This window comes from Pseudomonas sp. Larv2_ips (genome assembly GCF_963879675.1).
Classification (GTDB): domain Bacteria; phylum Pseudomonadota; class Gammaproteobacteria; order Pseudomonadales; family Pseudomonadaceae; genus Aquipseudomonas.
Genome location: NZ_CAWOAW010000010.1, coordinates 80460 through 132311, shown reverse-complemented (window position 1 = coordinate 132311; position 51852 = coordinate 80460). Strand labels below are relative to the sequence as shown.

52 protein-coding genes are annotated in these 51852 nt (G+C 61.2%); 32 read left to right on the top strand and 20 right to left on the bottom strand.

Translation table 11 applies throughout. The features are described 5' to 3' along the window. The first annotated feature begins 235 nt into the window (after positions 1-235). The 4 genes from rhtA to AACV02_RS04400 all read left to right on the top strand — a co-directional run bounded on the left by rhtA (position 236) and on the right by AACV02_RS04400 (position 3042). Positions 236-1123 carry a threonine/homoserine exporter RhtA gene (gene rhtA, locus AACV02_RS04415; protein WP_119735599.1) on the top strand — a complete coding sequence of 296 codons (888 nt, stop codon included), beginning with the start codon at positions 236-238 and terminating at the stop codon, positions 1121-1123. A 165-nt stretch (positions 1124-1288) separates the two neighbouring features. Further along, entirely contained in the window at positions 1289-1570 is a 282-nt protein-coding gene (locus AACV02_RS04410) for a hypothetical protein (RefSeq protein WP_106580605.1), read from the top strand. 113 nt (positions 1571-1683) lie between these two features. Beyond that, entirely contained in the window at positions 1684-2415 is a 732-nt protein-coding gene (locus tag AACV02_RS04405; protein WP_106580604.1) for an SDR family oxidoreductase, read from the top strand. A gap of 36 nt (positions 2416-2451) precedes the next feature. Beyond that, positions 2452-3042 (top strand): 2-hydroxychromene-2-carboxylate isomerase, encoded by a 591-nt coding sequence (locus AACV02_RS04400; protein ID WP_119735598.1) that lies wholly within the window; start codon positions 2452-2454, stop codon positions 3040-3042. Here AACV02_RS04400 and AACV02_RS04395 read toward each other — a convergent pair. Further along, positions 3035-4015: a zinc-dependent alcohol dehydrogenase family protein gene (locus AACV02_RS04395; protein WP_119735603.1), complete on the bottom strand. Its 981-nt coding sequence runs from the start codon at positions 4013-4015 to the stop codon at positions 3035-3037. The two genes, AACV02_RS04400 and AACV02_RS04395, sit on opposite strands and share 8 nt — an antisense overlap. A 124-nt stretch (positions 4016-4139) precedes the next feature. On the opposite strand from AACV02_RS04395, the gene AACV02_RS04390 reads away from it, so the two are divergent. Beyond that, positions 4140-5048, top strand: coding sequence for a LysR family transcriptional regulator (locus AACV02_RS04390; RefSeq protein ID WP_119735597.1), 909 nt, complete (start codon positions 4140-4142; stop codon positions 5046-5048). Here AACV02_RS04390 and AACV02_RS04385 read toward each other — a convergent pair. The 3 genes from AACV02_RS04385 to AACV02_RS04375 all read right to left on the bottom strand — a co-directional run bounded on the left by AACV02_RS04385 (position 5041) and on the right by AACV02_RS04375 (position 8562). After that, a complete protein-coding gene (locus AACV02_RS04385) occupies positions 5041-6849 on the bottom strand; it encodes an aminopeptidase P family protein (RefSeq protein ID WP_119735596.1) in 1809 nt (602 codons plus the stop codon). The genes AACV02_RS04390 and AACV02_RS04385 overlap by 8 nt on opposite strands. Before the next feature lie 49 nt (positions 6850-6898). Then, a complete protein-coding gene (locus AACV02_RS04380) occupies positions 6899-8059 on the bottom strand; it encodes a cysteine desulfurase family protein (RefSeq protein WP_119735595.1) in 1161 nt (386 codons plus the stop codon). A gap of 233 nt (positions 8060-8292) precedes the next feature. Beyond that, on the bottom strand, positions 8293-8562 hold the full coding sequence (locus AACV02_RS04375) for a hypothetical protein (RefSeq protein ID WP_119735594.1): 270 nt from the start codon (positions 8560-8562) through the stop codon (positions 8293-8295). 399 nt (positions 8563-8961) lie between these two features. Here AACV02_RS04375 and msuE point away from each other — a divergent pair, with 399 nt between their 5' ends. The 4 genes from msuE to AACV02_RS04355 all read left to right on the top strand — a co-directional run bounded on the left by msuE (position 8962) and on the right by AACV02_RS04355 (position 13163). Beyond that, positions 8962-9525 carry an FMN reductase gene (gene msuE, locus AACV02_RS04370; RefSeq protein WP_106580598.1) on the top strand — a complete coding sequence of 188 codons (564 nt, stop codon included), beginning with the start codon at positions 8962-8964 and terminating at the stop codon, positions 9523-9525. A gap of 9 nt (positions 9526-9534) precedes the next feature. Then, entirely contained in the window at positions 9535-10677 is a 1143-nt protein-coding gene (gene ssuD / locus AACV02_RS04365) for an FMNH2-dependent alkanesulfonate monooxygenase (protein WP_119735593.1), read from the top strand. Positions 10678-10860: 183 nt separating this feature from the next. Next, complete coding sequence (locus tag AACV02_RS04360) at positions 10861-12048, top strand: acyl-CoA dehydrogenase family protein (RefSeq protein ID WP_119735592.1); 1188 nt, start codon at positions 10861-10863, stop codon at positions 12046-12048. Between the two features lie 11 nt (positions 12049-12059). After that, entirely contained in the window at positions 12060-13163 is a 1104-nt protein-coding gene (locus tag AACV02_RS04355; RefSeq protein WP_106580595.1) for a sigma-54 interaction domain-containing protein, read from the top strand. Here the strand turns inward: AACV02_RS04355 and AACV02_RS04350 are convergent. Next, positions 13152-13517 (bottom strand): antibiotic biosynthesis monooxygenase, encoded by a 366-nt coding sequence (locus AACV02_RS04350; RefSeq protein ID WP_119735591.1) that lies wholly within the window; start codon positions 13515-13517, stop codon positions 13152-13154. The two genes, AACV02_RS04355 and AACV02_RS04350, sit on opposite strands and share 12 nt — an antisense overlap. Positions 13518-13616: 99 nt before the next feature. Here AACV02_RS04350 and soxR point away from each other — a divergent pair, with 99 nt between their 5' ends. Next, a complete protein-coding gene (gene soxR / locus AACV02_RS04345) occupies positions 13617-14066 on the top strand; it encodes a redox-sensitive transcriptional activator SoxR (RefSeq protein ID WP_106580593.1) in 450 nt (149 codons plus the stop codon). Between the two features lie 122 nt (positions 14067-14188). On the opposite strand, the gene AACV02_RS04340 is transcribed toward soxR, so the two are convergent. From AACV02_RS04340 to AACV02_RS04330, 3 genes are read right to left on the bottom strand one after another with little or no spacing between them, the layout of a single operon-like run. Then, positions 14189-14959 (bottom strand): MetQ/NlpA family ABC transporter substrate-binding protein, encoded by a 771-nt coding sequence (locus tag AACV02_RS04340; protein WP_106580592.1) that lies wholly within the window; start codon positions 14957-14959, stop codon positions 14189-14191. 28 nt (positions 14960-14987) lie between these two features. Next, positions 14988-15653 carry a methionine ABC transporter permease gene (locus AACV02_RS04335; protein ID WP_119735590.1) on the bottom strand — a complete coding sequence of 222 codons (666 nt, stop codon included), beginning with the start codon at positions 15651-15653 and terminating at the stop codon, positions 14988-14990. Positions 15654-15656: 3 nt separating this feature from the next. Further along, positions 15657-16880, bottom strand: a complete 1224-nt coding sequence (locus AACV02_RS04330; protein ID WP_119735589.1) for an SfnB family sulfur acquisition oxidoreductase — start codon at positions 16878-16880, stop codon at positions 15657-15659. A gap of 223 nt (positions 16881-17103) precedes the next feature. On the opposite strand from AACV02_RS04330, the gene AACV02_RS04325 reads away from it, so the two are divergent. The 4 genes from AACV02_RS04325 to AACV02_RS04310 all read left to right on the top strand — a co-directional run bounded on the left by AACV02_RS04325 (position 17104) and on the right by AACV02_RS04310 (position 21074). Further along, positions 17104-17562, top strand: a complete 459-nt coding sequence (locus tag AACV02_RS04325) for a VOC family protein (RefSeq protein ID WP_119735588.1) — start codon at positions 17104-17106, stop codon at positions 17560-17562. Between the two features lie 237 nt (positions 17563-17799). Then, positions 17800-18675, top strand: coding sequence for an alpha/beta fold hydrolase (locus AACV02_RS04320; RefSeq protein ID WP_119735587.1), 876 nt, complete (start codon positions 17800-17802; stop codon positions 18673-18675). Positions 18676-18770: 95 nt separating this feature from the next. Then, the gene (locus AACV02_RS04315; protein WP_106580587.1) at positions 18771-20081 is read left to right on the top strand and encodes a dicarboxylate/amino acid:cation symporter; all 1311 of its coding nucleotides are present in this window, start codon (positions 18771-18773) and stop codon (positions 20079-20081) included. Positions 20082-20159: 78 nt separating this feature from the next. Next, positions 20160-21074, top strand: coding sequence for a LysR substrate-binding domain-containing protein (locus tag AACV02_RS04310; protein WP_200625112.1), 915 nt, complete (start codon positions 20160-20162; stop codon positions 21072-21074). Here the strand turns inward: AACV02_RS04310 and AACV02_RS04305 are convergent. The 6 genes from AACV02_RS04305 to leuC form a co-directional block, all read right to left on the bottom strand. Further along, a complete protein-coding gene (locus AACV02_RS04305; protein ID WP_106580585.1) occupies positions 21055-22287 on the bottom strand; it encodes an MFS transporter in 1233 nt (410 codons plus the stop codon). The two genes, AACV02_RS04310 and AACV02_RS04305, sit on opposite strands and share 20 nt — an antisense overlap. Next, the gene (locus AACV02_RS04300; protein WP_119735586.1) at positions 22284-23009 is read right to left on the bottom strand and encodes a 2OG-Fe dioxygenase family protein; all 726 of its coding nucleotides are present in this window, start codon (positions 23007-23009) and stop codon (positions 22284-22286) included. Before AACV02_RS04300 ends, AACV02_RS04305 begins: the two co-directional genes overlap by 4 nt. 4 nt (positions 23010-23013) lie before the next feature. Beyond that, positions 23014-24384: an ATP-grasp domain-containing protein gene (locus AACV02_RS04295; protein ID WP_256680226.1), complete on the bottom strand. Its 1371-nt coding sequence runs from the start codon at positions 24382-24384 to the stop codon at positions 23014-23016. A gap of 20 nt (positions 24385-24404) precedes the next feature. Beyond that, positions 24405-25469, bottom strand: coding sequence for a KamA family radical SAM protein (locus AACV02_RS04290; RefSeq protein ID WP_237266702.1), 1065 nt, complete (start codon positions 25467-25469; stop codon positions 24405-24407). 518 nt (positions 25470-25987) lie between these two features. Then, positions 25988-26602 (bottom strand): 3-isopropylmalate dehydratase small subunit, encoded by a 615-nt coding sequence (gene leuD / locus AACV02_RS04285; protein WP_119735584.1) that lies wholly within the window; start codon positions 26600-26602, stop codon positions 25988-25990. Beyond that, positions 26599-28017, bottom strand: a complete 1419-nt coding sequence (gene leuC / locus AACV02_RS04280) for a 3-isopropylmalate dehydratase large subunit (RefSeq protein ID WP_119735583.1) — start codon at positions 28015-28017, stop codon at positions 26599-26601. Before leuC ends, leuD begins: the two co-directional genes overlap by 4 nt. A gap of 290 nt (positions 28018-28307) precedes the next feature. Here leuC and AACV02_RS04275 point away from each other — a divergent pair, with 290 nt between their 5' ends. The 8 genes from AACV02_RS04275 to AACV02_RS04240 are packed head-to-tail and all read left to right on the top strand — an operon-like array spanning position 28308 to position 34462. Beyond that, positions 28308-29507 carry a PepSY-associated TM helix domain-containing protein gene (locus AACV02_RS04275; RefSeq protein ID WP_119735582.1) on the top strand — a complete coding sequence of 400 codons (1200 nt, stop codon included), beginning with the start codon at positions 28308-28310 and terminating at the stop codon, positions 29505-29507. Then, positions 29507-30043 (top strand): thiamine pyrophosphate-binding protein, encoded by a 537-nt coding sequence (locus AACV02_RS04270; protein WP_119735581.1) that lies wholly within the window; start codon positions 29507-29509, stop codon positions 30041-30043. Before AACV02_RS04275 ends, AACV02_RS04270 begins: the two co-directional genes overlap by 1 nt. After that, positions 30040-30369 (top strand): hypothetical protein, encoded by a 330-nt coding sequence (locus AACV02_RS04265; RefSeq protein ID WP_106580578.1) that lies wholly within the window; start codon positions 30040-30042, stop codon positions 30367-30369. The genes AACV02_RS04270 and AACV02_RS04265 overlap by 4 nt, the downstream gene beginning before the upstream one ends. After that, positions 30366-30926 (top strand): DUF6162 family protein, encoded by a 561-nt coding sequence (locus AACV02_RS04260; RefSeq protein WP_119735580.1) that lies wholly within the window; start codon positions 30366-30368, stop codon positions 30924-30926. The genes AACV02_RS04265 and AACV02_RS04260 overlap by 4 nt, the downstream gene beginning before the upstream one ends. 20 nt (positions 30927-30946) lie before the next feature. Further along, positions 30947-31867, top strand: coding sequence for a metal ABC transporter substrate-binding protein (locus tag AACV02_RS04255; protein WP_119735579.1), 921 nt, complete (start codon positions 30947-30949; stop codon positions 31865-31867). Beyond that, a complete protein-coding gene (locus tag AACV02_RS04250) occupies positions 31864-32610 on the top strand; it encodes a metal ABC transporter ATP-binding protein (protein ID WP_119735578.1) in 747 nt (248 codons plus the stop codon). Before AACV02_RS04255 ends, AACV02_RS04250 begins: the two co-directional genes overlap by 4 nt. Then, positions 32607-33506, top strand: coding sequence for a metal ABC transporter permease (locus AACV02_RS04245; protein WP_106580574.1), 900 nt, complete (start codon positions 32607-32609; stop codon positions 33504-33506). The genes AACV02_RS04250 and AACV02_RS04245 overlap by 4 nt, the downstream gene beginning before the upstream one ends. Beyond that, a complete protein-coding gene (locus AACV02_RS04240; RefSeq protein ID WP_106580573.1) occupies positions 33506-34462 on the top strand; it encodes a metal ABC transporter substrate-binding protein in 957 nt (318 codons plus the stop codon). Before AACV02_RS04245 ends, AACV02_RS04240 begins: the two co-directional genes overlap by 1 nt. Positions 34463-34632: 170 nt before the next feature. Here the strand turns inward: AACV02_RS04240 and AACV02_RS04235 are convergent, their stop codons facing one another. Continuing rightward, positions 34633-35346, bottom strand: coding sequence for a UTRA domain-containing protein (locus tag AACV02_RS04235; protein WP_106580572.1), 714 nt, complete (start codon positions 35344-35346; stop codon positions 34633-34635). Between the two features lie 353 nt (positions 35347-35699). Here AACV02_RS04235 and AACV02_RS04230 point away from each other — a divergent pair, with 353 nt between their 5' ends. From AACV02_RS04230 to AACV02_RS04205, 6 genes are all read left to right on the top strand, one after another. Next, positions 35700-36767 (top strand): ABC transporter substrate-binding protein, encoded by a 1068-nt coding sequence (locus tag AACV02_RS04230; protein WP_106580571.1) that lies wholly within the window; start codon positions 35700-35702, stop codon positions 36765-36767. A gap of 204 nt (positions 36768-36971) precedes the next feature. Beyond that, on the top strand, positions 36972-37778 hold the full coding sequence (locus AACV02_RS04225; protein WP_106580570.1) for an alkaline phosphatase family protein: 807 nt from the start codon (positions 36972-36974) through the stop codon (positions 37776-37778). Beyond that, positions 37757-38620 carry an ABC transporter permease gene (locus AACV02_RS04220; protein WP_371924211.1) on the top strand — a complete coding sequence of 288 codons (864 nt, stop codon included), beginning with the start codon at positions 37757-37759 and terminating at the stop codon, positions 38618-38620. Before AACV02_RS04225 ends, AACV02_RS04220 begins: the two co-directional genes overlap by 22 nt. Then, positions 38607-39407 (top strand): ABC transporter permease, encoded by an 801-nt coding sequence (locus AACV02_RS04215; RefSeq protein ID WP_106580568.1) that lies wholly within the window; start codon positions 38607-38609, stop codon positions 39405-39407. Before AACV02_RS04220 ends, AACV02_RS04215 begins: the two co-directional genes overlap by 14 nt. Next, positions 39404-40393 (top strand): ABC transporter ATP-binding protein, encoded by a 990-nt coding sequence (locus AACV02_RS04210; protein ID WP_010565203.1) that lies wholly within the window; start codon positions 39404-39406, stop codon positions 40391-40393. The genes AACV02_RS04215 and AACV02_RS04210 overlap by 4 nt, the downstream gene beginning before the upstream one ends. A gap of 30 nt (positions 40394-40423) precedes the next feature. Then, the gene (locus AACV02_RS04205; RefSeq protein ID WP_119735577.1) at positions 40424-41077 is read left to right on the top strand and encodes an HAD family hydrolase; all 654 of its coding nucleotides are present in this window, start codon (positions 40424-40426) and stop codon (positions 41075-41077) included. A 151-nt stretch (positions 41078-41228) separates the two neighbouring features. Here the strand turns inward: AACV02_RS04205 and AACV02_RS04200 are convergent, their stop codons facing one another. Then, on the bottom strand, positions 41229-42191 hold the full coding sequence (locus AACV02_RS04200) for a zinc-binding dehydrogenase (RefSeq protein WP_119735576.1): 963 nt from the start codon (positions 42189-42191) through the stop codon (positions 41229-41231). A gap of 138 nt (positions 42192-42329) precedes the next feature. On the opposite strand from AACV02_RS04200, the gene AACV02_RS04195 reads away from it, so the two are divergent. Further along, positions 42330-44411 carry a carboxy terminal-processing peptidase gene (locus AACV02_RS04195; RefSeq protein ID WP_234452694.1) on the top strand — a complete coding sequence of 694 codons (2082 nt, stop codon included), beginning with the start codon at positions 42330-42332 and terminating at the stop codon, positions 44409-44411. A 118-nt stretch (positions 44412-44529) separates the two neighbouring features. After that, positions 44530-46299, top strand: coding sequence for a bifunctional diguanylate cyclase/phosphodiesterase (locus AACV02_RS04190; protein WP_106580607.1), 1770 nt, complete (start codon positions 44530-44532; stop codon positions 46297-46299). Here the strand turns inward: AACV02_RS04190 and AACV02_RS04185 are convergent. From AACV02_RS04185 to AACV02_RS04170, 4 genes are all read right to left on the bottom strand, one after another. Beyond that, entirely contained in the window at positions 46296-46667 is a 372-nt protein-coding gene (locus AACV02_RS04185) for a hypothetical protein (protein WP_010565198.1), read from the bottom strand. The two genes, AACV02_RS04190 and AACV02_RS04185, sit on opposite strands and share 4 nt — an antisense overlap. Continuing rightward, complete coding sequence (locus AACV02_RS04180; protein ID WP_119735601.1) at positions 46664-47002, bottom strand: helix-turn-helix domain-containing protein; 339 nt, start codon at positions 47000-47002, stop codon at positions 46664-46666. The genes AACV02_RS04185 and AACV02_RS04180 overlap by 4 nt, the downstream gene beginning before the upstream one ends. A 96-nt stretch (positions 47003-47098) precedes the next feature. Further along, the gene (locus tag AACV02_RS04175; protein WP_058420139.1) at positions 47099-47554 is read right to left on the bottom strand and encodes a YkvA family protein; all 456 of its coding nucleotides are present in this window, start codon (positions 47552-47554) and stop codon (positions 47099-47101) included. 323 nt (positions 47555-47877) lie between these two features. Beyond that, positions 47878-48618: an FKBP-type peptidyl-prolyl cis-trans isomerase gene (locus AACV02_RS04170; RefSeq protein WP_106580563.1), complete on the bottom strand. Its 741-nt coding sequence runs from the start codon at positions 48616-48618 to the stop codon at positions 47878-47880. Between the two features lie 247 nt (positions 48619-48865). Here AACV02_RS04170 and AACV02_RS04165 point away from each other — a divergent pair, with 247 nt between their 5' ends. Together AACV02_RS04165 and AACV02_RS04160 are read left to right on the top strand one after the other, a co-directional pair. Further along, positions 48866-50674, top strand: a complete 1809-nt coding sequence (locus AACV02_RS04165) for a di-heme-cytochrome C peroxidase (protein WP_119735575.1) — start codon at positions 48866-48868, stop codon at positions 50672-50674. 29 nt (positions 50675-50703) lie between these two features. Further along, on the top strand, positions 50704-51834 hold the full coding sequence (locus AACV02_RS04160) for a catalase family protein (protein WP_119735574.1): 1131 nt from the start codon (positions 50704-50706) through the stop codon (positions 51832-51834). Positions 51835-51852 lie beyond the last annotated feature (18 nt).

Below are 51852 nucleotides of genomic sequence, written 5' to 3'. Positions count from 1 at the left end.
TTTGTTTACCAAGGAGTTTTCCGTTTCGACTGCGCCGGAAGTGGGGCGAATTATAGACTTCCAGAATCTGCCGTCAACCCTTAATTTTGCTTTTCTATCAAACACCCCGAAAACTTAATCACACCTTCTATATAAACGCCCAAAAACCAGCAACTGAGCAATATATTGCTCAAAGCTCACCGGTTGAGCATCATATGCCCCTGCCTCTCCACCACGACTTTGGACAAACACCCCAATGACCACTCCACCCCGCAGCCTGGCATCGGCGTTGTTCCCGGTCGGCCTGCTATTAATAGCCATGGCGTCCATCCAGTCCGGCGCCTCGCTGGCCAAAAGCATGTTTCCCATTGTCGGCGCCCAGGGCACCACGACCCTGCGCCTGATATTTGCCAGTGTGATCATGCTGCTTCTGCTACGCCCATGGCGCGCCAAGCTCACAGCCAAGTCCCTGCGTACCGTTGTCATTTATGGCATGGCACTGGGTGGCATGAATTTCCTCTTCTATATGTCCTTGCGCACAGTGCCCCTGGGGATCGCAGTAGCGCTGGAATTCACAGGCCCGCTCGCCGTTGCGATCTACGCTTCGCGCCGGGCGGTGGACTTTCTATGGGTAGGCCTCGCGATCGCCGGGCTTCTACTGCTCATACCCATAGGCGAAGCCAGCAGCGGTATCGATCTGGCGGGGGCAGCCTATGCCCTTGGCGCAGGTATCTGCTGGGCGCTCTATATACTGTTTGGCCAAAAGGCCGGCAACGACAATGGCGTCCAGACCGCAGCACTCGGCGTAATGATTGCTGCGTTGTTCGTCGCGCCCATTGGCATTGTCCACGCAGGCGCCGCGCTGCTGACGCCTGCACTGATCCCCGTCGCCCTGGCTGTCGCCATCTTGTCCACGGCGCTGCCCTATACCCTGGAAATGGTCGCACTCACTCGCCTTCCTGCCCGCACCTTTGGCACCCTGATGAGCATCGAGCCTGCATTCGGCGCGCTTTCCGGGCTGTTCTTCCTGCAAGAGCACTTGTCGCTGGCACAGTGGCTGGCCATCACCTGCATTATCCTGGCCTCTGTAGGCGCTACGCTGACGATGCGCAATGAATCCAAACCGCTGGTGCCGGCCGATTGATCGCTATCAAAGGTAGCTCTGGTATTTGCCGCTTATTTAGGCCATGTTTAGGCCGTAAATGAATGTCTTTCATGGAGAATTTCGACAAGGACAGCTGAACGCTACAATCGAGAGCGAGTAAAGCCTGCATCGAGCCTTTTTGCGAAGCGGCTATTAAGGATAGTGATGAAAAGAATATTGATACTGTTCATGGTCGTGGGCATTGCGGGCTGTGCTGCGACCACCAAGACAGAAGTGAAACGGGGCAAAAAAGGGCTGCATATCAACTGTTCAGGGCTGTCCTCCTCCTGGGACGAATGCTACACAAGCGCAGCCAATTCATGCGGTGCCAAGGGCTACCGGGTTATCGCCAAGTCCGGTGACAACTCCGAGGAGCCTGGGGACTACCCCTTCGGCCTCAACCCTGCCGGCTACACCAGTCGCAGCATGATCGTCATCTGCAAGTGAACGCCCGAGCAGTCTTCATCCGACTGCTCCCCTTTGTGAATATCTGATCTCGACCCGGCCCTTTGCGACGTTGCGGCTACACTCCTGCTCGACTATCGAGCAACGGAGTTCCCATGACAGAAAACAACAAAATCGTATTGGTAGTGGGTGCCGGTGACGCCACCGGCGGCGCCATTGCCAAGCGCTTCGCGCGCGAAGGCTACGTGGCCTGCGTCACCCGCCGCAGCGCGGACAAGCTGCAGCCCTTGGTCGACAGCATCCAGGCGGCCGGTGGCCGAGCCCACGGCTTTGCCTGTGATGCACGCAAGGAAGACGAGGTCATCGCGCTGATCGAACAGATCGAAAGCGAGTTAGGCCCGATCGAAGCGTTCGTCTTCAATATCGGCGCCAACGTGCCTTGCAGCATCCTCGAAGAAACCGCGCGCAAGTACTTCAAGATCTGGGAGATGGCTTGCTTCTCCGGCTTCCTGAATGCGCGCGAAGTGGCCAAGCGCATGGTGACCCGCAACCGCGGCACCATCCTGTTTACCGGCGCTACCGCGGGCTTGCGCGGCGCTGCGGGTTTCGCTGCATTTGCCGGCGCCAAGCACGGCATTCGCGCACTCGCACAGAGCATGGCGCGAGAGCTGGGCCCCAGGAATATCCATGTCGCCCACGTAGTGGTCGACGGCGCCATCGACACCGACTTCATTCGCGACAACTTCCCGCAAAAATACGCCCTGAAGGATCAGGACGGCATCCTCAACCCCGAACACATCGCCGACAACTATTGGTACCTGCACAGCCAGCCGCGCGACGCCTGGACGTTCGAACTGGACCTGCGCCCCTGGAATGAACCCTGGTAAGCACGCCTTCACAACAATAAGCAGCGAGCATCGACCATGAGTAAAACCCTGGAATTCTTCTTTGACCTCGGCAGTCCCGCCACTTACCTGGCCTACACCCAACTGCCTGCCCTGTGCGCTGCAACCGGCGCGACCCTGGTGTACCAGCCGATGCTGCTCGGAGGCGTGTTCAAAGCCACGGGCAATGCATCCCCCATCACCGTGCCGGCCAAGGGCCGGTACCTGTTTAACGACCTGGCGCGGTATGCCCAGCGCTACAACGTGACGCTCAAGTTCAACCCGCACTTCCCCATCAATACCCTGATGCTGATGCGCGCAGTGACCGGCATGCAGCTTCACCAGCCCAAGCGCTTCCAGGGCTTCATCGGCTGCCTGTTCCGCGCCCTCTGGGTCGAAGGTCGGAATATGGGCGACCCCGCTGTAGTGGCCGCGGTGTTGACCGAAGCCGGTTTCAACCCGGAAGAAGTGCTGGCCCTGGCCAATGACGAAAGTGTGAAAGCCGCCCTCAAGGACAACACGGAGCAGGCCGTTCAGCGCGGCGTGTTCGGTGCGCCCAGTATGTTTGTAGGCAACCAGCTGTTCTTCGGTCAGGACCGTCTGGATTTTGTGCGCGAAGCCCTCAGCTAATCGCTATCGCCAATCGCCCCTGAGCGCCGCTTGCGAGCAAATCGTAGGCGGCGTTTGCCGTCTGCAGGTCGAATTGATGCGGGTCCATGATCGGCCTGAGCTTGCCCGCATCGATCAACCTGGCCGCGTCAGCCAGTATCTGTCCGTGGTGCTCACGCCCTTTGCCCGTCAACAACGGCAATAGAGTAAAGACACCGGAATACGTCGCCCCGCGAAACGATAGCGGCGCCAGGCTGTGCTGCCCCCAGCCCAGGCAACTGACCACGTGGCCGTGATACGCCTTGGCGGCTAGAAAGGAGGCATCCAGCGTCTCGCCACCGACGGTGTCATACACAATGTCAAACCCTTCACCCGCCGTATGCTGCGCTACGTAGTCTTCGACCCTGTGGTGCTGATAGTCGATAAAGGTGGCGCCCAAGCCCTCTATCGTCGCCCGGTGCCTGGCGGACCCGGTCGCATACACATCGGCGCCGCAGGCAACCGCCAACTGCACCGCGACATGCCCTACACCCCCGGCGCCCCCCTGGATCAACACCTTGTGGCCCAAGCCTACATGCGCACGGTCCACCAACCCTTCCCATGCAGTGATCAGCACCAGCGGCAATACCGCCGCTTCACGCATGCTCAGAGCCTGAGGTTTTTTTGCCAGCAGGCGTGCATCGACCACCGCGTATTCCGCCAACGAACCCTGCACGCCACCGATACCCGTCGCAAGCGCATACACCTCATCGCCCACGCGCCACTCCCGCACCGCGGGGCCAACCGCCTCGACAACCCCGGCAAGGTCCATGCCGATGACGGCCGGCAAGGGCTGACGGGCATGTGCGGCTTGGCCCGCGCGAATTTTCGCGTCCAGCGGGTTAAGGCCACTGGCCTTGATCCTGACCAGCACCTGCCCGGCACCCGCCACGGGTCTGGGCATCCTGGTCAAACGCAGCGGCGCGTCTACAGCGTCCACAATCAAAGCGTGCATATCAGTCATGTCGGCGATCTCGATTCGTTGAGGAGTGAGGCCTATGATCGACCCACCGACTCATGCCGATAAGACGCTAAAAAGCTATAGTGCCTATGCGCATATGGCATGAATCGGACAGCTCATGGACAAACTCAATGCAATGGCAATATTCGTTCGCGTGATCGAACGCGGCAGCTTTTCCGCCGTCGCCCGGGAAATGCAGACCACTCAGCCGACTATCAGCAAAGTACTGCGCGCCCTGGAACGCGAACTGGGCGGCAAGCTGATTGCCCGCAGCACTCGCCACTTGTCTCTGACTGACGAAGGTCAACGCTACTACCACCACTGCCGTGAAATTCTCACAGCCGTCGATGCGGCGGAACACAGCTTCCAGACCGGCAGGGAAACCATCGCCGGCCCGTTGCGCGTCGGCTCTTCGGTGAGCTTTGGCCGCCTGCAGATCGCCTCGCGGCTGAGCGGTTTCCTGCAGCACTACCCTGACGTGCAAGTCGACCTGCAACTCAGCGATCAACTTCAGGACCTGGTCAGCGAAGGTCTGGAGGTGACCCTGCGCATCGGCGAACTGCGCGACAGCGGCTTGATTGCGCGGCAGATCGGCATCACCCACCGTGTCACCGTAGCCAGCCCGGCGTACCTGGCGCGGCACCCCGCCCCGCACACCCCGCAAGCGCTCACGCAGCACAACTGCCTGCTGTTCAACCTGCTGAGCAGCCAGAATCAGTGGATCTATGACAAGGATGGCGCGCGACATACGGTGCGCATCACCGGCAACGCCCAGAGTAATAACTCCGAGGCGGTGCGCGAGATGGTGCTAACGGGGCTCGGCATTGCGCTGTCGCCCCTGTGGCTGTTCGCTGACGACTTGATAGCCGGCCGCGTGGTTGCGGTGTTGCAGGACTACACCCCGCTGTCACTGCCCATTTACGCGGTCTCGGCGCCCAATCGCCGCCAGTCGGCCCGGGTCAAGGCGTTCGTCGACTATATGGCCGACGCCCTGGCCCAGGCGCCCGAACTGCAACCGATCAAATAGCCGCTGTACGCACCTGCAACCATTCCAGCGCAGCGCCGCTGAGCAGCGGGCTGAGCCGCTCGCGCACTTCGGCATGGTAAGCGTTGAACCACTCGCGCTCGTCCGCCGTCAGCAGCGACGGCGCCAGGCAACGGGTGTCGATCGGGCACAGGGTCAGGGTTTCGAACTTGAGAAACTCACCGAACTCGGTCTTGCCCGCTTCACGGTTCAACACCAGGTTCTCGATGCGCACGCCCCAACGGCCCGGGCGATAAGTGCCCGGCTCAATCGAGGTGATCATCCCCGGCTGCATCGCCGTTTGCGGCGCAGTGGCGGCCTGGTAGGCAATCACTTGCGGGCCCTCATGCACATTCAGGAAATAGCCTACACCGTGACCCGTGCCGTGGCCGTAGTCCACGCCTTCGGCCCAGATCGGCGCACGCGCAATGGCGTCCAGCAGCGGCGACAGAATGCCCTTGGGAAACTGCGCACGCGACAAGGCAATCACGCCCTTGAGCACCCGTGTGCAGTCACGCTTCTGCTCTTCGCTCGGCGTGCCGATCGGCACCATCCGCGTGATGTCCGTGGTGCCGCCCAGGTACTGGCCGCCCGAATCGATCAGCAGCAAGCCATCGCCTTCGATCAGCGCGTGTTCTTCTTCAGTGGCGTGGTAGTGCGGCATCGCGCCATTGGCGTTGAAGGCCGCGATGGTGTTGAAACTCAACGACACATAACCTGGACGACGGGTACGCGCCGCCGTCAGGTGTTCATCAATAGTCAATTCGGTAATGCGCTCACGGCCCAGCGCGCTGTCCAGCCAGGCGAAGAATTCGCACAACGCCGCGCCGTCCTGCTCCATGGCTTGGCGGATATGCTCGGCGTCCGCCAGGCTCTTGCGCGACTTGGCCAGCGTGGTCGGGTTCAGCCCTTCGACCAGCTTGACGCCGGCATCGAGGTTTTCCAGCAAACCGGCCGTGACCCGCGCCGGGTCAACGTGCAAGCTCGCGCCCGACGGCACAGCCCGCAGCGCATCCGCCACTTCGCTGTAGTCGCGCAGGGTCACACCCTCTTGCTCCAGCACCGCGCGTAACTCGGCATCGACCTTGCTCAGCGCCACAAACAAGATGGCCTGCTGCTGATTGATCAAGGCAAACGACACAAACACCGGGTTGAACGACACATCGCCGCCACGCAGGTTAAACAGCCAGGCGATGTCATCCAGGGTGGCGATAAAGTGCCAGTCGGCCCCTTTCTCTTTCAGGCTGTCTCGCAGCGCAGCGAGCTTCTCGCCACGGCTGACTGTCGCCTGCGGCGGCAGGTGTTGATAGATCGGCTGGTTCGGCAAGGCCGGGCGGTCTTGCCAGACTTCATTGAGCAAATCGATATCGGTACGCAGACGCGCGCCGCGCTCTGCCAGCTTGCCGCCCAGGGTACGCGCCGAGGCCACGGCCATGACCGCGCCATCCACCGCCACCACACCGCCTTCGGGGGTTTGCTCAGCCAGCCATTCCAGCGGGCCGGGTTGGCCGGGCTGCAACTTCACCAGCTCGATACCGCTGCCCTTGAGTTCCTTGGTCGCCTGTTCCCAGTAACGGCTATCGGCCCAGACACCGGCGAAATCTGCGGTGACAATCAGCGTGCCCACCGAACCATGAAACCCCGACAGCCATTGCCGCCCCTGCCAGTAACCCGGCAAGTACTCGGACAAGTGCGGGTCGGCCGACGGTACCAACAGGGCGTGGATGCCCTCGCGGCGCATCAGTTCACGGGTGTGCGCCAGGCGCTGGGGAACCGTTCCATGGGTCAAAGGCTGCGTACTCATTGTGTCTCCTGCTAACCACTAATAATTGTTATGTGTTGCGAATGAAAAATCAGACCGCCCAGAACGCCGGGGCACTGGCGAGTGCGGCTTTGATCAACTGCACGGCCTGATCGATGTCCTGTTCGGTGGTAAACCGGCCCAGGCTCAGGCGAATGGTACGGCCAGCGCTGCGCGCGTCATGGCCCAGGGCCAGAAGCACGTGGGACGGCGCGTTGCTCGCGGAATTACACGCCGAGGTCGCCGAGAACGCCATGCCGGCACTGAGTGCGGCGGAATTGAACTCACCTTCACTGAACGTCAGGCTGAGCGTATGAGGAATGCGCTGTGTGGCGCTGCCGTTGAGGCGCACGCCCGCGACTGTTTCCAACTGGTCGAGCAGGCGCTGGCGCAAGGCAACGATGGTGGCCTTTTCCTCGGTAAAGGACTGCGCCGCCAAGGCAAACGCGGTGCCCATGCCCGCAATCTGATGGGTCGCCAGGGTGCCAGAGCGCAGGCCGCCTTCGTGACCACCCCCGTGAATCTGCGCCAACACTTTTTGCTGCGCTCGCGGGCCGACATACAACGCGCCGATGCCCTTGGGGCCGTACAGCTTGTGCGCAGAAAACGACATCAAGTCCACCGGCCATTCAGCCAGGTCGATCGCGACTTTGCCGGCACCTTGCGCGGCATCCACATGCAGCAGCGCGCCGTGCTCACGCACCCGTGCGCCGATGGCAGGGATGTCGTTCAAGGTGCCCAATTCGTTATTGACCAGCATCAGGGACACCAGAAAGGTGTCGTCACGTAACGCTTCACTCACCGCGGTGGCGCTGATCAGCCCATCGGCGTCCGGCACCAGATAAGTGACGGCCACCCCGGCTTCCTGCAACTGACGCGCGGTGTCCAGTGTGGCCTTGTGTTCGATCTGGCTGGTAATGATGTGCCCGCCCGCCACCCCGCGCGCCTGGGCCACGCCCTTGATTGCGAGGTTGTTGGATTCAGTCGCGCCGGAGGTCCAGACGATCTGCTCAGGGCTGGCACCGACCAGCTCGGCGACCTGGCGCCGCGCCTGTTCAACCGTTTGCCGGGCCGCCTGGCCGTACGCATGGGAACTGGACGCGGGGTTACCGAAATTGGCATTGAAGCCCAGACACTCGACCATCACCTGGATGACCCGCTCATCCACCGGCGTGGTGGCGGCGTAGTCGAAATACAACGGACGTTTATTCATGACGTTTAAGACTCGCAGAGCGTGTTCCCGAGAGCAACGTCTCAGGGGCATCAACCGGAACAGAGGTCGTCAGGTTTAACCGATCGAATGCCATTAAAGAAGAACAACTTTATGCAAATGTGCGTAGGAACGCTCCTGAAATTCAGCTTAACAGGCTGAAGTAGCCCAATGGCAAACAAAAAGCCCGAGGTTCCTTAGGGGAATCCTCGGGCTTTTTGCTGCTGAGCGCCGGCTCAACTGGGACGACCATGCAGCACCACGCTGCGTTCGGCGTTCATTTCGCCTTGGTGATCAAAACCGAAAGGCTTCTGTGGCTGAGCGGTCAGTGCGGCGCGCTGCTGCTGATATTCATCAAACGACAAGCCGCGACGGCTCAGCGCTTCAAGGGCCAATTGCTTGGTTTCTTCAGCCGTGTAAGGGCGGGATTCAGGTGATGGATGGGTCGCGCAGCCGGCGAGGACGGCGCTGATAACCAGTACGGAAACAGCCAGAAAATGGTTCATGGTGGAGGCCCTGCGAAGGAGGTTTCGAGTCAATGAACACAGGCTACTCCCGCCTCTGCACGGTGAAAAATCACCCGCCGTGATAGTCGCTATCAACCGTTCAGAGACCTGCGATAGCCAGCAATGCATATTCATTTAAGATCTATAAATATGGAAATACGTTCATTTACGGAATAAACCTAACCCTCTATAAATAGCCCATCTCGAATCAACACTGTTCACCACGCAACTGTTGCACCAGCAACAGTCATTCAACAAAACACCAGTCAGCCAACAGCTTCACTTTTCAGCAGTGAGCCTGAAGCCCACGCCCATCAAGGCTTCCAGCCGTTGGTACAGCTCTTGCTCAACACGTTCCACTTCACCCGCTATGTACCCCTGTTGATAAAGGAACTGTTCATGACCCGTCCCCTGAATGTCGTTGCCCTCTCCGGCGGAACCTGGCGCCCGTCGCGCACCCTGGTGCTGACCCAGGCCGTGCTGGCCGAACTGGCGACGTTGCTGCCGATCCAGACCACGCTGATCGAACTGGGCGACATCGCCCGGCCATTGGGCGGTGCCCTGTCGCGTGACGAACTGCCGGCAGAGGTTGAATCGCAACTGTTGGCCATCGAACAGGCCGACCTGCTGATCGTCGCCGCACCGGTGTACCGCGGCTCCTACCCCGGCCTGCTCAAGCACTTGTTCGATCTGGTCGGCCTCAACTCGCTGATCAACACGCCGGTATTGCTCGCCGCCACCGGCGGCAGCGAACGTCACGCGCTGGTGCTCGATCATCAGCTGCGCCCGCTGTTCAGCTTCTTCCAGGCACTGACCTTGCCGATCGGTGTGTACGCCACCGAAGCCGACTTCACCGACTACCAAATCACCAGCGAGCCCTTGAAGGGCCGCATACGCCTTGCCGCAGAACGCGCAGCACCTTTGTTTGCCGCGCACTCCCCCTCTCTGCTGAAAATCGCTTAAGGATTTGTCATGGATGTTTTCTGGTTTCTGCCGACGCACGGCGACGGTCACTACCTGGGCACCACCCAGGGTGCACGCCCGGTCACCCTCAATTATCTGAAACAAGTGGCGCAGGCGGCTGACAACCTGGGCTACTACGGCGTGCTGATTCCTACCGGTCGTTCGTGCGAAGACTCCTGGGTCATCGCCTCGGCGCTGGTGCCGTTGACCGAACGCCTGCGTTATCTGGTGGCGATTCGTCCGGGCATCATCTCGCCCACCGTTTCGGCGCGCATGGCCGCCACACTGGATCGGCTGTCCAACGGTCGCTTGCTGATCAATGTGGTGACTGGCGGCGACCCCGACGAAAACCGCGGTGACGGCAGTTTCCTAGACCACAGCGAACGCTACGAAGTCTCCGACGAATTCCTGCAGATCTGGCGCCGTGTGTTGCAGGGCGAATCGGTAGATTTTGAAGGCAAACACCTGCGCGTACAGAACGCCAAGGCCCTTTACCCACCGGTGCAGAAGCCATATCCGCCGCTGTACTTCGGCGGTTCTTCAGACGCCGCCCACGACCTGGCCGCCGAACAGGTGGACGTGTACCTGACGTGGGGCGAGCCGCCCGCCGCCGTCGCGGAAAAACTCGCGGATGTGCGTGAACGCGCCGCACGCCACGGCCGCACCGTCAAGTTCGGCATTCGCCTGCACGTGATCGTGCGCGAAACCGAAGAAGACGCCTGGAAAGCCGCCGACAAATTGATCGAGCACATCAGCGACGAAACCATCGCGGCCGCGCAAAAATCCTTCTCGCGCTTTGACTCCGAAGGGCAGCGCCGCATGGCCGCCTTGCACGATGGGCGCCGCGACAACCTGGAAATCGCCCCCAACCTGTGGGCTGGCGTCGGCCTGGTCCGAGGCGGTGCCGGTACAGCATTGGTCGGTAACCCGCAGCAAGTCGCCGAGCGCATCAAGGAATACGCCGACCTGGGTATCGAGAGCTTTATTTTCTCCGGCTACCCGCACCTGGAAGAGGCCTATCGCTTTGCTGAGCTTGTGTTCCCGCTGCTGCCGGAACCCTACGCCAGCCTGGCCGGGCGCGGCATCACCAACCTCACCGGCCCGTTTGGCGAAATGATTGCCAATGATGTGCTGCCCAAAACAAAGGCCTGAGCACGCTGAAATCGGCCTGATAGGGCAACTGCTTTTCTGTGGGAGCCGGGCTTGCCCGCGATACAGGCGACTCGGTGTTTCAGTGAACCCCGGTTGATGCCATCGCAGGCAAGCCAGCTCCCACACTTGAGCTGCATTGCCAGACCTACAGCGCACGGCTTCTGAGCCAATTGAGGAAACCCCGTGACAGCCAACCCCCACAGCGTCCTGCCATCGCCGCTGCAAACCGCCAAACTGCTGGCCGCCGAATTCGCCCTCACCGCTGTTGAGCGCGACGAGCGTGGTGGCACCCCGAAAGCCGAACGTGACGCCCTGCGCCACAGCGGCCTGCTGGCCCTGAGCATACCCACGCAATACGGCGGCCTCGGCGCGCGCTGGAGCGAAACCCTGGGCATCGTGCGCGAATTCGCCAAGGTCGACAGCTCCATCGCCCATGTCTTTGGCTTCCACCACTTGATGCTCGCCACCGTGCGCCTGTTTGCCCGCCCGGACCAATGGCAACCCTGGTTCGAACAGACCGCGCGCAAAAACTGGTTCTGGGGCAATGCCCTCAACCCGCTGGACACGCGCACGGTGGTCAAGGATTTCGGCGGCTGGCGCGAATTCTCGGGCAAAAAAAGTTTCTGTTCCGGCGCCACTGACTCGGAAATGCTCATCGCCTCGGCGGTGGATGAAAGTGCCGGCGGCAAACTGTTGATCGCGGCCATCCCCAGCGGGCGCAGCGGCATCACCTTGCACAATGACTGGAACAACATCGGCCAGCGCCAGACCGACAGCGGCAGCGCCAGCTTTGAACGGGTGCGTGTCGAAGAATCGGAACTGCTGCTCGATCCAGGCCCACTGAGCACGCCCTTCGCCTGCCTGCGCCCACTGATCGCGCAACTGACGTTCACACATATGTTTCTTGGGATTGCCGAGGGCGCCTTTGAAGAAGCGCGCAACTACACCCTGACCGAAACCCGCTCATGGCACAAATCCACGGCCAACGATGTACGCCAGGACCCTTACGTGCTGCACCACTACGGCGAGTTCTGGGTGGCGCTGGAAGGCGTGCGCCTGCTGGTCGAGCGCGCCGCCGATCTGCTCGACCAGGCCTGGGCCAAAGGCGCCAAGCTCAGCGAGCACGAACGCGGCCAACTGGCCATCGCGATTGCCACCGCCAAGGTCGCCGCCACCCGCCAGGGCCTGGAGATATGCAGCCGGCTGTTTGAAGTCACCGGCGCGCGCTCCACCCACGCCTCACTGCGCCTGGACCGCCATTGGCGCAACCTGCGCACACAAACCTTGCACGACCCGGTGGACTACAAACTTCACGAACTGGGGGAGTGGGCGTTGAACCAGTCCCTGCCGATTCCCACGTTCTATTCCTAAAAGAGGTGCCCATGCAGCTTTTAACCTTACCGCCCTCGCCCGCCCTTGCGACCTCGATCCGCGCCACGGCCCAGGTCTTCGAAGACCCCAAATCCCAGGCCCTGCTCGACCACATCCAGCAAGTGGCGCCCAGCGAAGCGAGCGTGCTGATCATCGGCGAGACCGGCACCGGTAAAGAGCTGGTGGCACGCCACATCCATAACCTGAGCGCGCGCCGCAACCGGCCGTTCGTGGCGGTCAACTGTGGCGCATTCTCCGAGTCGCTGGTGGAAGCCGAACTGTTCGGCCATGAAAAAGGCGCGTTTACCGGTGCCCTCAGCGCCAAGGCCGGCTGGTTCGAAGAGGCCGACGGCGGCACCTTGTTCCTCGATGAGATCGGCGACTTGCCGATGGCGATCCAGGTCAAGCTGCTGCGCGTGTTGCAGGAGCGTGAAGTGGTGCGCCTGGGTTCGCGCAAGAGCATTCCTATCGATGTGCGGGTACTGGCCGCCACCAACGTGCAGTTGGAAAAGGCCATCAACGCCGGGCATTTTCGCGAAGACCTCTACTACCGCCTCGACGTGGTCAGCCTGGAACTCAGCCCGCTGCGCGAACGCCCCGGCGATATCCTGCCGCTGACCCGGCACTTCATCGAAGCCTACAGCCAGCGCCTGGGTTACGGCCCGATCACCATCAGCCGCGAGGCCGAGCACAAACTCAAAAGCTACAGTTGGCCGGGCAATATCCGCGAGCTGGAGAACGTGATTCACCACACCCTGCTGATCTGCCGGAATGGCGTGATCGAGCGCGATGATCTGCGCTTGTCGAACATGCGCATCGAGCGCCAGGACGACAGCCAGCACGGCACCGACAACAGCGCCGAAGCCCTGCTGGCGCGCGCGTTTCAAAAGCTCTTCGAGGAACAGGCCGGCGCCCTGCATGAGAAGGTCGAGGACGCGTTATTGCGCGCCGCCTACCGCTTCAGCCATTACAACCAGGTGCACACCGCCAACCTGCTGGGCCTGAGCCGCAACGTCACGCGCACGCGCCTGATCAAGATCGGTGAGCTGGCGGTAAACAAGCGCAGGCCCGGTGAAAACGTGCAAGGCGAGCGCATGTTGCACCTATCCATTTAGGCGACAGTGCAACGCGTTGTCATGGCTGCGCTCAAAGCTGCGCAGTACCTGGAACGAGTCAAAGGTCACCGCCGTGGCCTGGTGGGCGCGGATCAGCGTCCAGAAATTTTCCTCGCCATGCTCAAAGCATTTGAAAGCTGCCTCGCCGTCCTCGCGCGAGCGCCATTGCAGGTAGTTGAGCACCCGCCGGCCGTCGTCGCTGACCTGCACACTCGCATTGATAAAGCCGCCATGGCCCTGGGCCAGGCGCTCGCTTTGGGTGGACAAGGCCGCCACCAGCGCGAGTTGCTGCCGGGGCTCGATCTGAAATTCGATCAATTGAGTGAAGCTGCGATTCTTCTCTGATACCTGCATGAACACTCCCCTTTCTGTGTAGGCAAAATCTTGCGATTCGATGCCACGCAGGGTAAAACCTCTAGTTAAGTCAAGGTCAAGCATTGTTTCGGAGTTTTCATGCTCAACAAAGCACTCACCGTCGGCCAATTGGCCGCCCGCAGTGGCGTGGCGGTTACGGCCCTGCATTTTTATGAGTCCAAGGGACTGATCAAGAGCCAGCGCAATGCCGGCAACCAACGGCGCTACCCACGGGATGTGTTGCGCCGGGTGGTGGTAATCAAGATCGCCCAGCGTTTGGGCATTCCGCTGGCGACGATTGGCGAGGCGCTTAAAACCTTGCCGGATGAGCGCACGCCCACCACTGAAGACTGGGAACGCTTGTCGGCGCTGTGGCGAGAGGACCTGGACGCTCGGATCAACAAATTATTGCTGCTGCGCGACAAGCTCAGCGGGTGTATCGGCTGTGGGTGTTTGTCGCTGGAGGCATGCCCGCTGCGCAATCAGGATGACCAGCTCGGCGAGCGCGGGCCGGGGGCGCAGTTGCTGGAACCGACGCCACCCTCCTGACCTGCAGACTTGATCAATGTGGGCGCTGGCTTGCCTGCGATGCAGGCACCTCGGTACCCCAGGCACACCGTGGTGATGCTATCGCAGGCAAGCCTGCGCCCACATTTGATCTCAGTTGAGGCTCAGAAGCCGGGCGCGATCTGGCCTTTGTAGCGCGTCAAAATAAACTGGCGCACTTCGTCGGAGTTCAACGCCTTGGCCAGCTTCTGGATGCGCGGGTCGTTGATGTTATCCGGCCGCGCCACCAGGTACTCGACGTACAGCGATTTGCCCTTCTCCACAATCAATGCACTGTTGGTATCAATCCCCGCCTCCAGCGCGTAATTGGCAAACACAAACGCCAGGTCCACCTGGCTCACCGAGCGGGCCAGCAAGGCGCCTTCCAGTTCGCGGATTTTCAGGTGCTTGGGATTTTGCGCAATATCACGCGGAGTGCTGAGGGTGTTGCTCGGGTCCTTGAGTTTGATCAGCCCGGCTTCATCCAGCAGCACCAGCGCGCGGCCGGTATTCACCGGGTCGTTGGGGATCGACACGGTGGCGCCGTCCTGCAATTCAGCAATGTTCTTGATCCGCGTCGAATAAGCGCCAAACGGCTCGATGTGCACGCCCACTACCGGCACCAGGTCGGTGTGGCGAGTCTTGTTGTAATCATCCAGAAACGGCCGGTACTGGTAGTAGTTGGCGTCGATGTTCTTCAGCGCCAGCTGCTGGTTGGGCTGGATAAAGTCGGTAAAGACTTTGATCTGCAGGTCCACGCCTTCCTTGGCCAGTACCGGTTTGACGAACTCGAGGATTTCCGCATGGGGCACGGGGGTCGCGCCCACCACCAATGTCTCGTTGGCGAACGCATTGAACGACAGGACAGCGGCCAAGATGGCCAGGGACTTTTTCATGAATGCTCCACGATCAGCTTTATAAGAATTAACGGCGGCTGTAGCGCGCCACCAAACGGTCACCGGTCATCTGCAGGGCCTGCACCAGCACCAGCAAAAGCAGCACGGTGACCACCATTACTTCGGTCTGGAATCGCTGGTAGCCGTAGCGAATCGCCAGGTCGCCGAGGCCACCGCCACCGATCACGCCGGCCATGGCGGTGTAGTCCACCAGCACAATGGCGGTCACGGTCACCGCCGCCAGCAGCCCGGCGCGAGCCTCCGGCAGCAGCGTGTGGCGGATCACCTGCCAGGTGCTGGCGCCCATGGACTGGGTGGCCTCGACCACGCCGCGGTCGACTTCGCGCAACGCGGTTTCCACCAGCCGTGCAAAAAACGGCGTGCAACCCACCACCAGCGGCGGGATGGTGCCCGGCACCCCAAGTGAGGTGCCGACCAGCAAGGTGGTCAGCGGGATGAGCACAATCAGCAGGATGATGAACGGCAGCGAACGCAGCACGTTGACCACCACCGACAACAGCCGATACACCACGCGCGCTTCGTGCAATTGATGCTTGCCGGTCAGAAACAGCAGCACGCCCAGCGGCAACCCCAGCAACACGGTAAAACCCAGGGCGGCGCCGAGCATGCTCAGGGTTTCCAGGCAGGCTTGGCCGATGTCGGCCCAATAAATGTGCTTGAACAATTCGGCCATGGTTTACGACCAGTCGTGACGTGGCGGCTTGGTGCCATTGAGCAACCAGTTGCCCACCACGTGGTATTTCCAGCGCACCGGGTCGTGCAGCGTGTGCACCCGCGCATTGCGCCAGTGGCGGTCGAAGTTGTGTTTTTTCAGCGTCGAACGCGTACCGCCCAGTTCGAACAATTTGTTGCTGGCTTCGATGGCAATCTCGGTGGTCAGCACCTTGGCCCGCGCTACGGCCAGGGAGGCGTGGGCGACGTTGTCTTCATTCGGCGCCGGGCGTGCCGCGTCCAGGGCCAGACCGGCGCGTTCCAACAAGGCTTCGGCAGCTTCCAGGCGGATATCCAGGGCACCGACCTGAATGATGGTCAGCGGGTCTTCACTGGCTTTTTCCACCCCGGCGTCGATCCACGGCCGGGCGAATTGCTGCACGAACTGCACGGTGTCGCGCAAGGCGGCGCGGGCGATCCCGGCATCGATGGCGGCGGTGGTCAGCTGTGCGAAAGGGCCGGCCAGGGTCGGGGAATCGTAGGATTTGTGCGTAGGAAACAGATTGAAGGCCGGCACCCGCAGGTCCTGTGCAAGCACGGTGCCGCTGGAGGTGGTGCGCTGGCCCATGCTGTCCCAGTCATCGACGACCACCAGCCCTTCGGTGCCGCGTTTTACGAAAGCCAGCTGTGCAAGTTGCTGCTCATCCAGCGCCAGCACCGCCAGCCAGTGGGCGTACAGCGAACCGGTGCAATAACCTTTGCGGCCGTTGATCACATAGCCGCCGCCCGCGCGCCGAACAGTGGCCTGGATGTCCTGCACGTTCTTGCCGCCGGTTTCCGACAGCGCATTGGCAAAACGATGGCCCTGCAGCGCCAGGCCAAAAAAATGCGCCTGCTGCTCGGCAGTGCCTTGCAGGCGGATATCTTCCAGCAGGCAGTAATGGTTCTGCGGGATTTGCCCCAGCGACGGGTCGGCCGCCGAGATAATCGCAATCACCTGGGCCAGCACCGCGTAGGACACCTGGGCGCCACCAAACTCGCGCGGCACGCTGATGCCCCACAGGCCGCTGTTGGAATACAGGTCCACCACCTCGGCGGGCACCTGACGGGTGCGGTCACGTTCGGCGTCGTGCTCCAGCAGTGCGGCGGCGACTTGGTGGGCGACGGCAATCGCCTGGGCTTCATCGCGGATCAGTTCGGCGTGGGGCGTGTGAATGGGGTAATCGGCAGCTACAGGCAGTACAGGCATACAACGCTCTCGGGCGAATGGTTTGCCTGGTCTATTGCAGCTTCTGTGCCGCGCCCTGAAACCGGGGGTTTGCCCACGGCGGCGAGGCCCGGAGCCGCTTGCAGCGCAGCAATCTGCCTGTTCACTGTTGCCGGGCCAACACTCGTCGGCTAGCTGCAGGCCGCGCGATACGTGGCCTATAGTGAAAAATCCTGCCTCCACAACCACCACCAAGGAGAACGATATGAGCGTTAAACCTATCCCAGAGGGTTATCACAGCGTCACGCCCTACATGGGCATCGACAACGCGAGCGAGGCCATCGAGTTTTACAAGAAAGCCTTCGGCGCCACCCAGGTCATGCGCCTGGACATGCCCGACGGCAAAGTCGGCCACGCCGAGCTGCGCATTGGCGATTCGGCGCTCATGCTCGGCTCGCCCTGCGCAGACATGGCCCTGCGTAACCCGGCTGAACACACCAGTGTCGGTCTGCACCTGTACGTGAACGACGTGGATGCGCAATTCGAACAAGCCGTTGCGGCCGGTGCCAGCGTGGTGTCCGAGCCCAAGGACCAGTTCTATGGCGACCGCTCGGCGAGCGTGAAAGACCCGTTCGGGCACTTGTGGTTTTTGGCTACGCGCAAGGAAGACCTGACCGAAACGCAGATCCGGGAGCGGGCGATGGCGATGTTCAAGCAAGGTTGAAATCTCAACATCAATACATATCCCATGTGGGCGCTGGCTTGCCTGCGATGCAGGCACCTCGGTACGTCAGCAAGACCGCGGCGATGCCATCGCAGGCAAGCCAGCGTCCACAGCAGTGCTCAGTGTTGGAAGGTTGAGGCTCCTACACACTTCATGAACACCCCCTCCACGCTTTCCCCCTTGCCCCGCACGCCGCGTGATTCCAGGATGCAGGCAATCATCACAAGGAGTCATTCCATGTTCGCCGGATTCCAAAAAGACCAGTGCCACGTCAATGGCGTGGACATCAGCTACCGCAAAGGCGGTACAGGTCCCGGTCTGCTCCTGCTGCACGGGCACCCGCAAACCCACGTCATCTGGCACAAAGTCGCCGAGCAACTGGCCGAGCATTTCACCGTGGTGGCGGCCGACCTGCGCGGTTATGGCGACAGCAGCAAGCCGCTGGCTGATGACCTGCACGCCAACTATTCGAAACGCGAAATGGCCCGCGACGGCGTCGAACTGATGCAGGCCCTGGGCTTCGAGCAGTTCTCGGTGCTGGCACACGACCGTGGCGCCCGCGTCGCGCATCGCCTGGCACTGGACCATCCCGACGCCGTGCAGCGCATGGTGCTGCTGGACATCGCACCCACCCTGTCGATGTACGCCCAGACCGACGAAGCCTTCGCCCGCGCCTACTGGCACTGGTTCTTCCTGATCCGCCCGGCGCCGTTGCCGGAAGCGCTGATCGAGAGCAACCCCGAGCTGTACCTGCGCAGCGTGATGGGCAGCCGCAGTGCCGGGCTCAAGCCGTTTACCGATGAGGCCTTCGCCGAATACCTGCGCTGCCTGCAGCTGCCGGGCACCGCTCGCGGCATCTGCGAAGACTACCGTGCCGCCGCCGGTATCGACCTTGAACACGACCAGGCGGATATCGACGCTGGCCATCACCTGAACCTGCCGTTGCTGGTGATGTGGGGCGCCGAAGGCACCGTCGGCCGCTGTTTCGAGCCGCTCAAGGAATGGCAGAAAGTCGCCACCGACGTGCGTGGCAAGGCTTTGCCGGCCGGCCATTACATTGCCGAAGAAGTGCCTGAGCTGTTGCTGGGTGAAGTCCTGACCTTCCTGCGCTGAATGCTGTAACCCCGTGACCTGAAAGACCCGCCTCGCAGGCTGCTGATGGCCTGCGACGGGTTCTGCTTGCCCAAAAAACGATTGAGATAATAACAATGACACTCAAAAAACTGCTGGGAACCCTGTATGTGCAGGTGCTCATCGCTATCGCGCTGGGTGTGTTGATCGGCCATCAATGGCCGCAAGTCGGCATCGACCTCAAGCCCTTGGGCGACGGGTTTATCAAGCTGATCAAGATGATCATCGGCCCGATCATCTTCTGCACGGTGGTCTCCGGCATCACCAGCATGCACGATGTGAAACAGGTCGGTCGGGTCGGCGGCAAGGCGCTGTTGTACTTCGAAATCGTCTCCAGCATTGCCTTGCTGATCGGCATTCTCTCTGCACACCTGCTGCACCCCGGCGTGGGCTTCAACATTGATGTGAAGACCCTGGACAGTTCGGCCATCGCCGGTTTCGTCGGCCAGGCGCAGCACAGTGAAGGCGTCACCGGCTTTCTGCTGAATGTTATCCCGGGCACGTTTTTCGACGCTTTCGCCAAGGGCGAGATCCTGCCGGTACTGTTTATTTCCGTATTGTTCGGCCTGGGCCTGGTGATGGTCGGCGAAAAGGCACGGCCGCTGGTGAGCATGATCAACCAGGCCAGCGAGGTGTTTTTCCGCATCGTCGGCATGATCAGCCGCGTCGCCCCGATCGGCGCCTTCGGCGCCATTGCCTTCACCATCGGCAAGTACGGCGTGGGCTCGCTGCTGCCGCTGCTGAAGCTGGTCGGCACCTTCTACCTCACCGCATTCTTCTTTGTTGCAGTGGTGCTGGGCAGCATCGCGCGTTACGCCGGTTTCAGCATTTTCAAACTGATGGGCTATATCAAGTCGGAGCTGTTGATCGTACTCGGCACCAGCTCCTCGGAATCGGCGCTGCCGCAACTGATCCAGAAACTTGAAAGCCTGGGTGCCTCCAAAGGTGTGGTGGGCATCGTGGTGCCTACCGGCTACACCTTCAACCTCGACGGCACCAACATCTATATGACCCTGGCCGTGCTGTTCCTGGCCCAGGCGACCAATACACACCTGCCGCTGGAACAACAACTGACCTTGCTGGCGGTGGCCATGCTCACCTCCAAGGGCGCCGGTGCAGTGGTCGGCGCCGGCTTCGTGGCATTGGCCGCCAGCCTGGCGGTGGTGCCAACGGTGCCGGTGGCGGCAATGGTGTTGATCCTGGGCGTTGACCGCTTCATGGCTGAATGCCGCTCGCTGACCAATATCATCGGCAACGCCGTCGCAGCCCTGGTGGTGGCGGCGTGGGAAGGTGAGCTGGATCGCGAGAAAATGGCGCCCATCGCCCTCAAGCGCGGCCGCCATGCGCGGGCGGCCCAGGCGGCACAGGCGAAGATCGCTGCCGAATAAGCAATAACGCCCGGGCGTGCCGGAAGGCGCGCCGATCCGGTGCTATTCTGGCGGCTCATGCCGCCACGTCTGTTTCTGATGACCCATAAGAAAGATACCGTGCCCCTACCCGAAGACCTGCGGGTGTTCCTGACCGTGATCCGCAAGGCTGGCTTTGCCGCCGCCGCCGATGAACTGGGGCTGTCGCCTGCGTATGTCAGCAAGCGCATCCAGATCCTCGAAACCACCTTGGCCACGCGCCTGCTGCACCGTACCAGCCGCCGCATCGCCTTGACCGAAGACGGTGAGCGGGTGCAGCGCTGGGCCGTGCGCATCCTCGAAGATTTCCAGCAACTGGCCGATGAGCTGTCTGACGCGCACGACAGCCCGCGTGGCCACCTGCACTTGTGCAGCAGCTTCGGTTTTGGTCGTAACCATGTGGCGCCGGCCCTGTCCTTGTTGGCCGAGCAATACCCGGACCTGGAAATTCGCCTGGACCTGTTCGACCGCGTGGTGGATATCGTCAGCGAGGGCTTTGACCTGGAAATTCGCGTAGGCGATGACATCCCCGGCCAGCATATCGGCCGACGCCTGGTGAGCAATCGCCGGGTGCTGTGCGCCGCGCCGTCCTACCTCAAGCGGCGCGGCACACCGCAGCAATTGAGTGACCTGGAGCAGCACGACTGCCTGGTGCTCAAGGAGCGCGACAATGCCTTCGGCATCTGGAACCTGGAGCGCGATGGCGCCCCTGAAAGCGTGCGCGTGCGCGGGCCGCTGTCCTCCAACAACGGCGAGATCGTGTTGCAATGGGCGCTGGATGGGCGCGGCGTATTGCTGCGCTCGATGTGGGATGTGAAGCCACTGCTGGAACAAGGCAAACTGGTCCAGGTGCTGCACGACTGCACCCAGAGTGCCAACGTGTGGGCGGTATACCCGACACGGTTGGCCTACTCCGGGAAATTAAGAGCCTGCGTGGAGTTTTTGCAGGAGCACTTCAAGGGCTTGTCGATCTGACGCTCCGGTGGGCGCTGTAACCCAGCCACACCGTCATGACCAGCAACGCGGTCAGCGGCAGACCATGGAACAACACGATCACCTGGGCCGGCGTCCACGTCAGGTAGAACGGCCCTACCACCAGCATGCCCACACCGAAGCCGGCCATCTGGATCAGGGTCAACAGGCTGAACAGCGGCAAGCGCAGGCTATCGGGCTCGCTTTGCGCGCGTGAGACCAACGCCACCTCGGACACACCATCGCCCAGCCCGGCCCACACCACCAGCAGCAGCGCCAGCCACAGCTCGGTTTGCTGGAAGGTCAGGATAAAGCCACTGGACATCAGCGCCACGCCCAGCATGAACAGGCGCTCCATGGCCTGAGTGCCGCGGCCCTTCAACAGCGCACTGGCAATGCGCGCCCCGACAAACTTGCCGCACGCCCACACCGCCAGCAGATAGCCCATGACGGTTTTGGCGGTGTCCGGCGAAATGTACTGCGACAACACCGGCCAGCCGACGTTATGCGCGGCGCTGCCGAGGGTGTCGAGCATGCTGATCAACAACATCGCCGCCAGCACGGGTGCGCCGCGCAGGCCTTGGGTCAGCTCGCGCCATTCAGCCGCGAGCCCGCGGTGCACGGCAACGGCGATCGAGAACAACGCGCGCAACGGCAGGATCAGGCAGGCCGCCAAAACGTAGGTGCCAATGTTGACGGCAAATACCGCCTCGAATCCGCCCGTGGCAATCAACAAACCGGAGAGCAGGCTGCCGAACACCGCACCGGTCGCCGCCGCCGACGTGATCCACGCATTGGTGCTCACCCGCTGCTCAAGCGCGACCCAGGTGGGCAGCTGGCTGTTCAGGCCAATGGCAAACAGCGAGTTGCACAAGCCAATGCCGAACGCGATAAAGGGCAGCACGTTGAGCTGATGCGCCGGTATCAGCACCAACAGCGGCAACAGCAGCAATGCCCTGGCCAGGTCCAGCCCGGCCAGTGTGCTGCGTCCGGGAAAACGCCGAAAAAACGGAATGCCGAACAGGCTGGCGACAATCCCGCCGGTGACGCGGCACGCCAGAAACACACTGACAAACACCACGCTCTGGCTGAGCCAGTAAACGTAGGTGGACAGCGCCACCAGGTTGAGGAACGCGCCAAAATCCGACACGCCGCGGGCAAAGATGATCAAGCGGGCATTGCGCGTCGACAGGGTCAGCTGTGGATCATGGCTCATGCAGGTTGCGCCTCTTCGTCAGTCGGCACGCCGCGCAGGCTCACCAGCAGCACGTCGCGCCAGGCCGGCGCCGCATCGGCATGGGGCCGCACATCGCTGGCGCGATGGTAGAGCCCACGGTCGTTGATCACGATGGTTTCCAGAAACGCCTCCATCGCCAGGTTGAACACCCGGCTTTGCTCGGCCGGCGAGGTAAATACTTCCGAAACCACCGGCACCGTGTTGCTCTGGCCAATGAAGTGCATGAACACCCAGTCCAGGCCATCCTGGTGAATTCCCGAGGTCGTCGGACTGCTCGATTGCCCATCCGCGCAAACGCGGAACTGGTGGATATCGATCGTATAAGCCTGCTCCCCCAGGTGCGGGGCAATCACCGCAAGGTCGGTGGCCAACAGCTTCTGCATCAGCGGGTGCTCGATAAAGCCGTCCTCGCAATAGCTCAAATGGTTCACGCCCTGCCGATAATTGACGGCGTAGGTGACCGGCGACGTGAAGGCGGTGTTGCGGTCGAGCTGCAACTGCCGCGAAGGCAATAGACGATAGCGCAGGATGCGGCGCTCGCGGTGGGTGTATGCCTTGAATGCCTCGTCCCGCACCAGATTGGCCCAGTAGGCTCGAAAGCTCTGCTCTTGCCCGGGCTCAACGCCGATCAACGCGCCGTAGTCCCGACGGTGGCAGTAGTGATGGTCGCGCAAATGCGCAGAGATCTGTGGGATGTCCATAGCGCTAAACCTTTTTCTCGATGATCACGTGCAGGTTGTGCCTGATCGCGTCATGCAAGGCGTAAGCGTCGGCGGCATCGTCGACCTTGGCCCAGCACTTGAGCAAATAGTGCTCCTCGATATCGGCGTCGAGGCAGTGGCCGGCGTCCAGTTGCGCGTACTCCAGCACGGCGGCGTGGTGATCGAGAAACTGCACGCCCTCAATCCCCTTGAAGCGGCCACTGTGCTCCGGGTAAATCGCCAGCATCGCGTAGTGCTGGCTGCCGTTGGCGACCTTGTGCGCGCCGGCCTCCAGTTGCGCGTTAACCCCCGGCTCGCCCAGCAGCATCGACATATACAGCTGGTAGGGATTGATCGCGGCCAGGTCTCGGAACGCCGCGTTGACATACAGCCCGCCCACGCGCGGGTTGATCTCAATGACTACGGGGCCTTGATCGGTCATGCGAAATTCGAAATGCACCACCGCGTTGGTCAGCCCGACCGCGCGCAGGCATGCCGTGGCGTACGTGCGGATCTGCTCGCACTGCTCGGCCGTGAAAGAGGTCGGCGGAGAAATCAGCAGGTTTTCCAGCACGGTGCCGCTGCGCTCGGTCAGCATGAGTTTTTCGTTGATCAGCAGCGCGTGGACGCGCTCGCCGACAACCACGCATTCCACGCTGCCTTCAATGCCCGGGATGTAGCCTTCCAGCAGGATGCTACGCCCCGGAAGGTACTCGCGCGCCTGCCCGTCGACTGCCGGCAAACGGTGCGCGCAACCGTAGAAATCCGCGTAAGCCGCCGCGCCGTGGCCGCTCACGAACTGCGCGTAATGGCTGCGCAACTGCGCCCAGTTGGAGCACTTCTTGATAAAGGCCGACGCACCGCCAAAAGGCGGTTTGGCAATGAGCGGATAGCCCACCCGCTCGGCACCTGCCTGAAGCTCCTGCTCGTTATTGCACAGTGCAAACGGCACCGAGCGCAGCCCGTGCTTTTGCAGCACGCTGCGCATCAGGTACTTGTTATTGCACGCGGCAATCGCCTGCGCACAGCTGTACACCAGCCCCAGGCGCTTGCAGGTGTTTGCAACAATGCAACCCACCTCGCCCAATGCAGACGGGTGCCCGGCCTGGCAGAAAATCGCGCGAATCTGGTAACGCCCGTCCAGCCGGCCCACCAGGTCCAGAATCGATTGTTCGCTTAATGCCTCGAGCAGGAACACTTCATCACTGTCGTCGCGCAGTCGCTGCAGGTGATGACGCCCCGCGACCCCGGCGGTTAGACAGGCCAGGCCTTGTGCGCGGGCGACCGCAAAGTGCGGCTCGCGGTAGTTGTAACGCACCGAGGCACTGTCATCGACATCAATAAAAAGAATCGCCTCTTGCTTCATGACCATCATTGCCTCTTCCGTGAGTTAATTCAGGCATCCTGCCAACTGCACCAGTGCCCTTCCCAATTACGAAAACGATAATGGCGCTGCCCCTCGTGCACTTCAAAATGTGGCAAGTCTTCAGGCTTTTCAAAGTCCAGCAACGGCACCGTAAACTTGCCTTGTGCGTGCGGCAGTACATATTCGGGCAGGGCAATGTTCGACACGCGCCGTTTGAGCCGATCCATAATAGCGATCGCCTGGCTGATCGAGGCTTTATATTCGGACGCCCCCGGCGAAAACGGCATGAAGTGATACAAGTAATACGGTTTTACGCCGAGACGATAAAGATCAATAAAGAGTGTATGCAAGGTGGCTTCATCATCATTCACGCCGCGCAACAATGGCATGTTGGAGAACACGATCGGCACGGCACTCTGAATACGTTTAACCGCCGCCGCAAAATCAGCCGTCAGTTCAAGTGGGTGGCAAACGTGCACCCCAAATGCGTTGACGTTGTACTTCTCGAGCATGGCCACCAATTCATCGGTTACCCGGAACGGGTTGAAACTCAACGCCCGTGAATGGATTCGAATCAGCAGGTCGTCGCGGATCGAACGCAACGCCGCGAGGTTTTCTTCGAGCTTGCGGTCAGCCAGCATCAACGGGTCACCGCCGCTGAGGATCACTTCTTCAATGGCCGGGTTGCTGCGGATGTACGCCACCGAATCCTTGAACGAGTCGGTGCTGGCGTTGGCCTTCTCCGTGCCGACCTGCAAGGTGCGCAGTGCCTCAAAGCAAAATTGGCAATAGGCATTGCAGGTGTTGGTCATGCGCAGGATCACGCGGTTGTCGTACTTGTGCTGGCAAATGGGCGTTTTCATCTCATGCCCGAGTTCCCAGTTCTCCGACGTTCCGTCGTAATCGCCCGCCACCTGCTCGCTCCAGTACGGCACCACCTGGCGCCATAGCGGATGGTCGGTTATCGGACCGCCGGTGAGTGAGCGCTTGATCAGATCAATGTAATAAGGCGTGATCTGCATCTTGCGGTCTTGCAAGTTGTGCTCGATATGCGCCGTTATTTCCTCACTCCATCCCCCGCAGGCAATGCGCAAGGCCGGCTCATCGCGCAGGGCGTGCTTTTGCTGCCAGCGCCAATCTTGCCATTGCACCGAGCGATGGGTGGCTTGATCAAAAATCGACATGAGTAGGTACTCTCTGTGTTTTAACTTATGTTATGGGCAGATAAGTACCTGCCGTCCCGGACCGGAACAACATTACTATCGGCAACAAAGACAACTGTTTACAGGCGAGCGCGCGCAATCAGGTTATTAACGTGATCACCGACACCCAGGAGACATAACCACTCACTCAACGGCCATAGTATTAACTTCCCTTTCTTATAATGTGCTGACTTTCCAAGCCAGCCCCCACTTAAGCCGATGGTCTGCGGGGTGTCAACCCAATACCCTTGTGGTTTTTCCGGGATTACTCTTTCAATTGGCCATACCCCCCGTAAGGGTGGGCGAAGCCGGCATTTAATGGCTGTTATTTGAAAAGTAAATAGCACACAAAAACGCCCTCTTTATTAAAAGAGGGCGCTGTGTTGGCTACTTATATAACTACGTGTTTATCAACTGAGCCAAGGGTTGGCAGCCAAATGTTCGCGTTCAAATGCTTTGATTTGCTCACTGCGCTGCAACGTGCTGCCAATGGCATCCAGGCCCAGCAGCAACGCGGTCTTGCGCAAGGTGTCGATCTGGAACGCAATGACCTGGCCATCCGCCAGACGAATTTGCTGAGCCTCCAGGTCGACACTGATCTGCGCCTGGTCCGCCTGGCTGACAGCCTGTCCGAGTGTGTGCACCAGCGCGTCGTCCAAGGTGATGAGCAACACCCCGTTGCGCTGGCAGTTGTCATAAAAGATCCCGGCAAAACTGCTGCCGATCAGCGCGCGAATGCCCATTTGTTTCAAGCCCCACACCGCGTGCTCGCGGCTGGAACCGCAGCCAAAGTTGGGCCCGACGACCATGAAGCGTGCGCCCTGCCAGCCCGGCTGGTTCAACACGAACGCGGGGTTGGGCTCGCCGGACGCCAGAAAGCGCAGATCGAAGAACAGCCCCCGGTCCAGGCCGCTGCGGTCGATGCCTTTGAGAAACTGCTTGGGCATGATCACGTCGGTGTCGATATTGGCGGCCAGCATCGGCGCGGCCTTGCCGGTGACCACAGTAAAAGGTTGCAGGCTCATGCACGGTCTCCAAAGTGGCGAATATCAGTGAGGCGGCCGGTGATCGCGGCAGCGGCGACCATTGCCGGGCTCATCAGGTGCGTGCGTGCGCCGGCGCCCTGGCGGCCTTCAAAGTTGCGGTTGGTGCTGGACGCACAGCGGTCGCCGGGGGCGAGCACGTCGTCGTTCATCGCCAGGCACATCGAGCAGCCGGACTGGCGCCACTCGAACCCGGCGTCGATAAAGATCGCCGCCAACCCTTCGGCCTCGGCCTGGTCGCGCACTTCGGTGGAGCCGGGCACGATCATCGCCCGTACGTGCTCGGCCACGTGCTTGCCGCGCACCACGCTGGCGGCGTCGCGCAGGTCTTCGATGCGGGCATTGGTGCAGGAGCCGATAAACGCATGGCTGATGACGATGTCGCTCAGCGGCATGCCGGCTTCCAGGCCCATGTAGTTGAGGGCACGGCGCATGTCCTGGCGCAGGATCAGGTCGCTGACGTCCTGCGGGTCGGGCACGCGGGCGCCAATGGGGGCTGCCTGGTCGGGGCTGGTGCCCCAGGTGACCATGGGTTCCAGGGTGGTGGCATCCAGGTGCACCTCCTGGTCGAACACGGCGTCGGCGTCCGAATACAGTTGGCGCCAGCCCACCAGTGCCTGTTCCCATAGCTCGCCCTTCGGCGCGCGGGGCTTGCCCTTGAGGTAGCTGAAGACTTTTTCGTCCGGCGCCATGAAGGCGCCGCGCGCACCGGCTTCGACCGCCATGTTGCAGATGGTCATGCGTGCCTCGACGCTCAACGCGTCGATGGTGGAGCCGCGAAATTCGATGGCGTAGCCGGTGGCTCCGGATGCACCGATCTTGCCGATCAAGGCCATGATGACGTCCTTGGACGTGAGGCCTCGCGCCAGGTCGCCTTCAACCGTCACGCGCATGCTTTTCAGGCGTTTGTAGACCAGCGTCTGCGAGGCCAGCAGGTGCTCGATTTCCGAAGTGCCGATGCCAAATCCAAATGCGCCGAGGGCGCCGTAGGTGGTGGTGTGGCTGTCGCCGGCGGCGATCACCATGCCCGGCAGGATAAAGCCTTGCTCCGGGGCGATCACATGCTCGATGCCTTGGCGTTTGTCGAGGATATCCAGCAGCTCGATGCCGAAATCGCGGCAGTTTTCTGCCAGGTACGAGACTTGCCGCGCCCCGCCTGCGTCGGGCATCGCCGCGATGCGCTTGGGCGTGGTGGGGTTTACATGGTCGACCACCGCCAGCGCCGTGCCGGGGCGCCACACCCCGCGGCCGGCGTCGCGCAGGCCGCTGAAGGCCTGGGGGCTGGTGTATTCGTTGATCACCTGGCGGTCTATATAAAGCAGGACATGGCCCTGGTCATCCAGGGGGCACACCGTGTGGGAATCGATGTGTTTGTCGTAGAGGGTTCTGGCGGTCATTTTTCTTAGGGCTCACGTTTCTTGAGGCGGGCTCAACGGTATAAATCCATCCTACGCAGCCCTTGGGCCCTATCAATGGCGACCGGGTGATGGCTTGGAACATGTTTCGTGTTCGATGAAGGCCTGCCAGCGCCTTGAATAGGAACCTGAAACATTTTCTTTCATATCCGGGTTAGGGATTTCCAAACCTCATCCGTCTTAACTTAGATACAGCCCGTCGCGTCAGCAAAAGCTACGACCGGCCTTTTCCGGGCCTCCTCCGCCCTCCTCCGATCAAGACCCGCATTCACATGTCGAAGAAGTCACGCTCAAAACTCTGGTTTCTCGTACACAGCTGGCTGGCATTGCCCATCTGGTTTTTTGTACTGATCGTCTGCGTCACCGGCACCCTGGCGGTGGTCAGCCAGGAAATCGTCTGGCTGGCCAACCCGGATATCCGCGCGAGCAAGCCGTCGGATGATGCCCACATGCTGAGCTTTGACCAGGTGATTGCTGCCATCAAGCGCGAAGAACCCCAGGTGATCGTGCAATCGATCATCCGCCCGGACGAAACGCACTTTGCGCTGAGTGTCGACCTCAGCTACCCGGACGGGCGTTCCGTGGAGGTCTACGTCAACCCGTACACGGGGGCGATCCAGGGCATCAGCCCGTCGTTCGATTTCAAGCAATTTACCCGCGCGCTGCATGGCTGGTGGCTGGTGCCGTTCACCAACGGCTTCAGTTGGGGCTGGTACCTGGTCTCGGCGCTCGGCCTGCCATTGCTGGCGTCGCTGGTCACCGGGCTGGTCGTCTATAAACGCTTCTGGAAAGGGTTTCTGCGCCCCACCCTGCGCATCCGCCACGGCGCGCGAATTTTCTGGGGCGACTTCCACCGCCTGAGTGGTATCTGGTCGATCTGGTTTATCGCGGTGATTTCCATCACCGGCACCTGGTTCTTGATCCAGGCGATTTTGGGGGACAACCAGATTTCCATCTCCAGCGAACCGATCGTCCCAGTGATTGCTCGCGAGAAAGTGCCGATGTCTGCGCCCGGCGTGCCGGCACCGATGATCGCGCTGGACGAAGCCATTGAAATCGCCACCCAACGCATTCCAGGGCTGGACGCCACATTCGTGTTCCTGCCGCTCAACGCCTACAGCCACCTGCAAATCGGCGGGCGCGGCTGGTACCCGTTGATGTTCCAGACCGCTCAACTCAACCCCTACAGCGGTGAAATCGCGGTGTCGCACCTGCTCTCCGATCGCTCGACGCTGGAGTTCGTCACCGAATCCATGCGCCCGCTGCACACCGGCGACTTTGGCGGGCTGTGGATCAAGCTGATCTGGGCGTTCTTCGGCCTGGTGCTGAGCATGATGGTGTTGAGCGGCCTGCTGATCTGGACCAAGCGCACCGCGCTGGCCACCCTCAATGCCCTCAAGCGCGAAGCCAAGAACCAACGTGCGCCTGCTGCCGCTCCCGCCCTGCAGGCTGAAACCTCGGAGGCCAAATAATGAGCAAGGTCAGTGCAACACCGCCTTCGCCGCTGCGCGCCTTTTGGCTGAAATGGCGGTTCCATATCAATATCCTGCTGTTGCTGGTGCCGCTGGGGTTCATGCCCAAGTACTTTGCCGATGCCGCGTTGTTTCGCGGCGATACCGGCATTGGTGAGCGAGTGGTCGGTGACGTGCAGGTCGGGCCCTGGAGCCTGAGACTCGCCGAATTCCGCAATGAAGGCCCGCGCCCAGACCCGGCCGGCCCGATGAAATTCTTCAACGCTGCCCTGTGCGACACCTGCGCCGAGCAGGTCAAGGCCACCTACTTGCGTATCGGCAAGCCCCGCAGCCTGCGCGCCGCCGGAGTGATCTTCTTCGGCACGCCGTACCGCATGGGCGCCGCCCTGCCGGTGCCGGAACGCACGCCGGCCGACGCCGAACTGTGGATCACCATGGAAGGCTGGGACGGCACGATGCACCAGGGTTCCATCCCGCTGAGCCAGGCTTCGCCTGCCACCATTGCCTGGCTGAACAAGCAAGGAGTTAAACCATGACGTTGACGCGCCTGACCCGCGCCGGTGCAGCACTGTTGCTCTGCGCCGGTTTCAGTACCACCGCCCTCGCCCACAACCCGATGTGCGAATGCAAGGAAATCCCCGGCGAGCAGATCCAGTGCACCGGCGGCTTCTCCGACGGCAGCGGCGCCCCGGGCGTGACCCTGGACGTAATCGGCTACGACGAAACCATCCTGCTGCCCGGCAAGCTTGGCCAGGACTCGACCCTGACCTTCAAGAAGCCCGCCGCCGAGTTTTATGTGCTGTTTGACGCAGGCCCCGGTCACGTGGTGGAAATCGACCAAGCGGATATCCAGCCTCAATGAGCACCACACAGGTTGTACGCCCCGCCGGTGCCGGCCACGAAACCCTCTACGTGCTATTGCTGTGCCTGATCATCCTGGCGGTGGCCGGCTCGGTGATCGCCCTGCACGGTGAAACCCAGGAAGTTGCAGCGCTGCCCAGCCACCAGCTGGATGCACGCCGCGACCTCAGCGCCTCCGAGCAAGGCATCTACGCCGACCTGCGGGTGACTCTGGATGAGATCCAGCTGCTGCAACAGGAGCAAAGCGCCCTGCCGACGCCTGAACAATTGGCCGAAGAAGGGTTTGCGCCGTTTGCCCAGGACGCCAGTTCGGTCAGCCGTGGCGACCATCGCTGGCAAATGCTGGAGCCTTCGGCCTACTTGGGCGTGAGCCAGACGCCCAGCACCAGCGGCTCGCTGCTGATGCGCGTGCACGGCGCCGAGCCGGATATCTGGCTCAACCGCCAGGCCAACCTCGCCACCCCTTCCGACCTCACTGACCAGGCGCTGATCGCGGCCGGCTGGCAACAGGTGGTCGCGCAATTCGATGCCGGCGTCACGCGCCAGCACCGTCACTGACCCGAGAAGATCGAGTGCCCATGTCCATTTCATCTCCCCTGCTGCGCCTGTTGCTGATCAGTCTGTTCAGTGTGTTGCTGGCGCCTTTGGCCAACGCCGAGGCGGCCAAACGCCTGCGCATCGGCATTACGCTGCACCCTTATTACAGCTACGTCACCAACATCGTCGGCGACAAGGCCGAGGTGGTGCCGTTGATCCCGGCCGGTTTCAACCCACACGCCTACGAGCCGCGCGCCGAAGACATTAAGCGCATCGGCACCCTCGACGTGATCGTGCTCAACGGCGTCGGCCATGACGATTTCGCCGACCGAATGATCGCCACCAGCGAGCGCCCGGACATCCCGGTGATCGAGGCCAACGCCAACGTGCCGCTGCTGGCCGCCACCGGCAATGCCGCGCGCGGTGCAGGCAAGGTGGTCAACCCGCACACCTTCCTGTCGATCAGCGCCTCGATTGCCCAGGTCAACAACATCGCCCGCGAGCTGGGCAAACTCGACCCGGACAACGCCAAGACCTACACCCAGAACGCCCGTGCGTACGGCAAACGCCTGCGCCAGATGCGCGCCGACGCGCTGGCCAAGCTGACCAGCGCGCCCAACCCCGACCTGCGCGTGGCCACCGTGCATGCGGCCTACGACTACCTGCTGCGTGAGTTCGGCCTGGAAGTCACGGCGGTGGTCGAGCCTGCCCACGGCATCGAACCCAGCCCGAGCCAGTTGAAGAAGACCATCGACGAACTGCGTGCCCTGGACGTGAAGGTGATCTTTTCGGAGATGGATTTCCCGTCCACCTACGTCGAGACGATCCAGCGTGAATCCGGCGTGAAGCTGTACCCGCTGTCGCATATCTCCTACGGCGAATACACCCCTGAGAAGTACGAAGTGGAAATGACCGGCAACCTCAACACCGTGGTGCGGGCGATTCAGGAGTCCGGGGCATGACGGCGGCGGAACAGCTGAAGGTGGTCAGCATTGGCCCGACAATCGAGTTCGACACGGTGTCGCTGACCCTGGGCCGCACCACCATTCTTGACGGTGTGAGGTTCCAGGTAGAGCCAGGCAGCATCCATGCATTGGTGGGCCCCAATGGCGGCGGTAAAAGCTCGCTGATCAAGACCCTGTTGGGGCAAATGCCGCACCAGGGCCACTTGCGCCTGCACTGGCAGGCCACGCCCGGCACCATCGGCTATGTACCGCAAGCGCTGGAGTTCGACCGTGGCTTGCCGATGACCGTCGACGACTTCATGGCCGCCATGTGTCAACGGCGCCCGGCGTTTCTCGGCCTGTCCAGGCACTACGCCGGCGCAATCGGCGAGGCGCTCGAACGGGTGGGCATGCAGGACAAACGCAAACGCCGCATGGGCGCGCTGTCGGGCGGTGAGCGTCAGCGTGTATTGCTGGCCCAGGGCCTGATTCCGGCTCCGCACCTGCTGGTGCTGGATGAACCGATGTCGGCGCTCGATGAAGCCGGCATCCAGGTCTTTGAACGCCTGCTGAATGACTGGCGCCTGGCCGGGATCACCGTGCTGTGGATCGAGCACGACCTTGAAGCTGTGGGCCGCCTGGCCGACCGCGTCACCGGCCTGAACCGTCGTGTGCTGTTCGACGCCACGCCAAAAGAAGCGCTGACCCCGGACCGCCTGCTGACCCTGTTCTCCACTCACCCCCGGAGCCCGGCACCATGAGTTATGAAGCGTTTCGTCTGATGGTCCAGGGCTGGGCCTCTTCCGGCTATCTGCCGGAAGCGCTGGCCTATGGATTTGTGGTCAATGCCTTGCTCGCAGGTTTACTGATCGGCCCGGTACTGGGCGGCCTGGGCACACTGGTGGTGGTCAAGCGCTTCGCGTTTTTCTCCGAAGCGGTCGGGCATGCCGCGCTGACCGGCGTGGCCGTGGGCATTCTGTTAGGTGAACCCTATACCGGGCCGTATGGTGCGCTGTTCGGCTACTGCCTGCTGTTCGGCATCCTGCTCAATTACCTGCGCAACCGCACCGGCCTGGCGCCGGACACCTTGATCGGCGTGTTCCTCTCCGTGTCGCTGGCGTTGGGCGCGAGCCTGTTGCTGATTCTGGCGGGCAAGATCAACGTGCACATTCTGGAAAACGTGCTTTTTGGTTCGGTGCTGACGGTCAACGGCAATGATTTGCTGGTGCTGGCCGTGGTCGGCTCGCTGGTGATGGCGCTGGCGTTGCCGCTGTACAACCGCATCATGCTCGCCAGTTTCAACCCGCAACTGGCCGCCGTGCGCGGTGTGGCGGTAAAAACCCTGGACTACCTGTTCGTGATTCTGGTGACGTTGATCACCGTGGCGGCGGTCAAGGTCATCGGCGCGATCCTGGTGGGCGCCCTGCTGGTGATTCCAGCCGCGGCGGCGCGCCTGCTGAGCCAGTCGCTCAAAGGTTTTTTCTGGGTGTCGGTAGTGATCGCCACCGTGAGCACGCTGTGCGGCATCCTGCTGCCGATCATCTTCGACCTGCCTATTCCGTCCGGCGCCGCGATCATTCTGGTTGCCGGTATCGCTTTCGCCTTCGCCGCCATCGCGCGCGGCACTGTGCCCAGCCTCAAAGGGAATCTTGGATAATGCGCCCTTGTTTTCGCCCACTGGCCTTGGCCATCGCTTGTTTGGTCAGCACTTCGGCGCTGGCCGCCGTCGATGGTTTTAATCCCAACGACTTCAAAGTCAACCAGGGTCTCGGCCATGCCGCGCTGACCAAAGCAAAGAAGTCGGTCAAAGTCGTGGCCTCATTGCCCATCACTTACGGCTTGGCCGAGGTACTGCTAAAAGGCACCGACGTGAAGCTTGAACGCGCCGCCCCTGCCAACCTGCCAGGTTCTCGGCAGGTGTCCTACTTCACCGGCCGTGGCGCGCAGACACTGAATACCCTCGCGTCGGACGCCGACGCCGCCATCGGCCTGCGCTCGTTGTGGCCGGATGACCCGCTGTATCCGGTGGCGCGGCGCAGCAACATCCGCATCGTCGAAATCGACGCTGCGCGCCCGGTGGACGGCGGCCTGCCGGGCATTGCCGTGCAACCAGGCAGCACCGACGGGCTGAACAGCCAGCCCTGGCAGTCAAGCAACAATATGGGGCGCATGGCCGATGTGATGGCCGCCGACCTGAGCCGGCTGGCGCCGAATGCCAAACCGACGATTGATGCCAACCTCGCCGCCCTCAAGCAGCGCCTGCTCAAACTCAACGCCGACAGCGAAGCGCGCCTGGCGCAGGCCGATAACCTGAGCGTGGTCAGCCTGAGCGATCACTTTGCGTACCTGGTCAGCAGTCTGAACCTGGAAGTGGTCAGCACCGATGCACGGCCGGACGCCGACTGGACGCCCGAAGCGCTGCAGGGGTTAACCGCCCGCTTGAAGGACAGCGACGTGGCCGTGGTGCTGCACCATCGTCAACCGAGCGAAGCGGTGAAAGCAGCAGTGACGGCATCCGGTGCGCAGCTATTGGTGTTGAACGTCGACGGTGCGGACCCGGTGGCGGAGTTGGAAGGTAACGTGGATCAGGTGATCAAGACACTGATGCCATAGGCGAGCGATTCTTCAAGTCGATCTCGGTTCAAGTGTGGGAGCTGGCTTGCCTGCGATAGCATCAATGTTATTTGCCTGATGTACCGAGGCGCCCGCATCGCAGGCAACCCAGCTCCCCCATTAAGCTCGCGGTGCACCTGCTGACTATCGGCCAGCCCAGCACCCGAAGGTCACACCACATCCACGCCGACGTGAATCGCATCATGGCGCCAGAACTCCAGGTCGCAGTCGATCAACCGCTGGTGCTGGTCATAGTTGACCCGGGCAATGCGCAACCCCGGGCTGCCCACCGACACGCGCAACGCGGCGGCGGCCTCCACCGGCAGTGATGTCGGCACGATTTCAAAGCGCACACGGCCATAGTGCAGGTCGTACTTGCGCGCATACAGTTCGGTCATCGACTGATTCAGATCACACCCCAGAATCCCCGGAAAGTACTGCGGGTTCAGGTAGTGCTCCACATACAACACCAGGCGCCCATCAATCCGCCGGCCTCGGCAGATCTGGATCACACTCGACAGCGCCGGCAACTGCAACCACGCGCACACTGCTGCCGACGCCGGTTGCAGCCGCGCAGAAATCACTTCGGTGGACGCCACCCGGCCCTGATCCCCAACCATCGCGTGAAAGTGGCTGCGTTGCATCAGGTTGTAGGCCAGCCGCGGCGGCGAAACAAACCAGCCACGGCGCTCCTCACGGTAAATCTGGCCTTGGGCTTCCAGCTGTAACAAGGCTTCCCGCACGGTAATGCGAGTGGTACCGAACAACTCGCTGAGCTTGCGCTCGGCGGGCAATTTACTCGCGGGCGGCAACAGGCCGTGGTCGATCTGCTCTTGCAGCGCCAGGCCGATGGATGTCACCGCCTTGATTGCCTCATCACGCATCAACGTTACCTATCTGGACTAGACCAGCACCGTTCAGGTGCACAAACCGCTCCGTAAATGGGCTTTTGCTACTGCGTGCCAGCCTAGGCATTACAGATGACCGACAGATGACAGTCCCTGTCCACGCCCTGCACCACACCCTGCAATACATCGGCCAAGTCCAGGGCCTGCGGGCACTTGGGCATGGTCTACGCTAAGCCTGCACTGCGCGACAAAAGCGATTAAAAAACGACATCGACATGAAACTGTCATGCACCGAGCCTAGATTGGCTCAGGTATTGCTCTGACCTAGACCAACACCACCGCAAACGTTCATAAAAACGCCGCGTTGAAAACGCCCAAAGGAGCTTCGGATGAAAAAGCTTTTCCTGGCATCACTGTTAGGCTCGACCATTGCCATGTGCACCGCCGCCATGGCTGCTGATACCGATCTAAAGACTCTGGAAGCCGCCGCGAAAGCCGAAGGCGCCGTCAACAGCGTCGGCATGCCCGATGACTGGGCCAACTGGAAAGGCACCTGGGAAGACCTGGCCAAGACCTACGGCCTCAAGCACATCGACACCGACATGAGCTCGGCCCAGGAAATCGCCAAGTTCGCCGCCGAGAAAGACAACGCCAGCGCCGATATCGGTGACGTCGGCGCCGCCTTCGGCCCGATCGCGGTGAAACAGGGCGTGGCCCAACCGTACAAGCCGAGCACCTGGGCGCAAGTGCCGGACTGGGCAAAAGATAAAGATGGCAACTGGGCCCTGGCCTACACCGGCACCATCGCCTTTATCGTCAATAAAAAGCTGCTGCACGGCTCCGAAGCCCCAACAAGCTGGGCTGACTTGAAAACCGGCAAATACAAAGTTTCCATCGGTGACGTGAGCACCGCCGCCCAGGCCGCCAACGGCGTGCTCGCGGCAGCCCTGGCCAACGGTGGCGACGAGAAGAACATCCAGCCTGCGCTGCTGATGTTCGCCGACATCGCCAAGCAAGGCCGCCTGTCGCTGGCCAACCCGACCATCGCCACCATGGAAAAAGGCGAAGTCGAAGTGGGCGTGGTCTGGGACTTCAACGGCCTGAGCTACAAAGCCAAGATGGCCAACCCGGATGACTACGTGGTGCTGATCCCATCGGACGGCTCGGTGATTTCCGGCTACACCACCATCATCAACAAATACGCCAAGCACCCGAACGCCGCCAAGCTGACCCGTGAGTACATCTTCAGCGACGCCGGCCAGACCAACCTGGCGCGCGGCAACGCCCGTCCGATCCGTGCCGAGCACTTGACCTTGCCGGCTGACGTGCAGGCCAAGCTGCTGCCGAACGAGCAATACAAGAAAGTCACGCCGATCAAGGATGCCGACGCTTGGGAGAAGACCTCCAAGGCACTGCCGCAAAAATGGCAGGAAGAAGTCATCATCAATATGCAGTAAGGCTTCAACCCGCATTGGCTCTCCACTGGAGATCCAATGTGGAAGCGGGCTTGTGTGGGAGCGGGCTTGCTCGCGAAAGCGGTGGTTCAGAGAAAGAAGTGTTGCCTGACACACCGCTTTCGCGAGCAAGCCCGCTCCCACATGTTTGATCCCGTTCAGCCAGGGAAATTGAGTCGAACCTACCGTCGCGGAGCCCCAGCCCCTATGAAGCACAACGTCATCCTTGTGGTGCTCGACGGCCTGAACTACGAGGTTGCCCGACATGCCATGGGGCATCTCCAGGCCTATATCGGCGCAGGACGCGCAGCGCTTTACAAACTGGACTGTGAACTGCCGGCCCTGTCCCGGCCGTTGTATGAATGCATCCTCACCGGCGTGCCACCGATCGACAGCGGCATCGTCCACAACAATGTCTCGCGCCTGTCGAACCAGCGCAGCATTTTCCATTACGCCACCGACGCCGGCCTCACCACAGCGGCGGCGGCTTACCACTGGGTCAGCGAGTTGTATAACCGCACGCCCTTTATTGCCGCGCGTGATCGCCATACCGACGACAAGGCGCTGGCGATCCAGCACGGGCATTTCTACTGGAATGACCACTACCCGGATTCGCACCTGTTCGCCGACGCCGAAAGCCTGCGCCGCAAACACGCGCCGAATTTCCTCGTGGTGCACCCGATGAACATCGATGACGCCGGCCACAAGCACGGCCTCGATACCTCGCAATACCGCAACAGCGCACGCTCGGCCGACATCATCCTCGCCGATTACCTGCAAGGCTGGCTCGACGCCGGCTACCAGGTGCTGGTGACCGCCGACCACGGCATGAACAACGATCGCTCGCACAACGGCCTGCTGCCCGAGGAGCGTGAAGTGCCCCTGTTCGTGCTGGGCTCGGCCTTCAACTTCGACCCTTCTGCCCGACCCAAGCAAACCGAACTGTGCGGCACTGTCTGCGAACTGCTCGGGGTGCCCCACGACAAACCTGTATGCCGGGAGCTGTTGAAGTGAATTCCCTAACCCGTGGCAAATGGCTGGCGATCCTCTGCCTGGTGCCCTTTGCGCTGTTCTTTATCGTGTTTGAAATCGCCCCGCTGGTGTGGGTGTTGGTCAACAGCCTGCAATCGGAGGAGTTTGGCTGGGGCGTGGCCAACTTCATCAAGATCTTCAGTTCGAAGTTCTACCTGCAAGCCATCCAGTACAGCCTGGAGATCAGCTTCTACTCCAGCGTGTTCGGCATCATCATCTCGGTGCTCGGCAGCTATTCGTTGCGCCGCGTCGATGGGCCGTTGCGCAATTTCGTCACCGCCTTCGCCAACATGACCAGCAACTTTGCCGGCGTGCCGCTCGCCTTCGCCTTCATCATCCTGCTGGGCTTCAACGGCAGCATCACGATCATGCTCAAGCAGGCCGGGATCATTCAGGACTTCAACCTGTATTCCAAAACCGGCCTGATCATTCTGTACACCTACTTCCAGATTCCATTGGGCGTGCTGCTGCTCTACCCGGCCTTCGATGCGTTGCGTGAAGACTGGCGTGAATCGGCCTCGCTGCTGGGCGCCAGCGGCTGGCAGTTCTGGCGGCACATCGGCTTGCCGGTGCTCACCCCGGCGCTGCTCGGCACTTTCGTGATCCTGCTGGCCAATGCTCTGGGCGCCTATGCCACGGTGTACGCGCTGACCACCGGCAACTTCAACGTGCTGCCGATCCGCATCGCGGCGATGGTCTCCGGTGATATTTCCCTGGACCCGAACATGGCCAGTGCCCTGGCCGTGGTGCTGGTGGCGCTGATGACCGTGGTCACCGTGGTTCATCAACTGCTGCTCAAGAGGAGCTACCATGTCTCGCGCTGAAGCCGGCTCGGCCTCCCTCTACCATCGCGTAGTGGTGTACCTGTTGTTTGCGATTTTGGTGTTGCCGCTGGTGGGCACCTTTGTCTACTCCATTGCCAGCAGCTGGTCAGCGACGATCCTGCCGGCCGGCTTCACGGTGAAATGGTATGTGCAGCTGTGGAGCGACCCACGCTTTCTGGCCGCCTTTGGCCAGTCGCTGCTGGTGTGCGTGGGTGCGCTGATCCTGTCAGTGGTGCTGATTCTGCCGCTGCTGTTCGTGGTGCATTACCACTTCCCCCGGCTCGACGCGCTGATGAACATCCTCATCCTGCTGCCCTTCGCGGTGCCGCCGGTGGTGTCGTCGGTGGGCCTGCTGCAACTCTACGGTTCCGGGCCGCTGGCGATGGTGGGCACGCCGTGGATTCTGATCGGCTGCTACTTCACCGTGGCCCTGCCGTTCATGTACCGCGCGATCACCAACAACCTGCAAGCGATCAACCTGCGCGACTTGATGGACGCCTCGCAATTGCTCGGCGCGAGCACCTGGCAGGCGGCAATCCTGGTGGTGCTGCCGAACCTGCGCAAGGGCCTGATGGTAGCGCTGCTGCTGTCGTTTTCGTTCCTGTTCGGTGAGTTCGTGTTCGCCAACATCCTGGTGGGCACCCGCTACGAAACCCTGCAGGTGTACCTCAACAACATGCGCAACAGCAGCGGCCACTTCACCAGTGCCGTCGTCATTTCCTATTTCTTCTTTGTGCTGGTGCTGACCTGGGCCGCCAATATCTTGAACAAGGACAAAAGCCAATGAGCTTCGTCAGCGTCCAACACCTGCAAAAAGGTTACGCCGGCACCCCGGTGTTCAGTGACATCAACTGCGAGATCGCCAAGGGCGAATTCGTCACCCTGCTCGGCCCGTCCGGTTGCGGCAAGTCGACCTTGCTGCGCTGCATCGCCGGTCTCACGTCAGTGGACAGTGGCAAAATTCTGCTGGATGGCCAGGACATCGTTCCCCTCAGCCCGCAGAAACGCCACATCGGCATGGTGTTCCAGAGCTACGCGCTGTTCCCCAACATGACCGTGGAGCAGAACGTTGCCTTCGGCCTGCGCATGCAAAAGGTCAACGCCGACGACAGCCATAAGCGCGTGCAGGAAGTGCTGCAACTGGTGGAGCTCAAAGAGCTCGCCGGCCGCTACCCGCATCAGATGTCCGGTGGCCAGTGCCAGCGCGTGGCCCTCGCCCGCTCGCTGGTGACCCGCCCACGCCTGTTGCTGCTCGATGAGCCGCTGTCGGCGCTGGACGCGCGGATCCGCAAGCACCTGCGCGAGCAGATCCGCCAGATCCAGCGCGAATTGGGGCTGACCACGATTTTCGTCACCCATGACCAGGAAGAAGCCCTGACCATGTCCGACCGCATCTTCCTGATGAACCAGGGCAAGATTGTGCAAAGCGGTGATGCCGAGACGCTCTACACCGCGCCAGTGGATGTGTTCGCCGCCGGTTTCATCGGCAACTACAACCTGCTCGACGCCGACAAGGCCAGCCAATTGCTGCAACGCCCGATCAGTGGGCGCATTGCGATTCGCCCGGAGGCCATCGAACTGAGCCGCAGCGGCGAACTCGACGCACTGGTGCGCAGCCACAGCCTGCTGGGCAACGTGATTCGCTACCGCATCGAGGCACGCGGCGTGGAATTGGTGGTGGATGTGCTCAACCGTTCCGCCGACGACCTGCACCCGGATGGCCAGCGCCTGGCACTTTCCATCGACCCCAGTGCGTTGTGTGAAGTAGCCTGACGCCACGATTTATTTCAGAGAGCATGACGGATGGCATTGGTAATTTTTGATTTGGACGACACCTTGATCCACGGCGACTGCGCCACCCTGTGGAGCGAGCAGATGGGCCGCCTGGGCTGGGTCGACCCTGAGTCATTCATGCGCAAGAACAACGAATTGATGGACGCCTACGGCCAGGGCAAGCTGCGCATGGAAGCGTTCATGGACTTCAGCCTGGAACCCATGATCGGCCGCACGCCGGAAGAGATCGAGCACCTGGTAGAGCCGTGGGTCGAGGACGTCATCGAGCCGCTGATCTACAGTGACGCCACCAAGACCATCGCTCGCCACCGCGCGAACGGCGACCGGATTCTGGTGATTTCCGCGTCGGGCACCCACCTGGTCAAACCGATTGCGGCACGTATTGGTATTGATGAAGTGCTGGGCATCGACCTGGATGTCAGCCATGGCGTGTACAGCGGCCATACCGTGGGTGTACTGACGTACCGTGAAGGCAAGATCACGCGGTTGCTGGAATGGCTGGAGCAGGAAAGCGAGACGCTCGACGGCGCGTATTTCTACTCGGATTCACGCAATGATTTGCCACTGCTGCTGAAAGTGGATCACCCGCAGGTGGTGAATCCGGATCCGGTGTTGCGTGAACATGCAGAAAAGGCCGGCTGGCCGATTCATCACTGGGTGTGACACTGCGCTCCTTGAATTGAAATCCAATCCACTGTGGGAGCGGGCTTGCTCGCGAAAGCGGTTTGTCAGTGAAGAATGTTTCATCTGACACTCCGCCTTCGCGAGCAAGCCCGCTCCCACACTTTGATCTCATTTCAGCCGGAGACGGGTGTCAGACCAAACTCTCGTCAATCACCAACACCAATTTCCCGGAAATCTGGTTGCTCGCCAACTCGGCAAACGCCGCCTCGGCATCCTTGATCGGGAAGGTCTTGGCCAGTTGCGGGCTCAAGCGTCCCTCGGCAAACAGCGGCCATACCTGCTGGCTCAAGTCACTGAACAGGTCTGCCTTGAACTGATCGCTGCGGCTGCGCAGGGTCGAGCCGAGCAGCTGAATGCGCTTGCCCAGCACCTGCGCCAGGTCGAGCTGCGCGTCGCGCCCGCCCATCAAGCCGATCAATACCCAGCGGCCGTCCAGGGCCAGCAGCTTGAGGTCCAGCGCGGCGTAGTTGCCACCCACCGGGTCGAGGATCACATCGAACGGCCCGAAATCGCTTAGCCCTTCAATGCCGTCATTACGTACCACGCCGCCCTGGGCACCGAGTGCCTCGCAGTACGCCAGGCGCTGCGCCGAGCCGACGCTGACCCAGCACGGGCTGCCAAACGCCTTGCACAGCTGGATCGCCGCCGAGCCCACACCACTGGCGCCGGCATGCAGCAAGACTTTTTCACCGGGCTTGAGGCCCGCCAGCTGGAACAGATTCAGCCACGCCGTGCTGTACACCTCGGGCAGAGCCGCTGCTTCGGTCAGCGACAAACCTTCCGGTACCGGCAGTACATGGCGCGCATCCACCACCACTTCTTCGGCCATGCCGCCACCGGCGAGCAATGCGCAAACGCGGTCACCGACCTGCCAGGACGACCCCGGCCCGACCTCACTGATAACCCCGGCGCACTCAAGACCCAGCACGTGGCTGGCGCCAGGCGGGGGTGGATAGAGCCCGGCGCGCTGTAATAAATCGGCGCGATTAAGGCCCGCAGCCGCCACACGAATGCGAACTTGGCCTACATCGCAGGTAGGGCTGGGTTCTGTCAGCCACTCCACATGACCTTCAACGCCTTGCAATGCTTTCACAGTGCCTCCATAGTGAGTCTGGACTGAGCCCGTAGCTGTAGCGCCGGGCTTTTTGCATTATGCGACCGGATCATATGGAACCGGCTCCCTCAAAGACGGCCTAATATGCGTTATCAATTGCCCCCGCGTCGAATCAGCATGAAGCATCTGTTCCCCAGCACCGCCCTCGCTTTTTTCATTGGTCTCGGCTTCGCGTCGATGTCGACCAATACGTTCGCAGCCAACAGCTGGGACAACCTTCAGCCTGATCGCGATGAGGTGATTGCAAGCCTTAACGTCGTCGAGTTGCTCAAGCGCCATCACTACAGCAAGCCGCCGCTGGACGACGCGCGCTCGGTGATCATCTACGACAGCTACCTCAAGCTGCTGGATCCGTCGCGCAGCTACTTCCTGGCCAGCGATATCGCTGAGTTCGATAAGTGGAAGACCCAGTTCGACGACTTCCTCAAAAGCGGCGACCTGCAGCCCGGCTTCACCATTTACAAGCGTTACCTGGACCGCGTCAAAGCGCGTCTGGACTTCGCCCTGGGTGAGCTGGACAAAGGCGTCGACAAGCTCGACTTCACCCAGAAAGAAACCCTTCTGGTGGATCGCAAGGACGCGCCTTGGCTGACCAGCAGCGCCGCCCTTGACGACCTATGGCGCAAACGCGTTAAGGACGAAGTGCTGCGCTTGAAGATCGCCGGCAAAGAGCCCAAGGCCATTCAAGAGCTGTTGACCAAGCGCTACAAGAATCAGCTGGCACGTCTGGACCAGACCCGTGCCGAAGATATCTTCCAGGCCTACATCAACACCTTCGCGATGTCCTACGACCCGCACACCAATTATCTGTCGCCAGATAACGCGGAAAACTTTGATATCAACATGAGTCTGTCGCTGGAGGGCATCGGTGCCGTCCTGCAAAGCGACAATGACCAGGTCAAGATCGTGCGTCTGGTGCCGGCAGGTCCGGCAGACAAGACCAAGCAGGTCGCCCCGGCCGACAAGATCATCGGCGTGGCCCAGGCCGACAAAGAGATGGTCGACGTGGTCGGCTGGCGTCTGGACGAAGTGGTCAAGCTGATCCGCGGGCCAAAAGGCAGCGTGGTGCGTCTGGAAGTGATTCCGCACACCAATGCACCGAACGACCAGACCAGCAAGATCGTGTCCATCACCCGTGAAGCGGTGAAGCTTGAAGACCAGGCCGTGCAGAAGCAGATCCTGAACCTCAAGCAGGATGGCAAGGATTACAAGCTGGGCGTGATTGTGATCCCGGCCTTCTACCTGGATTTCAAAGCGTTCCGTGCCGGTGATCCGGACTACAAGTCCACCACCCGCGACGTGAAGAAAATCCTGACCGAACTGCAGAAGGACAAAGTCGACGGCGTAGTGATCGATCTGCGCAACAACGGCGGCGGTTCCCTGCAGGAAGCCACCGAGCTGACCAGCCTGTTTATCGACAAAGGCCCGACCGTGTTGGTACGCAACGCTGACGGCCGTGTCGATGTGCTTGAGGACGAGAACCCGGGTGCCTTCTACAAAGGGCCGATGGCGTTGCTGGTCAACCGCCTCTCGGCTTCGGCCTCGGAAATTTTCGCCGGCGCGATGCAGGACTACCACCGTGCGCTGATCGTCGGCGGCCAGACCTTCGGTAAAGGCACCGTGCAGACCATTCAGCCGCTTAACCATGGCGAGCTGAAACTGACACTGGCCAAGTTCTACCGGGTTTCCGGGCAGAGCACCCAGCATCAGGGCGTGCTGCCGGATGTCGACTTCCCGTCGATCATCGACACCAAGGAAATCGGCGAGAGCGCCCTGCCTGAAGCCATGCCGTGGGACACCATCCGCCCTGCGATCAAGCCGGCGTCGGACCCGTTCAAACCGTTCCTGACGCAGTTGAAGGCTGACCATGACGCGCGCTCCGCCAAGGATGCCGAGTTTGTGTTCATCCGCGACAAACTGGCCCTGGCCAAGAAGCTGATGGAAGAGAAAACCGTCAGCCTCAACGAAGCCGATCGCCGTGCGCAGCACACCAGCATCGAAAATCAGCAACTGGTACTGGAAAACGCCCGCCGCAAGGCCAAAGGCGAAGACCCGCTCAAGGAACTGAAGAAAGAAGATGAAGATGCGCTGCCGACCGAGCCGGAAAAAACCAAGCCGGAAGACGACGCCTACCTGTCTGAAACAGGCCGGATCCTGCTCGACTACCTGAAAATCAGCAAACAGGTGGCCAAGCAGTAAATGATGGCAATTTAATGTGATCGCTCCTCGGAGTGTCATCATATAGACATCATTCTGTCGTGAAATGAAGGACCGCAGGCGCCAAGCCTGCGGTCCTTTTTTTTCGATCGAGATCGCCATGACCATGACCGAACAGCTGAATGCATTGGGCTCTATCCTGGCTCAAGGCAGTTTGCACAGCCTGTTCCAACCGATCATTTGCCTGTCCGAACGGCGCATCCTCGGCTACGAAGCCCTCAGTCGTGGCCCTTCCAATAGTCCATTGCACTCCCCGGTCGCGCTGTTCTCAGTGGCCGGGCATGCCGGGCGCCTCAGTGAGCTGGAGATGGCCTGCCGCGAAAGCGCGTGTCGACGGTTCAGCGAACAGAAACTGCCAGGCAAGCTGTTCCTGAATATCTCGCCGGAATCCTTGATGGAGACCGCGCATCAACCGGGGCGCACCTTGCAATTGCTGCGCGACTTCGGCATTCCCCCCAGCCAAGTGGTGATCGAACTCACCGAGCAGACCCCCACCGACGACTTCGATCTGCTGCAAACCGCACTGCACCATTACCGCGACATGGGCTTCGCCATCGCTCTGGATGACCTGGGCGCCGGCTATTCCAGCCTGCGGTTGTGGTCGGAGCTGCGCCCTGACTACGTGAAGATTGACCGGCATTTTATCGACGGCATCCATCAGGACGCGCTCAAGCGTGAGTTCGTCGGCTCCATCCTGCAAATCGCCAGGGCGTCGCGGGCACAGGTCATTGCCGAAGGTATTGAGCTACCCGAAGAATTGGCGGTGTTGACCGAGATGGGCGTGGACCTGGTCCAAGGCTACCTGCTTTGCCGCCCGCAGGAGCAGCCGCCCCAGGAAGCACGCCTGATGCTGCCCAAGCAGGACAATGCCAACCTCGCCCTCAGCGAAGAAGGCAGCGACCTCAGTGCCCTGCTTAACGAGCAGCCGGCGGTGGATCAGGACACTGCCACCGCCCAGGTGCTGGAGTCGTTCCGCCGCCAGGCCAATCTCAATTCGCTGGCGGTGCTGGACGGGCGTGGCCACCCGGTCGGCATCGTGCACCGGCATTCGTTATCCGACGCGCTGCTCAAGCCCTTCGCCACCGACCTGTTCGCGCGCAAGCCCATCAGCCGTTTGATGAGCGATGACTTTTTGGCGGTTGAATTGAGCCAATCGCTGCAGCAAGTCAGCCGCCTGCTGACCAGCCGCGCGCGGCAACGGATTGAAGAGGATTTCATCATCACGCTCAATGGCGATTACCTGGGCCTGGGGCGGGTGATCGATGTGCTCAAGCTGATCACCGAGCTGAAGATCCAGCAGGCGCGTTACGCCAACCCGCTGACGCTGCTGCCGGGTAACGTGCCGATCCAGCAATGCCTAACGCGGCTGTTGCAGCAACAACGAGAGTCAGTGATCTGCTACGTGGATATCGACAGCTTCAAACCGTTCAACGATATCTACGGTTACGGGCGCGGGGATGAGGTCTTGCTGTGCCTGGCGCAGTGCCTCAACGACCGGGTTGACCCCAGCCGCGATTTTGTCGGGCATATAGGCGGCGATGATTTTTTGCTGGTGCTCGGCCCACAGGATTGGCGCAAGCGGCTTAACCAGTTGCTGGATGATTTTCACACCCAGTGCCGACGCTTCTACCGCGCCGAACACCTCGACGCCGGCTGCTTTGTGGCATTGAACCGCCAGGGCGCGCGTCAGGAATTCGCCTTGCTGTCGCTGTCCATCGGCGTGGTGCATTTATACCCACAGGCCTGTGGGCAACTCGATGCCAGCCAGTTGGCGGAGCTGGCCTCGCAGGCCAAGCACCACGCCAAGGATGTGGCGGGCTACAGCATTCATGTGATCGACAGCATGGACATGCTGGCCCAGACGCTTTAAGCCTCGGCAGATTCCGGATAATCGTACTCGAACACGCGCACCACTTCCGAGGCGTGCCAGGATGCGGCGGCCACGCCATCGGACGGCCCGCTGAAACGCCCCAGGCGCTCCACGCATTCAAAGAAACCGGTACGCGGCAGGCGACTGGCCCCCTGGCTGATCACCAGTGAGCTGCGCAACGGCTGCTCGGCCTTGGCGTCCAGCGCGGCCAGGTGCTCAAGGGCGGCGGCCAGGGTCTGCATCGCCGGCGTGGGAAATTGCAGGCGCTCCAGCAGCGCGCGGTAGGTCAGCAGATGACGCTGGCGGCGCGCCTGATCCAGTTCGTTGAGTAATCCATCCCAGTGTTGACGGCTGATACGTAGGCTCAAGATTCATCCCTCCAACCTGCAACGCCCAATTCCCAGGCCAGGCTGCGGCGAATGGCGGCATCCGGCTGGCGTTCACCACTTTCAATCAATCCGAGATACGAGGGGCTGATGCCCACGGTGCGGGCCAGGGTTTCGATGGCCAGTCCCCGGGTTTCACGCAGGCCCCGCAGGTCCGCGAGCGGGCGCAAAGCCTGATCGGGAGCGACCTGAGCGTCAGAAGAAGGAGGGAGTGCTGGTTGTTGCTGACCGGCGGCTTTTAGTAGCGCCTGGTACTGGTCCCATGGCAACACCGCGTACTCGGGTTCGCCATTGCGTGAAATTATCTGAATATCCATGACTGCCCCGTAGGATAACAACACTCACTAAGTAAGCTCTTTCCTCAGGAGTGTAATCCTAACAGCCACAAAGGTCGCAGGGGGATATCCGTGTGATCAGTTTTTTTGCGGGTTTTCCTCAGCCAGCAGCGCAGGCGTCGCAGGCAGGCGCTCAACCACCGCGAGCTTTTCCGGGCGCTGGGCGTCGCGCCAGGCGCGAAAGGCGCTCAGTTCGCCGTCCAGGGTCTTCATGACCCATGCCAGCACGGCGATGTCATCGAGCATGCCAAATACCGGAATAAAGTCCGGGATCGCGTCAATCGGGCTGAGGAAGTACATCAAGCCCGCCACTACCGAAATCAGCGCCTTGGGGCTGATCGCCCGGTATTCGCCGCGCCAGTAGGCCAGGCACAGGGCCTGAAGCAATTTGAGATCATCCTTGAGCTTACCCAGGCGGTTGCCCTGGCTTGAGCCTTTTGCGGCGACGGCAAACAGCAGGGTTGGCAAACGCCCACGGCCAAGCAGACGCGCGGCCATGGGCAGGAAACGGGTGAAATTGAACGGTGGTTTCATCTGTCACTCCAGTTCCAGGCGACATAAAAGGTTATCCACACAAATTGTGGATAACCTTGTGAACAGAGCCTGTTTTATCGGCTGAAAGCCACGGACTACAAGGCTTGCAGTCAGATCGGGCGTTTTTTGCGCACATAAAAAAAACCCAAGATTTCATTGACTTGGCGTTGATGTGCGGCTACCCGTGCTCGAGTCTTATATCAGACTGTTTCAGCTTGCAGGGGTTCGTTTGAATTTACGTCGGGTGTGAATCAGGCGGATTTACCGGGCCGCAGATACGACAACGCCCCGTCGAAACGGGGCGTTGTCTGTTCAGGCGCCGATTACTTCTTGGCGGCTGGAGCAGCAGGTGCGTCAGGGGCTTCAGCCTTGGCTGGGTCCTTGATGGCCAGCAGTTCCAGGTCGAATACCAGCACGGAGTTGGCTGGAATCGCCGGGCTCGGGCTCTGAGCGCCGTAGGCCAGGTCAGACGGGATGTACAACTCGACCTTCTCGCCAACGTGCATCAGTTGCAGGCCTTCGACCCAACCCGGGATCACGCCGCTGACCGGCAGGTCAATCGGGCTACCGCGATCAACGGAGCTGTCAAAGGTCGTGCCGTTGGTGAGCTTGCCGGTGTAGTGCACAGTTACCACGTCGGTTGGCTTAGGCTGAGCGCCATCAGCCTTCTTCACGATCTTGTACTGCAGACCGGAAGCAGTGGTCACTACGCCGTCTTTCTTGGCGTTTTCTTCGAGGAATTTCTTGCCGGCGGCTGCCGACTCTTCGCTCATTTTAGTCATACGTTCTTCTGCACGCTTCTGCAGTGCGGCAAACGCTTCAACCAGTTCGTCGTCTTTCAGCTTCTGTTCTTTCTTGCCGACGGCATCTTCGATGCCTTGGGCTACCGCTTTGGAGTCCAGGTCATCCATGCCTTCCTGGGCAAGACTTTTGCCCATGTTCAGGCCGATACCGTAGGAAGCTTTCTGCGCCGGGGTTTTCAGCTCTACGCTGGTCTGCGAATCACAACCCGCAAGTACCAGGCTAACCAGGGCCACCGCCGCCGCCAACCGATGCTGTTTCATGCTATTTCCTTGTTCGTGCGCCAAAAGGGCATTCGAGTAAAGTCGCGAGCTTATCAGGCGGCCACGACCAATGGCTACCGGCATGTGAGCAGGAAACTTCCGATAAGTTCACGTGTTTAAAAGCATTTTCATTCATGATGGAGGCCCGCGACGGATCGCGGGACTGCCTGCAACCAGGCTCATGGCCACTTGCCGCACCTATGGCGTAGTGGCATAACAACGCGACAACTCGACAAGGATAGTTATCTTGCGCATTTTTTCCCGTGTTTTGCTTCTGATATTGCTCGCACTCGGCCTGCTGCTGGCCGTCGTGCTCTATTACACCATCAACCCCAAGCTGCCCGACTACGTGCCTGTGCAGCAGGTGCGCTACCAGGATCAATGGAGTGCCGCCGATCGCCAGACCTACTACTTCACGCCTCAGGGCACTCAAGTTAAAGGCCTGCACTACGACTGGTTCACCGCCCTGGAGCTGCCGTTCTCCGAACAGCGTTTTGCCACGCCCGAGTACCTGGCGCGCTTTGGGTTTCTGGTAGACCCCAAGCAGGTCCCTACCGCGCAGAACCCCGGCAATCTGCCAGTCGGTTTTGCCCGCCACCAGAATGCCGGCAGCGCGGTTGAATACCTGGATATCACCTGCGCCGCCTGCCACACCGGCGAGCTGCACTTCAAAGGCCAGGCCCTGCGCATTGACGGCGGCTCGGCCCAGCACGTGCTGCCCTCCAGCGTGCCCACCTTGCGCGGCGGCAGCTTCGGCCAGGCACTGGTGGCCAGCCTGGCCGCCACCTATTACAACCCATGGAAATTCGAGCGCTTTGCCCGCCAGGTGCTGGGGGATCGATACGACGCCGAACATGGCCAGCTGCGTCAGGACTTCAAACGGTCGCTCAACCAATTCCTCAAAGTCGCCTGGAATGACACCCACCGCGGCCTCTACCCCACCGAAGAAGGCCCGGGCCGTACCGACGCGTTTGGCCGCATCGCCAATGCCAGCTTTGGCGACGCTGTCTCGCCGGACAATTACCGCGTTGCCAATGCCCCGGTGGACTACCCGCACCTGTGGGATATCTGGACCTTCGACTGGGTGCAGTGGAACGGTTCGGCCCAGCAACCGATGGCGCGCAACATCGGTGAAGCCCTCGGCGTCGGTGCGACACTGGACTTCTTCGACAGCGCCGGCCAGCCCCTTCAAGGCCAAGCGCGCTACCCTTCCAGCGTGCGCGTGCGTGACCTCAACCTGATCGAAGAAACCCTGCAACGCCTCAAGCCGCCCACTTGGCCGGAAGACCTGTTCGGCGCCATCGACAAACCCCTCGCCGCTCAGGGCCGCGCGTTGTTCGCCGAGAACTGCGCCGGTTGCCATGTACCCGCCGTCAGCCAGGTCAATGGCCGCCCGGTGCAGCAGTTGAAAATGCTCCCCGTTGAATACATCGGCACCGACCCCGGCACCGCCAGCAACATCGCCGACCAGCGCTACGACCTCAGCGCGCTGCAATGGGACCCGGCGGAACTGGCCACGCTCAACGTCGAACTGCACCCAACGCCGACTGCGCCGCTGGACCTGCACAACCTGTCGGTGGCGCAAGGCCTGGCCTACGTCACCGCCTTTGTCGAAGACCACGCCTACCGCGCCGCCGGCGTGACCCCGGCCGAGCGGCCAAGCCTGGACGGTTTCGGCCTGCCTATCGGTGTGCGCGAGGTACGCGCCTACAAAGCGCGGCCACTGGCCGGCGTGTGGGCCACGCCGCCATTCCTGCATAACGGCTCGGTGCCGACGATCTACCAATTGCTCTCGCCTCAGGACGAGCGCAGCACCACCTTCTATAAAGGCACGTTCGCCTACGACCCGCGCCACCTGGGCTTTGAAACACAGGCGTTCAAGAATGGCTTCCGGTTCGATACCAACGTCACCGGCAACCACAACAGCGGCCACGAATTTCGCGCCGGCCAACGTGGCAATGGCGTGATCGGCCGCGGCCTGCAGCCGCAGGAACGCTGGGCGCTGCTGGAATACCTCAAAGTACTGGGCGGCCCGCTGGAGCAACAGTTGCCATGACTATTGGATCTGACTACAAGGAATCTTCGATGCTCGCGCGTCTGTGGCTGCGCCTCGGCGCGTTTTTGGGTAAAACCCTGTTATGGCTGGTGGGCCTGGGGCTGCTGGGTTGGCTGATCGCTGCCGCCTGGTTTGCCTGGCAGCACAGCGGCCCGGTGTCGCCGGACGAGCAGATCCCGCCCGGTGAAGCGGCCATGACCCAGGGCATCATTCAGACAGCCGTGCGCATCGTCGATCAGCACCGCGAAGGCACGCGTTACCTGCGCGACGCGCATGCCAAGGCTCACGGCTGCGTGAAGGCGCACGTCAGCGTAGTGGCGGATCTTGACCCGGCATTGCGCCAAGGCGTGTTCGCCGAGCCGGGCAAAACCTGGCAGGCGTTGATGCGTCTGTCCAATGGCAATGCCTACCCGCAATTCGACAGCATCCGCGATGCGCGGGGCATGGCGCTCAAGCTGCTGGATGTTCCGGGCAAACAGTTGATGGCGGATCAGCAGGCGCGCACCGAACAGGATTTCGTGATGTTCAGTCATCCGAATTTCTTTGTCAGCGATGTGGCGGAGTATGCGCAAAACATCGGCGCCCAGGCCGACGGCAAGAAGGTCCTGGCGTTCTTTCCCAAAGCAGACCCGCGTAGCTGGCAGGTGCGCCATTTGTTTATCGCGCTGGCCACACTGTCGCCTGCGCCGGCCAGCCCGACGCAGACGACTTACTTTTCGGTGTCGCCCTACAAGTTCGGGGCAGCCAATGCCAAGTTTCGCGTAGCGCCTGACCCGCTCAGTTGCCCTGAGTATGTGTTGCCCAAACAGAACCAGGACCTGCCGAACTTTCTGCGCAGTGCCTTGAGCCAGCAACTGTCGACCGACCGTGTGCCGGCGTGTTTTGTGTTGCAGGTTCAGCGGCAGAATCCGCAGAAATTCATGCCGATCGAAGACACCAGCATTGAATGGAAGAAGAGCGATGCGCCGTATGAGACCGTGGCGACCGTGCGGGTTGAGGCGCAGGATTTTGATACGCCGGCGTTGAATCTTGCTTGTGATAACCAGTCGTTTAATCCGTGGTTCGGGCTTGAGGCGCATCGACCGATTGGGGGGATTAATCGGTTGCGCAAGGCGGTGTATGAGGCTGTGAGCGACTATCGGCATAGTCGTAATTTGTGAGGTGTCGGGGGTGGGTAC

Bases quoted from the DNA above. Each gene is read 5' to 3' on its own strand.
- rhtA (WP_119735599.1), top strand. From the start codon at position 236: ATGACCACTCCACCCCGCAGCCTGGCATCGGCGTTGTTCCCGGTCGGC.
- AACV02_RS04410 (WP_106580605.1), top strand. From the start codon at position 1,289: ATGAAAAGAATATTGATACTGTTCATGGTCGTGGGCATTGCGGGCTGT.
- AACV02_RS04405 (WP_106580604.1), top strand. From the start codon at position 1,684: ATGACAGAAAACAACAAAATCGTATTGGTAGTGGGTGCCGGTGACGCC.
- AACV02_RS04400 (WP_119735598.1), top strand. From the start codon at position 2,452: ATGAGTAAAACCCTGGAATTCTTCTTTGACCTCGGCAGTCCCGCCACT.
- AACV02_RS04395 (WP_119735603.1), bottom strand. From the start codon at position 4,015: ATGCACGCTTTGATTGTGGACGCTGTAGACGCGCCGCTGCGTTTGACC.
- AACV02_RS04390 (WP_119735597.1), top strand. From the start codon at position 4,140: ATGGACAAACTCAATGCAATGGCAATATTCGTTCGCGTGATCGAACGC.
- AACV02_RS04385 (WP_119735596.1), bottom strand. From the start codon at position 6,849: ATGAGTACGCAGCCTTTGACCCATGGAACGGTTCCCCAGCGCCTGGCG.
- AACV02_RS04380 (WP_119735595.1), bottom strand. From the start codon at position 8,059: ATGAATAAACGTCCGTTGTATTTCGACTACGCCGCCACCACGCCGGTG.
- AACV02_RS04375 (WP_119735594.1), bottom strand. From the start codon at position 8,562: ATGAACCATTTTCTGGCTGTTTCCGTACTGGTTATCAGCGCCGTCCTC.
- msuE (WP_106580598.1), top strand. From the start codon at position 8,962: ATGACCCGTCCCCTGAATGTCGTTGCCCTCTCCGGCGGAACCTGGCGC.
- ssuD (WP_119735593.1), top strand. From the start codon at position 9,535: ATGGATGTTTTCTGGTTTCTGCCGACGCACGGCGACGGTCACTACCTG.
- AACV02_RS04355 (WP_106580595.1), top strand. From the start codon at position 12,060: ATGCAGCTTTTAACCTTACCGCCCTCGCCCGCCCTTGCGACCTCGATC.
- AACV02_RS04350 (WP_119735591.1), bottom strand. From the start codon at position 13,517: ATGCAGGTATCAGAGAAGAATCGCAGCTTCACTCAATTGATCGAATTT.
- soxR (WP_106580593.1), top strand. From the start codon at position 13,617: ATGCTCAACAAAGCACTCACCGTCGGCCAATTGGCCGCCCGCAGTGGC.
- AACV02_RS04340 (WP_106580592.1), bottom strand. From the start codon at position 14,959: ATGAAAAAGTCCCTGGCCATCTTGGCCGCTGTCCTGTCGTTCAATGCG.
- AACV02_RS04335 (WP_119735590.1), bottom strand. From the start codon at position 15,653: ATGGCCGAATTGTTCAAGCACATTTATTGGGCCGACATCGGCCAAGCC.
- AACV02_RS04330 (WP_119735589.1), bottom strand. From the start codon at position 16,880: ATGCCTGTACTGCCTGTAGCTGCCGATTACCCCATTCACACGCCCCAC.
- AACV02_RS04325 (WP_119735588.1), top strand. From the start codon at position 17,104: ATGAGCGTTAAACCTATCCCAGAGGGTTATCACAGCGTCACGCCCTAC.
- AACV02_RS04320 (WP_119735587.1), top strand. From the start codon at position 17,800: ATGTTCGCCGGATTCCAAAAAGACCAGTGCCACGTCAATGGCGTGGAC.
- AACV02_RS04315 (WP_106580587.1), top strand. From the start codon at position 18,771: ATGACACTCAAAAAACTGCTGGGAACCCTGTATGTGCAGGTGCTCATC.
- AACV02_RS04310 (WP_200625112.1), top strand. From the start codon at position 20,160: ATGACCCATAAGAAAGATACCGTGCCCCTACCCGAAGACCTGCGGGTG.
- AACV02_RS04305 (WP_106580585.1), bottom strand. From the start codon at position 22,287: ATGAGCCATGATCCACAGCTGACCCTGTCGACGCGCAATGCCCGCTTG.
- AACV02_RS04300 (WP_119735586.1), bottom strand. From the start codon at position 23,009: ATGGACATCCCACAGATCTCTGCGCATTTGCGCGACCATCACTACTGC.
- AACV02_RS04295 (WP_256680226.1), bottom strand. From the start codon at position 24,384: ATGATGGTCATGAAGCAAGAGGCGATTCTTTTTATTGATGTCGATGAC.
- leuD (WP_119735584.1), bottom strand. From the start codon at position 26,602: ATGAGCCTGCAACCTTTTACTGTGGTCACCGGCAAGGCCGCGCCGATG.
- leuC (WP_119735583.1), bottom strand. From the start codon at position 28,017: ATGACCGCCAGAACCCTCTACGACAAACACATCGATTCCCACACGGTG.
- AACV02_RS04275 (WP_119735582.1), top strand. From the start codon at position 28,308: ATGTCGAAGAAGTCACGCTCAAAACTCTGGTTTCTCGTACACAGCTGG.
- AACV02_RS04270 (WP_119735581.1), top strand. From the start codon at position 29,507: ATGAGCAAGGTCAGTGCAACACCGCCTTCGCCGCTGCGCGCCTTTTGG.
- AACV02_RS04265 (WP_106580578.1), top strand. From the start codon at position 30,040: ATGACGTTGACGCGCCTGACCCGCGCCGGTGCAGCACTGTTGCTCTGC.
- AACV02_RS04260 (WP_119735580.1), top strand. From the start codon at position 30,366: ATGAGCACCACACAGGTTGTACGCCCCGCCGGTGCCGGCCACGAAACC.
- AACV02_RS04255 (WP_119735579.1), top strand. From the start codon at position 30,947: ATGTCCATTTCATCTCCCCTGCTGCGCCTGTTGCTGATCAGTCTGTTC.
- AACV02_RS04250 (WP_119735578.1), top strand. From the start codon at position 31,864: ATGACGGCGGCGGAACAGCTGAAGGTGGTCAGCATTGGCCCGACAATC.
- AACV02_RS04245 (WP_106580574.1), top strand. From the start codon at position 32,607: ATGAGTTATGAAGCGTTTCGTCTGATGGTCCAGGGCTGGGCCTCTTCC.
- AACV02_RS04240 (WP_106580573.1), top strand. From the start codon at position 33,506: ATGCGCCCTTGTTTTCGCCCACTGGCCTTGGCCATCGCTTGTTTGGTC.
- AACV02_RS04235 (WP_106580572.1), bottom strand. From the start codon at position 35,346: ATGCGTGATGAGGCAATCAAGGCGGTGACATCCATCGGCCTGGCGCTG.
- AACV02_RS04230 (WP_106580571.1), top strand. From the start codon at position 35,700: ATGAAAAAGCTTTTCCTGGCATCACTGTTAGGCTCGACCATTGCCATG.
- AACV02_RS04225 (WP_106580570.1), top strand. From the start codon at position 36,972: ATGAAGCACAACGTCATCCTTGTGGTGCTCGACGGCCTGAACTACGAG.
- AACV02_RS04220 (WP_371924211.1), top strand. From the start codon at position 37,757: ATGCCGGGAGCTGTTGAAGTGAATTCCCTAACCCGTGGCAAATGGCTG.
- AACV02_RS04215 (WP_106580568.1), top strand. From the start codon at position 38,607: ATGTCTCGCGCTGAAGCCGGCTCGGCCTCCCTCTACCATCGCGTAGTG.
- AACV02_RS04210 (WP_010565203.1), top strand. From the start codon at position 39,404: ATGAGCTTCGTCAGCGTCCAACACCTGCAAAAAGGTTACGCCGGCACC.
- AACV02_RS04205 (WP_119735577.1), top strand. From the start codon at position 40,424: ATGGCATTGGTAATTTTTGATTTGGACGACACCTTGATCCACGGCGAC.
- AACV02_RS04195 (WP_234452694.1), top strand. From the start codon at position 42,330: ATGAAGCATCTGTTCCCCAGCACCGCCCTCGCTTTTTTCATTGGTCTC.
- AACV02_RS04190 (WP_106580607.1), top strand. From the start codon at position 44,530: ATGACCATGACCGAACAGCTGAATGCATTGGGCTCTATCCTGGCTCAA.
- AACV02_RS04180 (WP_119735601.1), bottom strand. From the start codon at position 47,002: ATGGATATTCAGATAATTTCACGCAATGGCGAACCCGAGTACGCGGTG.
- AACV02_RS04175 (WP_058420139.1), bottom strand. From the start codon at position 47,554: ATGAAACCACCGTTCAATTTCACCCGTTTCCTGCCCATGGCCGCGCGT.
- AACV02_RS04170 (WP_106580563.1), bottom strand. From the start codon at position 48,618: ATGAAACAGCATCGGTTGGCGGCGGCGGTGGCCCTGGTTAGCCTGGTA.
- AACV02_RS04160 (WP_119735574.1), top strand. From the start codon at position 50,704: ATGCTCGCGCGTCTGTGGCTGCGCCTCGGCGCGTTTTTGGGTAAAACC.